This window comes from Ruegeria sp. BG11, assembly GCF_056538565.1.
In genome coordinates this window covers 57672-114963 of record NZ_JBQFTH010000004.1, presented here as the reverse complement: position 1 = coordinate 114963, position 57292 = coordinate 57672, and the positions used below count along the sequence as shown (strand labels likewise).

The following is a 57292-nucleotide window of genomic DNA, read 5'->3' as shown; positions in this document are numbered from 1 at the left end:
ATGTCATACATCGAAAGCTTGCGGGTCTTCGTTAGGGTGATGGAGCTTGGTAGCATCACGTCCGGCGGCCGGGATCTGAGGCTGACGCCGGCAGTGGCCAGCAAACGTCTGAAAGAGCTGGAAAACCATCTGGGCGTGCGCCTGTTCAACAGAACGACTCGCTCGATAACGGCAACAGAGGTCGGCGAGGTTTTCTATGATGAGGCCAAGGCCGTTTTGCTGGCGTTGGACCACGCCGAGGCGCGCGTCGCCAGTTTTTCGGACGCCCCTCGAGGCGCAATCCGCATCACAGCGCCGCTGGGGGTTGGGCGTAGAATCGTTGCGCCGCTGGTGCCGGAATTCTCGGAGCGTTATCCAGAGACCGAGATCCGCATGCGCCTGTCTGACCGCAAAGTGGACATGATGGCCGATGGTTTGGATATTGCGTTCTTTATCGGAGAGCCGGGCGATTCCACGATGAAACTGCGGAAATTCGCGGATTGTGACCGGCTGCTATGTGCCTCGCCTGAATATCTGTCAAATTTCGGCGTACCCAAAACGCCGGATGACCTATTGCACTCTCAGCACAATTGCCTGCTGCTGCGCTATCCCAGATCGCCCGAGTATTTCTGGACCCTGAACACCGACATGGGTCCGCGCAAACTTGAGGTTCGGGGCAAATACGATGCGGATGATGGCGATGTCCTGACGGATTGGGCTTTGGCAGGGAAGGGGATCGTCAACAAACCGCGCTTTGATGTGAAAGAGTATCTCGTGTCAGGCCAGTTGGTCGAGGTTCTGCCCTCGACACCGCCATTGCCGACCATCTTCGGCTGCCTCTATCCGCACAAGAAACTTCAGGATCCTAAAATACGCCTGTTCGTCGAACACATCGCGAAACACAGCAAAAGGTTCTTTGGATAAACCAGCAGGAGGGTCCTGTTTCGCCTGCCACAAGTCGGGGCTTACTGGCCTCTTACTTCACGCACCCATGCGATGATAGTCTGACGGGCTTCGTCATCCATTTGAACCGCAGCTGGCGGCGGCATCGCGTGGCTGATCCCGGCCTGCAGATAGATTTGATCAGCCTGACGGGCGACATCGCCGGGCGTTTCAAGATACACTTTCTTGGGCGCCCATTTCATTGTGCCGTAGACCGGCTCGCGTGCGTGACACATGGAGCAATTGCCCAGAACCGTGTCATAAGCGGCCTCGAACCCCTCGGCCGAGGCGAATTTCTGTTCATAGGGTGTCAGTTCGCGCGCTTCGGCCTCTTCCCATGTTTCGCCGGACCGGACTGAGGACAGCCATGCAATCGCGATCATCAGAAGGACCGTGACGGCCCAGGTCCAATGCGGGCCTGTTCCAGTCGCATGCATTGTGTTGAAGTAGTGGCGAATGGTGACGCCGGTCAGGAAGATCAGGCTTGCAATGATCCATGAATACTCGGTGCCGAACGCCAGCGGATAGTGGTTCGACAGCATCAGGAACACGACCGGCAAGGTCAGATAGTTGTTGTGCGTCGAGCGTACTTTGGCAATCTTGCCGTACTTGGCGTCAGGGGTTCGACCCGCCTTGAGGTCTGCGACCACGATGCGCTGGTTCGGCATGATCTGAAAGAACACATTGGCCGTCATGATCGTTGCGGTAAACGCCCCAAGATGTAGCAGCGCGGCTCGTCCGGTGAATATTTGGTTGTAGCCCCAGGACATGATCACCAGGATCATGAACAATAGCAGCATCAGAATGGTGGGGTGATCGCTCAGCTTGGATTTGCACATCTGGTCATAGAGCAACCAACCAATGGTCAATGACCCGCCCGAGATCAGAATTCCCTGCCACAACGCCAGATCGACCTTGGTTGGGTCCAGCAGGAACAGCTCTCCTCCGACCCAGTAAATGATCATCAGGAGCGCAGCACCGGACAGCCATGTGGTGTAGCTTTGCCATTTGTGCCAGGTCAGATGTTCGGGCATCCGGGCGGGGGCCACAAGGTATTTTACGGTGTGGTAAAACCCGCCGCCATGGACCTCCCATTCCTCGCCATAGGCCCCATCCGGCAGCGCAGGGTTTGGCTTAAGCATCAGGTCCAATGCGATAAAGTAGAAAGATGCCCCAATCCACGCCATCGCAGTGATCACGTGCAGCCAGCGGACCGAAAAGGCAATCCACTCCCACATTACGGCCAGATCATACATGGGTTTGCTCCTAAGATTCTTTGCTTCCGCTCACTCTATGCGAGACTGCTTTGTTCTGGTATTGCTAGCAAAGACCAAGCAGTATCAAAAAATGCAAAAAAATGTCCTATCTAGATAACATCAGAACCTTTGTCCGAGTCTACGAGTTGGGCAGCATGTCCGCCGCCGGCCGTGATCTGAGGGTTTCTCCGGCTGTCACCTCGGCGCGAATTTCGCAACTGGAAGAGCATCTGGGTGTGCGGCTCTTTCAACGCACGACGCGCAGCCTGACGCCGACCGAACAGGGACAATCCTTCTATCGGGGGGCCGCCGAAATCCTTGAGGCCGTTGAAAATGCCGAAGCTCAGATCGTCAACATTACCGAGAATCTGAAAGGTTCTCTCTATGTTGCTGCGCCATTGGGCGTCGGTCGCAGGCTGATAGCGCCACAGGTTCCAAAGTTTTTGGCCGAGTACCCCGAGGTCAATGTCAGGCTGAGGCTGACAGATCGAAAAGTCGACCTGACAACAGAAGGTCTGGATCTTGCGTTTTTCCTAGGGCAGCCCGAGGACAGTAATTTGCGCATTCGCAAGATCGCCGATGTGGAAAGGGTTCTGTGCGCCTCTCCGAAATACATCAAGAAACGTGGGATGCCGGCAAGCGGAGACGACTTGATCGCCGACAATCACGAATGCCTCAACCTACGTTTCCCTGGTGCGACCGAGTTTCAATGGCTGCTCAGGACCGCTACGGGGCCAAAGCGATTCCGTGTCTCTGGTCGCTATGAGTCGGACGATGGCGATGTGTTGACGGATTGGGCGCTTGCAGGTCACGGGATCGCGCTGAAGCCGATCTTTGAGATCGCACAGCACCTTAAGGCCGGAAATCTGGTTCCGGTCGCAACAGAAACGCCACCGGAACCCATTCAGATGGCGTGCCTGTTTACGCACCGCCGCATGCAAGACCCCAAAACGCGGCTTTTTATGGAGTTCATCATAGAGCGTATCAGATCTTCGATATCCGCGAATACCTAAAGCGGAGACCTTAGCTGCCGCGATAGGTCGAGTATCCAAAGGGGGAAAGAAGCAGAGGCACGTGATAGTGAGACTGCTCGGACATCCCGAACCGGATCGGGATCACATCCAAAAAACGGGGATCTTCTGGCGGGGTGTCTGAGGCATCTAGATACGCGCCAGCATAGAAAACCAGTTCATACTCGCCCGTTGAAAACTCGGATTGCGGCAGAATCTGTTCGTCGGTTCTGCCGTCGTCATTTGTCACCAGCGCTTTCAGCAAAGTGCGGTCTGTGCCATTGATGCGGTACAGCTCGATTTTCAGTCCTTCGGCGGGACATCCCCGCGCAGTATCCAGGACATGTGTGGTAAGGTAACCGGTCATTTATGCCACTCCTAAAGTTGCTTATTCCTTAGTCTGTTTTCTCCTCCGAGGGCAAAGCCAGACTATCCGAAGCTGCTTTTCGTATTTTTTGAAAAATTTCTTTGATTATCCGGAGTATTGAGGAACTCAAGAAGAAGGAAACAGATGTGAAGCCTTATCCACGAGATATGACCGGCTATGGCAGTCAAATGCCCAAAGCCAACTGGCCCAATGGGGCCCGGATCGCGATTCAGATCGTATTGAACTATGAAGAAGGTGGCGAAAACAACATTTTGCACGGGGACGCGGCCTCTGAGGCGTTTTTGTCCGAGATCACCGGTGCTGCCCCATGGCCAGGGCAGCGGCACTGGAATATGGAATCGATCTACGAATACGGCAGCCGCGCCGGGTTCTGGCGTGTTCACCACCTTTTGCAGGACATGCCAGTGACCGTTTATGGTGTGGCGACCGCTCTGGCGCGTGCCCCGGCACAGGTTGCGGCAATGAAGCACGCTGGCTGGGAGATCGCGAGCCACGGGCTGAAATGGATCGAACACAAGGATATGGACCCACAAGACGAGCGCTCCCAGATCCGCGAGGCGATCCGTTTGCACGCGGAAGTCACCGGTCAGCCTCCGCGCGGTTGGTACACAGGCCGGTGTTCAATGAACACGATCGATCTTGCCGCCGAAGAGGGTGACTTTGCCTATATCGCGGACAGCTACGCCGATGATCTGCCCTACTGGATAAGGGCCGGGGGCAAGGATCAGCTGATCGTGCCCTATACGATGGATTGCAACGACATGCGGTTTGCGATTCAGGCCGGGTATACGAATGGCGAGCAGTTCGAAAGCTATCTGAAAGACAGTTTTGACATGCTCTATGCCGAGGGCAAGGCGGGTATGCCGAAAATGCTTTCGATCGGGTTGCACTGCCGCTTGATTGGCCGTCCGGGTCGCGCCATGGCGCTGAAACGCGCGCTGGACTATTTCAGACAGCATGATGGTGTCTGGTTCGCGACGCGTGAACAGATTGCCGATCACTGGGCAAAGGAACACCTGCCAATGCAACGCCTCACCCCGTCCGAAATGGACCAGCCTACCTTTGTGTCCGAATTTGGCGGCGTGTTCGAACACAGCCCATGGATTGCCGAAGGCGCGTTTGACCTTGAACTTGGACCGACTCATGACAATGCGGCTGGCGTCCATAACGTGCTTGCGCGTGTATTCCGGACCGCCACGCCCGAACAGCGCCTCGGCGTTCTGACGGCACACCCGGATCTGGCGGGCAAGCTTGCTGCCGCCGGGCGGCTGACCAAGGAAAGTACGGCGGAACAGGCCGGGGCCGGTCTGGACATGCTGACGGATGAGGAACGCGAAACCTTTACCGCGTTGAATGAGGCCTACACGACCAAATTCGGCTTTCCCTTCATCATCGCGGTCAAGGACAACACGAAAGCGAGCATCCTAGAGGCCTTTTACCGACGCATTGACAGCGACGGGGATGCCGAGTTCGACGAAGCCTGCCGGCAGGTCGAACGGATTGCCGAGCTGCGCCTGATCGAGAAGTTCTCGGAATGACTATCGAACTTAAGCTGCAGCCCCTGAGCCCCGAAGCCTTTGCGCCGTTTGGAGATGTGATTCAAGCGGTGGGTGAGGTGGACAAGTACATCAACCAGGGCAAATGCGCCCGCTATCATGACCGCGCGGAATTGGATTTCCAAAACGGCCGCGCCGGGATCAGCGTGTTCCAGTCCGAGGCTTTCAGCCTGCCGATCACGCTGGATATGATGGAGCGTCACCCTGAGGGCAGCCAGGCGTTTCTGCCATTGTCCGAAAAGCCGTTCGTTGTGGTTGTAGCTCCCGATGAAGATGGGAAACCCGGCCACCCGATTGCGTTCCTAACTGCGCCGGGGCAAGGGGTGAACTATCACCGCAACACCTGGCACGGCGTGCTGACCCCGCTTCAAGAACCGGGGCTTTTTGCGGTCGTCGATAGAATTGGAACTGGACCCAACCTGCAGGAGCATTGGTTCGAGGTCCCGTACCTTATCGTCGAATAACTCGCCTGAAAGCGCGCGGGGTATTGCGCCTTCTCTGCGTACGAGGTTGGAGCTGCGGCGAGAACCCAGCGCCTAGCAACACCTTCCGGGTGGGATGACATTGGCCGGAGCGTAGACCCCGACCGTCCGTTGCAAACCGAGGGGCGACTTGCCGCTCGGAACAAGGTATCAGCCTCGCGTTGGCGTCAGAAATCGATCTCGATTGCGATCCCTTTTTCTACGGCAAGGTCGACCACCGCTGCGGCCACCGCAAGATCCTGCAGACCAACGCCCGTGCCGTCAAACAATGTGATCTGATCATCGGCCGATCGGCCCTCATGCGTTCCATTTATAACCGCACCAATCTGCGCGACGTCGCTTTGGCTGATCAGTCCCTCGGCGACGGCGTGCTGTGCCTCGCCAATGGTGATGGATTGAGCGACCTCGTCTGTGAAGACACGCGCCTTGGCCAGCAGGGCGGATTCGACCTCTTGCTTGCCTTTGGTGTCTGTTCCCATACAGGCCACATGCGTGCCGGGGCTGACATGGTACGCCATCAGCGAAGGCGCAAAGGCCGAAGTAATCGAGATGATCACATCCGCCTCCGTCATACCGTCAAGCTCGACCGCCTCAAATGGGACGCCTGCCTCAACAGCGACTTTCTCGATATTGGGCAGCATATCCGGGTGGTAGTTCCAGCCAATGACCTTTTCAAAGTTACGCTGTTCCAGCGCGGCGCGCAGTTGAAAAGCGGCCTGGTGGCCCGCCCCGATCATTCCAATTACTTTGGCATCTGCGCGGGCCAGATGTTTGATCGACACGGACGAGGCCGCCGCTGTGCGCAGCGCCGTCAGCAGGTTGCCGCCAACCATCGCCGAAGGTTTGCCGGTGTCGGGATCGAACAGGAAAACCGTGGATTGGTGGTTGATCAACCCGCGTTTCTCAAGGTTGCTCGGCCAGTAGCCGCCGGCCTTCAGGCCCAAAGTCAGGCCGGCGCGGTCAAAACCACCCTTGAAGCCATACAGAGCGTCTTCGTGGCCGATGGCCTCACGCACGACAGGGAAGTTATAGGCATCGCCCGCGGCCATTGCCGCAAAGACGCTTTCGACGGCATCAAAGGCCGCTTGGCGGGTCATCAATCCGGCGATCTCACGCTCGGGTACGATCAACATGTTAGTCTCCACTTGGAAATTGATCGCCCGTGCGCTTGTGCCGAAGGGAGAGGTGGCACACGGGCGAGGATCAGGCTGCTGTCGAGCCAGATTTCTTAGATTGTTTGGCCTTAGTAGGCGCGACCACGGGCAGATACGGGCCAGACGGCCTCGACCTTGCCGTTGCGCACGCCGACATACCAATCATGCACATTGGCTGTTGGGTCGCAGTGACCGGGCACCAGCTTGAGCTTGTCGTTGACCTTAAGGACACCATCCGTATCCATCACAACGCCATGCTCGTCCGAGCATTTGATGTACTCGACATCGTCGCGTCCAAACACGACGGGCAAGCCACTGTCCACCGATTGCGCCTTGAGGCCTGCATCGACAATTGCCTTGTCTGCCTTGGCGTGGCTCATGACGCTGGTCAGGATGAACAGAGCGTTCTCCCACTCACCCCGGTCGATACGGTTGCCGTCCTTGTCCAGAATGCGGCCGTAATCGGCATCCATGAAGGCGTAGGACCCGCATTGAAGCTCATTGTATACGCCCGAGTTAGACTCGAAGTAATAGGAGCCAGTGCCGCCGCCGGAAACCAGCTCGCAGTCGATGCCTTCCGCCTTAAGGCCGTCAACGGCGTCTTTGACCATCGCAATTGCGGTATCCAGCTTTTCCTTGCGCGCCTCAAAGTTGTCGAGATGCTGCATCGCACCCTGATAGGCCTGAATGCCGGTGAATTTGAGGTTGTCGGCCGCCTCGACGGCTTTGGCAATTTCAATCACCTGAGGCGTTGTGGTCACACCACACCGTCCCGCTCCGCAGTCGATCTCGACGAAGACCTCAAGCTGAGTGCCGTGATCGACGGCCGCACCGGAAAGATCGGCGACGTTGTCTACGTCGTCGACACATACGATGATGCGACTGCCGAGTTTTGGCAGGCTGGCCAGGCGGTCGATTTTGGCGGGGTCACGCACCTGGTTCGACACCAATACGTCCTTGATCCCACCGCGCACGAAAACTTCGGCCTCTGAGACCTTCTGACAGCACACACCCACTGCTCCGCCGAGGCGTTCCTGCAGTTTCGCCACATCGACGGATTTGTGCATTTTGCCGTGCACGCGGTGGCGCATACCGTGGGCCTTGGCATAGTCACCCATCTTCTTGATGTTGCGTTCAAGCGCATCGAGGTCCAGCACGAGGCTGGGGGTCTGGATATCTGCTTCATCCATTCCGGGCTTGGCCGGAATGTCATAGCCTACTTCGAATGCGTCGAGATTGGTCATATCTTTCATGTCCGTATTCCTGTGTCGGGATTGATGTCTGTTGCAACTGGGTCAGGTGTTCAGCCAGGGCAGCTTGTCCAGATCGACATTGCCACCGGTGATGATCAGGCCGACCCGCTTACCTTTGAACGCGTCGGGGTTCTTGAGGATCGTGGCCAGAGGCACAGCCGAGGACGGCTCCATCACGATCCGAAGGTGTTTCCACGTCAGCTTCATCGCGTCGATGATCTCTTGTTCCGAGGCCGTAAAGATCTCGGAAACGTAGTTCGACACAAAGTGCCACGTGAGATCTTTCAGGGGCACCAACAGGCCGTCAGCAATGGTCGTCGGCGCATCATCGGCGATGATGTGGCCCGCCTTGAAACTGCGATAGGCGTCGTCGGCCTGTTCGGGTTCCGCCGCAATGATTGCGGTTTCGGGCGCGAGGGTGGACAGGGTCAGGCACGTGCCGGACACCATGCCGCCGCCGCCGATAGGGGCAACCACCGCGTCCAGACCATCGGTCTGTTCGATGAACTCGCGCGAGCAGGTGCCCTGTCCGGCGATCACCCGTGGATCGTTGTACGGGTGGACGAAATCCCCACCCGTGGCCGCCTGAACTTGGGCGAAGGTCGCCTCGCGAGAGGTGGTCGAGGGCTCACACTCGGTGATTTTTCCTCCGTATCGGCGCACCGTGTCTTTCTTGGCCTGAGGCGCCGTGCGCGGCATCACCACGTTGCACGGAATACCGCGTCTCGATGCGGCATAGGACAAGCATGACGCGTGATTACCGGAGGAATGGGTGGCAACACCTTTCTTCGCCTGTTCCTCGTCAAGGCCGAACACTGCGTTGGTGGCGCCGCGTACCTTAAAGGCGCCCGGTTCCTGAAAGTTCTCGCATTTGAAGAACAGCTGGGCGCCCGTCAATTCGTTCAGGTAGTCCGAGGTCCGAACCGGGGTCCGTCGGATGTAAGGCTCAATCCGGGTATGCGCTTCGAGCATGTCCTCATAGGTCGGGATATTCATGGAGAGGTCCTTCATCATGCAGCGTCCTTCTGAACAGCGGCTGGATGACCGCGATAGTATTCCTGTGCGGCCGCCACGCCCGAACCCAGTTGGATGTTCAAACCCAGATCGACCATGCACATTTCGGCCGTCGCGATCCCCGACAGGGCCATGACGTCCGTCAGGCTACCTAGATGTCCGATCCGGAAGACCTTGCCAGCGACTTCTCCGAGGCCGACGCCGAAGGCGACACCGTATTTCTCGGCGGCATGGGTGACGATATCGGTCGCGTTGAAGCCATCTGGCGTGCGGATCGCGCTGACCGTGTCGGAATAAACCGCAGGGTTCGCGGCACAGAGCTCAAGCCCCCATGAGCTGACGGCGGCACGCACACCTTCGGCAATGCGGGTATGCCGGGCAAATACGTTCTCCAACCCTTCCTTCAGCAACATCTCACAGGCCTGGTTTAGGCCATTCATCAAGCCGACGGCAGGCGTGTAGGGATAGGCGCTGTTTGCGTAGCCCTTGGCCATGTCGTGGACGTCAAAGAAGGTGCGGGGCAGGGTGCCGGTTTTGGTCGCTTCCGTCGCCTTCTGGCTAAAGCCGACGATCGCGAGCCCTGCAGGCAGCATGAACCCTTTTTGCGACCCGGTAACGGCCACATCGACGCCCCACTCATCGAAGCGGAAATCCATCGAGGCGATGGACGAGACGCCATCAACGAACAGCAACGCAGGATGCCCTGCCGCGTTCAGCGCTTTTCGCACGGCAGAGATGTCCGACTTTACGCCTGTCGCCGTTTCGTTGTGCGTGGCAAGCACGGCTTTGATCTCGTGGTTCGCGTCGGCAGTCAGAATCTCTTCGTAGCGATCAGCAGGCAGGCCTTGGCCCCAAGGGGTTTCGACGATCTCGACATTCAGCCCGTGGCGCTGGCACATGTCGATCCAGCGATGGCTGAACATGCCGTTGCGCGCGGCCAGAACCTTGTCCCCGGCGGATAGGGTATTGGTCAACGCTGTTTCCCAGCCGCCTGTCCCGGTCGAGGGGAAGATGAACACCTCGGCGCTGTCGCTTTTCAGAACTTTCCGAACACCTGCGCGGGCAGGATGCAGGATTTGCCCAAACAGCGGCGACCGGTGGTCGATCGTGGGCATGTCACAAGCCTTGCGCAGGCTTTCAGGGATATTGGTCGGGCCCGGAATGAAAACGGGGTTTTGAAAGCTCATGGATGGTCTCCTTCCGTCGTTGGAGACATCCTAAGGCCAAGCTTCTTGATTTTAAATTTTTTTGAAAACGATTTTCAAAAACTAATAGTCGCGATTTAAATTATAGTTGTCAGTATCTTATGTTTTTCATATGATGAATTAAAATTTCGAAAAAATCCGAAGGTTCTTATGGTTTCTCAAAAAAATGGCGCTGGCTCCCTTCGAAAAGCCAGGGGAAGGCCGCGAGGGTGGGATGACAAAACGGCTCAGAACACGATCAAATCCCTCGACCGAGCGATGGAGGTTTTCGAGTATCTGAGCGAGGCGCAAGGCAAGTCATTGACGATGCTGTCCGACGAAATGCAGCAGTCCCCGGCCACGGTCTATCGCATCCTTGTCACGCTTGAGGGCAGAGGCCTCGTAGAGTTCGATCCCGTCGAACAGATCTGGCATATCGGCCCCCGCGCCTTTGTCATAGGATCGCGATTTCTGCGGCGTACCAGCCTTGTGGATCGGGCAAGACCGGTGATGCGCAAGCTGATGGAAACCACGGGCGAGACCGCCAATTTGGGCATCCAGAAAGAAGGTTCGGTTCTCTTTCTAAGCCAAGTTGAAACGCATGCCAGCATTCGGGCCTTTTTCCCACCCGGGACATTGTCGCCAATGCATGCATCCGGGATCGGGAAGGTCCTGCTGGCGCATATGGATGAGGACCGATTGGACAGATTGCTTGCCTCGGTCCAGTTGCAGGCGTTCACAGACCGGTCGATCACAACTGTAGACAGTCTGAAACAGGACCTGACTTCTATCCGCGCGCGAGGTTTTTCGATCGACAATGAAGAGAAGAACGAAGGCATGCGCTGTATCGCTGCGCCGGTGTTCGACGTGAACGGCGAAGCAGTTGCGGGGATTTCCGTCTCTGGACCCACCAGCCGGGTGCGCGCGGACGGGATCGAGCAACTCAGCCGCCCCGTGATCGAGGCGGGCCAAGCGTTGACTCAGGCCATCGGAGGCACCGTGAACTGAAGGGCCACTATCGCAGGTTGGCAGCGGATCCAAGGCGCAGCGGCATGTGTCGGTTCACATCCTTATAGAGGAGGTACCGGAACTTGCCGGGACCACCGGCGTAGCAGGCCTGTGGGCAGAACGCGCGCAGCCACATATAGTCTCCGGCCTCGACCTCGACCCAGTCATTGTTCAACCGGTACACCGCCTTACCCTCAAGCACATAGAGGCCGTGTTCCATGACATGGGTTTCGAGGAAAGGGATGACCGCACCGGGTTCAAACGTCACCACCGTGACATGCATGTCGTGGCGCAGGTCATTCGGGTCGACAAATCGAGTTGTCGCCCATTTACCATCGGTACCGGGCATCGGCGTCGGCGCGATATCGTTTTCGTTCAGCACGAGGACATCCGGGGTCCCGAGCCCCTCAACGGCCTCATAGGCTTTGCGAATCCAATGGAATCGCAAGGTGTTTTTGGAGTGATTGCGCAAGGTCCAGTCGCATCCGGACGGCAGATACGCATAGCCGCCTGGGGTCAGCTCATGGCGCGTTCCTTCAGCGATCAGTGTCGCGGTGCCTTCGACTACGAACAGAACACCTTGGGCTTCAGTGTCGGTTTCGGGCCGATCCGAGCCACCGCCCGGCTGCACCTCCATGATATATTGCGAGAAGGTCTCGGCAAATCCGGTCATGGGGCGCGAGATCACCCATAGGCGCGTATCGTCCCAGAACGGCAGAAAGCTCGTCACGATATCTCGCATGGTGCCCTTGGGGATCACGGCATACGCATCCGTAAACACGGCGCGGTCAGTCAGCAGCTGGTCTTGTCCGGGGTGTCCGCCATGGGGTGCGTAGTATTGCTTGCTCATGTATGCTCCTGAAGAAAAGCCGTGCCTGTTTACATATGCTCCGGTTCCGAGGATCGAACCAGCCGTAAGGAGGCGACAGCTCTCTCTGTGAAAATTTGAAAAACGCGGTAATTGTTTGGGGATTTTGAGGTTTCAACTGGTGTCGGAAGACTTCCCTTTTTGATCCGCAATAGGTAGCTTCGCAACGAATTTACGTTGGGATTCACGAGCCATTCGGCTTGTGCATAGTCTCAAAAAGCTATTGTCTTACACAGCATAATGATGCGTTGCGCATCATTAATGAGCGGGCAGCATAGCGACTTTCTTAATTGGTGCCTTTCATCGACCTTTAGGTGAATCCGAAAGCGGCCAAGACTCTACCCATGCCGCCGTTCGAAACGATGAGCCCGGCGCCGACTTTCGCCTGACTTCAGTCATTCGCTTATGCACCCGGTGGTAAACCGCGTATTCCGTACATTCAGCACTAGGAAGTAATTGGCAATTTAGTGTACGAAGAGGTAATTTTTTGTCCTGCGGCGATTTTTACAGATTTAGCTGTGAACGAAATGCGCGCTCGCAAAGTGACGGCGCCAGTCAGCCACTTCGGCGGCGATATCGTCGCCCTTCAATCCGCGCGCAATTAAAGAAGCCAGTTTGTCGGCGTGATTAGACGTCATGCCCCATCTCACCAACTCGGGCGTACCTATGCGCAGACCATTCATGTCACCTTCGATTTCCGTCACCGGCAGGCCAATACCGCACGCCAGGAACCCAGCTTTGCGCAGGGTCTTGGATGCAGCCTGTCCGCCACCAAAGCTTTCTGCCAGAACAGCGAACTGGTGAGAGGTGGTGAAGCCCTCGCGTCCGGCAAAAACTGGAACACCTTGCGCATCGAGGCTCTGGGCCATCGCGCGGGACATTGCGATCATCTCGGCAGCGTAGTCCTGTCCATAGTCGCGCCAATCAAGCATCGTCACAGCGAGAGCAGCTGACTTCGCAGCATCAAAGTTTGCCGTCATGCCTGGGAATGCAATAGCATCCAAAGCCTTTGCGATCTCCGCATCGTTTGTGACAATCAGCCCCCCAGCAGGACCGCCGAGGCTTTTGTACGTACTCATTGTCATGAAGTGTGCGCCCTCGAGCAAGGGGCTACGCCAAGCTCTTCCGGCGATAATCCCGCATTGGTGCGCGGCGTCGAACATCACCTTGGCATCGACTTCATCTGCAATGGCCCGTACTTCTTTGACCGGGTGCTCAAAAAGGTTGAGACTTCCGCCGATCGTGATCAATTTGGGACGCTCCCTTCGCACAAGCGCGCGCAGCTGGTCGAGATCGACGGTGTAGCCATCGGCATCAGTTGGTGCATCTATTGTTCGCAAACCAAACAAACCGGCGCATCCTGCGATGTGATGTGTTACGTGCCCACCGATCGATGCCGGCGGTGCAATGATCGTATCGCCGGCTTGGCAGGTGGCCATGAAGCCATAAAGGTTCGCAATCGCGCCTGAAGGCACGCGGATTTCTGCGAACTTTGCGTCGAAAACTTCCGCGCAAAGCTCCGCGGAGATGACCTCGATCTCTTCGATGGCTTCAAGTCCCATCTCATATTTTTCGCCCGGATATCCAAGCGACGGGCGCGAGCCAATTCCCGAAGACAGCAATGCTTCAGCTCTCGGGTTCATGACATTGGTTGCAGGATTTAGGTTGAAGCATTCGTGCTCGTGGATTTCCCGATTTCGGGTGGCTAAATGGTCAATCCGATCCAGCAGAGCCTTGGATGAGGTGCGAGACGTTTCGGTTGCGATCTTCTGGACCAGCGCTTCGCTGTCGGCCGGCACCCAGTTTCTCATTTCTATGGTCATCGCAATTCCCTCCTTGGCTGCACACAGATTGGACAGATCGGAATGACAACGCAAACCAGTTTTGCTATTTCTGGGCATAGAAAAACTAAGGCTGAGATCTATGGCTGTCGCTCCACGTCGCCCCAAAGGGCCACCCCTCAATGCTCTGCGTGCCTTCGAGGCTGCGGCGAGGCTAGAAAGTTTCGTTTCCGCGGCCGAGGAGTTGGGCGTCACGGCCGGCGCGGTATCACAACATGTAAAAGCCTTAGAAGGCTGGGCCGGAACTACCTTGTTTGAAAGAGGGGCTCACGGTGTTTCGCTATCCTCTTCTGGTCGCAAGCTAGCGGAAGAGTTCACAAATGCCTTTGATCTTCTCGCCGCGGCGACGCAAAGTTTGCGAACCCTAGCACCCAACCCTGAGATCCACATCGCCGCTTTGCCCTCAATTGCGCAGCTATGGTTACCAGCGCGATTGGGCAAGCTGCGCGAGAAGCGCCCCGACCTGAATGTCTCGGTGACAGCGATGGAGAGGCCTCCCAGCCTATCGAGAGAACTATTTGATCTGTCAGTTTTCTTTTCCGTCCCGGCTGAAACACCGGATCAGATCGTGCTTGCGGAGGGCGAAATCTTCCCCGTTTGTTCACCAAGGATAGCAGATGGTCTTGATCTGGAGACCGCGCAGTTGCTGCACGACCAGACGTGGCAAGAAGACTGGTCCATGTGGTCAGAGGCGATAGGTGTTTCAGTTGGTGATCCCCAAAGGGGGCCGAGGTATTCGCTCTACGCCCTTGCCGTTGAAGAAGCGAAGTCCGGTGCGGGTGTGCTTATGGGACATAGCTGCCTGGTTGAGCAGGCGCTTCAGTCTGGACAACTCGAAAAAGTTTCATCGGAAAGTATCGGAACGGGTCGGGTGTTGGCCCTCGAGCTTCCACATAGATCGAGACGCCATCCTGCGATTGATGAGGTCGTTAGTCTACTTCGAGAGGAAGGATCGTACTTCAACGGTTAAGAACTGCTGAGATGGCGATTCTTTCTGCTTTGGGCGCGGCGCAGTCAATCGCTCTACTTGGCGTGAACGGCTGCAACGCAGACAGTAAAGTTTTTGCATGCGGCAGGGGGAAAAGCCTTTCCCGCGGGTATCAGATTTCTAGGTTTTACGTTTCTGCGACTTCGCTAGCTTCGCATGGATTGGCGTCAGTCTCTGTTTACCGACTTTACCGATCACCTACTGAGGTAACCCTGCCTTTAACCACCCTTCACGCCAGTTGTTTGCGGAGGCTGGAACAGTGAAGATTGGTATCTGGGTTTCCTTTGAAGCGGCAGTCAAGCCCGGGCGCAAAATCTGCAGGTCTTTAACCGCTTTGCGAGCAGCTTCTTCATCAGTCAGGTGCCCCAGAGAAGCGATCAGCATAAGATGACTCATGACGAAGCTGGATCGGACCGACAAAGCATCCTGACAAGCACCGGCCGCTTCCTCATATCGCTCAAGCTGAAAAAGTGCGCTTGCCTGAGCAAGGTAGGCGGCGTGGCGCAACGGATCATGTGGGCTAAGGACGACAGATTGAACCGCGTGGTTCAGAGCCTCCTCCGGCCTATCAAGCAGGCAAAGGTTAATGGATGCCAGCATGTGAACTGTTGCAGCGTTTGGATTTTGCTTGAGCGCTTGTTTGAAAACGTCCCGTGCACGCGGCAGGTCTCGCGCGAGCATTGAGATAGAATGTGCCGCATACGCCATAGCGATCCCGTCTGCACGATCGCTCATAAGGACCCGTTCAGCGGCCGTGACAGCTTCCTTTGGTCCCTCACCAATAGGTTCAAGCCCTTGAACCATTCGTTGAATATGCAACCAAGCCAAAAGTCCGGATGCGGACGTATAGCCTGGATCACGATCCAGTGCGAGTGTTGTTAGTTGTATGGCTTTGCGGTTGTCTTCGTCCGTCAAAAGATGGAAGTGCGATTGCGCCCGAAGATACAGTTCGTAAGCTTCCAAATTGTCCGTTGGTTTCGCTCGTGCTCGGTTTGTTTCAGCGTGCCTCAGCGATGGCTCAATCGCTGTCACGACCTCAACGGTGACTTTGTCTTGAAGGTCAAAAATATCATCAAGCACGCCGTCAAATCGATCTGCCCAAAGATGGCTGCCGTTTTCTGCATCAATCAGCTGCCCTGTAATGCGGACGCGCTGACCTGCACGTCTGACCGAGCCCTCCAGAACATACCGTACCCCAAGAGTGCGCCCGACTTCCCGTATATCTGTGCTTCTACCTTTGAACGTGAATGACGAGTTTCGGGCCAACACCATCAGCCAGCGGAAACGAGACAGCTCTGTGATAATGTCCTCGGTAATGCCGTCTGCAAAAAACTCCTGTTCGGGGTCACCGGACATATTGTCGAACGGAAGCACGGCAATCCCGGGTCTGACATCTGTTGTTGTGGAAAGATTGGCCGAAGTGCCTTTGGGCCAGTGCCAAACACCAATTCGGCGTGTGATGTTCTTCAATTCTGTTTGCTCGCCGCCTTCGAAGTGAGATGCATCACCACGGTCCAAACTGTTGTGCGAGGTGTCCGACATCAAAACCTGATCCGGCTCGGCCAGTGCTTCGAGACGGGAGGCGACATTTATTCCGTCACCAAAAATGTCATCACCGTCCGTGACGACCTCGCCGGTATGAATGCCAATTCGAAGTTTGATACCGTCCGGTTTCTGAGCTGACTGTATTGCGATCGCGCAATCTGCGGCATCTGATGTGGATTTGAACTCGGCAATCCAACCATCGCCCATGCTTTTGATCAGCGTTCCATCATGGTCTTCCAGCAGACACTGAAGCGTTTCTTCACGAAATGTTCTGAGTGCTGCAATCGTACCTTCCCGGTCGCGATCCATCAGTGCTGAGTAGCCAACAATATCAGCTGCAAGCACCGTGGTAAGCCTTCTGTCCATTCGTTAACCCCCGTTTCTAGGAACTTAACGCGACACTCAGGTTCTGTCAGCCCGACAAGGTCACCTTCGGGCTCACCGCCGACTTTCTACGCGACTGTTCGAAAGGAGCCCCTGGCTGCCGTTGATCACACTTCAGTCTTTTGATTTTGCAGCAGGTCGCGAAACCGACGAATTTGCCGTAGGCTCAATGTTTGCTAAAGACCGGTCGCAGCCTAATGCGGACGTGCCCAACGTGAAAGCCCCAATGAACAGCACGCGGTACTTTGTGCCCCCAATCAGGCGCATCCGCAGGCAGTCGGTTTAATCGGCAACCGGCTCGACTTCTTTGCGCTCTGAGAATTGAAGCAACGCCAGAAGCGGCGTAGGCAAGATGCCTAGACCGACAATGGCCAGCGCAAACATCGCCAAAAAGACCATAAAGGACAGGCCAAGGCTCGCTACGACACAGGCCACAAGAAAGAGGCCCGCACCAGCAGCAGCAGAGGTCACTTTGTTCAGATACGTTTTCATGTCTTATTCACCAGTTCCATTTGTTGTGTTGATGAAACTGATATGTGGTTCGGGCTTTGCGTCTGCCTGGGTCAAAACTTACAAATTTGCAAACTTCAGCGTCACAGTCAGCCCGTGAGGATCGGTTTGCGACAAGATAAGTTCTGCACCATGGCGATCTGCAACCGCACGGACGAGGGCGAGGCCTAATCCCGTACCCTCGCTTTGCCGTGTCGCGTCAAGACGGACCATGGGCTTGATGATCTCGGCATATTTCTCTTGCGCCACACCGGGGCCATTGTCACTGACACTGATGGTGCGACCGCGTGCTGCCAGATTGATCTTGTCCCCACCATAGCGCATCGCGTTTTGTATGAGGTTTGCAACTGCCTGAACAAGCATCTGACGATCTGCGAAAACCGTTGCAGCGTCACTTGCATCAAATTGCAGCACTTTACCTGCGTCCTCACTCACTGGGCCAAATGTCATCGACATGTCGGCCATCAAGTCCGTCAGATCAACTTTTTCGAATCCGTCTGTGCCTTGGGCGGCCTCAATCCGAGCGACCCGCATGATCGTATCGAAAATGCCGGACAAACGCTCTGCTTCTTCCAGGGCTGCACCGCGTTCTTCTCCTTCAGGCAAGCTTTCAAGTCGAGACCGCAGGCGGGCCAGTGGGGTGCGCAGGTCATGCGCCAAATTCGCGCTGAGATGGCGGGTCTGGGCGACCAGCCGTTCCAACTCGGCGGCAGTTAAATCCACCTGACGTGCCATGTCGTCGAGGTCATCCTTGTTCCGCGTGATCTCCGTGCGCGCGCTGAGGTCGCCAGAGGCCAACGCCGAAAGCGTGCTGTTGATCCGCTTGAGACGTCGCTGGGCGACGATACCGGTGGCAAACCCAACCACCAATGTCAGAACAATCATTGTCAACATCGTGGTCCAGAGAACACCGCCTAAGAGTTCAAACGCATCCTCCGCGTCATCAAGCGGAACAGCCGCCATGACCGGTGCGCCTTGACTGTCAGTATCTACAAGAACGCGCCAAGCTTCGGTTTCCCGAAAATCATCGGACAGCTCCACCGTCCCCCCGCCGCGCGCAACCACACGCTGAAAAGCAATTGGCAGGTCTTCGAGATCATCTGGGTGACGTAAGATGACGCCAAACCGGTCCCCGCGCGCACCCTCAAGGGCCGAGGCCTTTGCCAGCGCATCCAGCGTGGTATCGATACGACGTTCAAACACATCTGAGCCTACCGTAATCGTGATGTAGGCAGCGGTAGCCATGCAAAGCGCGAAGATGGCTGACAATATCAGCGCCAACCGCAAGGTCGAGGAGCGGCGAAGCCAGGTCAGATTACCGGCCAAAGACATAGCCTTCCCCACGCCGGGTTCGGATCAGCGGTGTATCAAACGGCTTGTCGATTTTGGTGCGCAAACGGCTGATATGGGTCTCTACGACACTTGTGGTCGGGTCAAAACTCATATCCCAGACCTGTTCCAGCAGCATCGTACGTGTCACCAATCGACCCGGTCTTCGCATCAAGTATTCCAGAAGTTTGAACTCTTTGGCCAATAGCTCAATCTGTTGATCCTGGCGTTTGCAGGTTCGCGCCAGAAGATCGAGGCTCAAATCCCCATGGCGCAAGACCGTGGTTTTTGCCTGTCTCTCCTCCACGCCTTCACGTCGGCGGCCCAAAGCGCCCACACGGGCAGAGAGTTCGGCAAAGGCGAAAGGTTTCGTAAGATAGTCATCGCCGCCAGCATCAAAGCCTTCGACGCGGGCGTCGACCTCACCCAAAGCCGTCAGAAAAAGCGCGGGGGTGGTATTCTTCGAGGCGCGCAAGGACTTCAGAACCGCCAACCCATCGAGACCCGGGACCATGCGGTCCAGAATTAGAAGATCGTACTCCTGAGCCATAGCCGCCATCAAAGCGTCTTTGCCATCCTCGAAATGGTCGATGACGTGACCTTCTTCGCGCAGGCCGTTGGTGACCCAAGACCCAAGTTGGTTGTCATCTTCCAGAAACAAAATTCGCATGTGAACCCTTACCGTCACGCATTCAGAGGCCACTCTAGTGAGCGACCTCCGAATTGGCCAATCATTCGCAGCTTGGCCGCGACCTATGCCTCATCTTCGTCGTTGTCGTCATCGTCGTCTTCATCTTCAGCCTCAACCTCAATCACTGCACCTGTGTCGGCGGCTATCTCGACTTCGAACTCTTGACCGTTAGCATCCAGGATTTCGACCTCATAGATCTTCATCCCATCTTCGTTTTCCAGTTCCGCTTCCTGGACCTCACCGGACACTTCCTGAAGCGCGATTTCAATGGCCTGCTGCAAAGTGAGTCCCGTCGCTTCTGCGGTGCTTTGTGCCGAAACCGAACCGACGACAGCTCCCGTAATAACCAGGCCTGCCAGAGCGCCGAGCGCTGCGTTGTTCTTGTCCATGTTTCTCTCCATAGTTTAGTTGTTAGAAGGCTTTATTGCCTTCCGATGCGAACAACATGGGAGCCGCGCTTTGCTGGAAGGTGCGGCGAAGTTTACAAATTTGTAAGCTGATGATCCCTCGCATGCCTATCTAGCACGTGGTCGCTATCTGGCTGGCGAGCCACATACTTGTTTTCCAATCCAATGTTCGCGCGAATTTTTCGGGTTGCAGCTAACGCCTAGGAAACAGGCTACAACTGCAGAAGTGAATCTAGGCGCTTCAGGTCGGCTTTAAGCCGTCCGCTAAAATTTACAAAATCCGGTTCCTGCACACTGCTGCAATAGAGGCAGTGCGTCGCATCAATCCAAGTGGGCTCCATCGTGAATTTTCTATGCATTCTGTTCGAATGGTGGGTTCAGGTTTAAAATGCCCTACGCTCTGTTGGGACCCGGCAGCTGCACGGACCTTACACACCTTGCTGAACACCAAGAACTCCTTAAGAGTAGCTGGATTGTCTAGCAGCAGTGCGTACGTCTTCTTGGGAACACTTGTGGAGAATTTGGATGCAGAATGAGCCTAAACCACCGACGCTTCTATTGACGGGTACAAATGCGGCAGCTTGAACGATGGCGAATGTCCGTGCTTCGTTTGAGGCATTAGGATACACCTGCGAGAGCCTATCCTATCGCTATCATGATCTTCCAAGCGGACCCGAACGCGATAGCAAGCTGATTGGATTGTAGATTGCAGATTACGTAGAAGACGCCCGGCAAGCGAAAAAAAATTGGGGAGGCTCAAGTTGTTGTCGGCCACTTCCTTGGTGGAGTGGTCGCGCATCTATTGGCCGCCGAGGACGCCGTAAGGGCCGGCATTCTATTCAACAGCAGCGTGATGAGCGGGGTTTTGGCCATAACAGTCTAAGAGCGTGAACTTGCAAAGCCATTTATCTCGTCAGGGGCGTTCGGAGAACACGCTCTTGGATAGGACCTAGACCTTTTCGAAAAATACGGACTAAACACATTGCCCGGCGATCTTCAGCGCGATATTCATTCGCGCCTCGGCACTGAATCTGGTCGCGTGTTGTTCGAGTTTGTCTTCTGGATGTTCGATGCGTGCCAAACCATACTCGTCGATCCCACAAAGGTAACTTGTCCTTTGTTATTTGTGTCGGGAACTGGAGAAAGGGCTGTTGCAACAAGCACTGCCAAGAACATGGCTTGCCGGCACGAAACCGCAGATACTCTGACCGTTGAGGGGGCTTGTCATTACCTTCAATTTGACGCGTCATGGCCCGTTACGGGGCAGAAAGCGCTAGACTGGCGTGGTCGCAATGTCGGACGTTCGTCGCTATGGACGACCCCAGCCGCGACTACAGCGTAGTGCAAAGATGCGACGCTAGAACGAACTCCCGCTCAGGGCTCTTTCCTGCCGTTCTATATGTTATTGATGAGCGTCTGTCGGTATACCGCGCGGAGGCGAAATGTACCTTTGCCCGCAAAGCGGAATTTGACCTGAGCCATCTCAACATCAGATTTCGGTGTAGTGGGTAGCTCTCGAAAATATCACGAAATGCGATGCTCGCCGAAGCCATACAGTTCCAGGATAGTCTGATGTTCTTTCAACATTTGCTGCATGGGCTTGCATTCTTGTGCTTCATACGTTGCGCAATTTTGGTTTTTCATCAAACTTGAAGTTCATTAAGTTATTGCGTTAAATAATTATTTTAGATCTTCCTGTGCAGGAAAACACTGATTCGTGCACGCTTATGCTCAATTTGCACAAAAGCAAGCATTCACCTTCTGTCCAAATACACTGATACGTTTCGAACCGCCGCATTTTTTTGCCCCATTCGACCAGCGCAAGTGTATAAGCGCGCTCATCTGCGCTCGGCAAACGATGATTCCTCGCGATAGGTTCGATTCAAGAAACCCGCAATCTGTGAATAGTTGAATTCGAAAGAGCTATGCTCCGATCGCAAAAGCCTCAATTTTCTTCTGCAAGCCGCGGATAGAATGATAGCCAGCTGACTGATTGCTACCATTCATGTGCTCTACGACGCTCTGTGTCACCAGTATCTTTTCGTCCAGTTTCTTGCACAGTTCCTGAACGCGACTGGCCACGTTCACAGCCTGACCAACGACCGTAAAATCCAAGCGATCGGGGCTGCCGATGTTGCCAAAGGTGACGCGACCGAAATCAATGCCGACGACGAACTCAATTGGCTCGTTTCCGTTTTCGGCGGCTGTATCGTTGTGGTCGCGTGGGTTGGTCAGGGCGTGTTCTGCCGCCCGCACCGCAGATCTACACGAGGCTTCAGCGTCGTCATCAGTGTTGAAAACGGCAAGTATGCCGTCCCCCATGAATTTGAGAACGTCACCGCCTTGTTCTTGGATGGGCGACACAACCATCTCGAAATACTTACCCATCATGGCAAGCAAATCGCCCTCGGACCAGGTTGAGGCCTTTTGGGTATAGCCCCGCAGGTCCGCAAACAGGATTGCGGTAGAAACTGTTCTGTGTTCTCCGCGCTTTATGTGCCCCTGATCAATTTCTTCGGCGGGGCCGTGCCCCAGATAGGTCCGAAGAAGGCTCTTTTGCGACTGGCGCATCGCAATGGGTTCCAAAGCCGCGGCAAGTGCGTATCGCGTGTCTTCGATGTAGCGGATATGTGCGTCCGAAAACCCAGTATCTGCGTTTGAAGTAAAGCTGGTGCCCTGAACCGAGCCGTTGCCATGCTCCAGCGGGATCGCCAGAAAATCGGTGGCGCCTGCTTTGGCCAGCTCGGCATAGACCGGATGCTCTGCCAGAACGTTGAGGTCGGTCAGGCGTTTGCGCAATGGGCGCCGCTGGGTGACAACATATTCGAACGGGCTGCTGTGCCACGCACTGGTGGATAAAACCGTGGTCGGTACAGTATAGCGGCGGGTTTCCTCGGGTGTCCAGATGATCCCCCAAGCGCTGAGCAAAGGGTTCGAATAATTCTGCGCGATCCTTGCGCGGGCGATAGGGACGCCAAGCGCGGTTAATCCTTCGCAATAGCCTTTGACGATAAGCCTCTCGTCGCCCAACAGGCGACCATAAGAAATCAACCAGTGGTTCAGGTGATCAGTCTCGGCCATCGTTGTCACACACTCTTGTTCCGCGCTGATAGTCTACCTTTCATTGGGCATCGGAGAACCCGCGCCGGCTGAAAAACCTGTGTTTTCTGTCCAGCGCAGGATCGGTCGACCTCAGCTTACCGCCGCTGCCAGTGAGGGGTCGTCTTCCAATTGTTTGAGCAAACGGGCCTGTCTCACCTTGGGGTCCAATTCGGGATCGCTCAAATAAGCCAGCATATGGGGCACGTTCTCTTCAATCTGCTCCTGAGAGGCCACCGCCATGCCATGGGCCACGAACGGCCTTAGATACGTCATACCGGCCAGGTTCGCCGTCTGTTGGAACGGTTTCAGAAACTCGGCCATTGTAAAGTTGTTGTATCCGCCTGCGTGGTAGCTGTGCTCAGGACCTCCGGTAGAAACAAGGATGAGGAACTCACGTCCTTTCAGTTGGTCACCGCCCGGCCCATAAGCGAAGCCATAGTTCAACACCTGATCCATCCAGGCTTTCATCACCGGTGGTGCGGAATACCAGTAGAATGGAAACTGAAACACGATCCGGTCATGGGCCAGCAAGAGGGTCTGTTCGGCTTCGATATCAAAGCGCATCTCGCCACCGCCAATGGCGGTCAGATCGCGGGTTGTTACGTCGGCGGCTTCTGAAAGTGCATCAAACCATGCGCGGTTGATGCGCGATTTGCTCAGGTCCGGATGGGCGGTGAGTGCGAGGGTTTTCATGTATCTACCTCTTGCAGGAGTGTTGCGGAATAATGGGTGATCAGCGGGCGCCCATCAGGTTGGGTTTCAAAGCGTCAGTCTTCCTTAACGCGGGCTTCAATGTGGTCCCCCGCAACGGTCGTGGCGCGAAACAGAACTTCGAACTGGGCGGCACCGGGCTTGATTGCGATCCTGCTGACGTGATGTTCCGTTGGACGTTGCAAGGTTTCAAGCACGCCACGATACCAGGCCCGAACGCGATCATGCCCGCTGAGAGTGGCATCGACCTCAGGCATGTCCCAATCCACATCTGGGTGGAGGTCAGGCAGGAACGCGTCGATCGGATCCAGCCTGTCGAACCGGGCAAACCAGTCGGCGATGAAACCGCGGATTTCGGCGTAATCGGTCACTTGAATCACCTGTTGATGGTCTACTTGGCCAGTCGCTCGGGGACCGGAGCCAGCGAATATTGGGACCAGAAGAACGTGTTTGCCGCATCCTGATCGGCGGACAAGTTGGTTGCCTCGACGATCTTGCCATTCTCGATCCGGTAGACGAGCGCCCAGGTCGTATCGACATTCGGTTTGCCATCGGTGTTCGACCAGCCACGATGGATATCAACCACATGAGTCTCGTCGGACCCGAAATAGATGGGTTCTGCTTGAAAACCAGCGGTGCCCAGTTGTTCGAAAAAGGCCAGTACCTCGTCCCGACCCGTTTTAGTTCCGGACAAGGGATGGCGGCCCGGGATGTGCCATTTGACGTTCTCGTCCATCACGGCTGCGATGCCGTCCAGATCACTGGCGCCATAGGCGGCGAAGAAGTCTTGTACGACCTTAATGTTGTCTTCGGGGGATGCGGCCATGGCGGTCTTTCCTGTGATCAGAGCAGCGGTGAGGGCAGCAACTTTGGTCAAAGTGTTCATCTTGTGTCCTCCTGAATACGATGACACGAAGATAATAATCCCGGTAGTGCGTGATAATTCACCATGTTGACACTACTTTCATGTACCATATCGAATAATTGGGTTGTTTGGGAACACAATGCGCCTACCACTCGCCACGCTTGAAATCTTTACCGCCATCGCGCGCCACGGATCGCTGCGTGCTGCGGCCGAGGCGCTGGGTATCAAGCCATCGACCGTTAGCCATCAATTGAAAGCGTTGGAAGACCAGCTGGGCACTGCGCTCTTCATTCGGACAACGCGTTCAATCAGCCTGACCGAGGCCGGACGCGCCCTGATCCGCGGCGCGGGGCCTGCCTTTGATCAACTTTCCGAGGCCGTCGAAAGCGCGCGCAGCACCGGCCATGCCGCGCGGGGCACGTTGAAACTGGCGATGCCCGAGTTTGCCTATCACCTCTATGTTGGTCCGATCCTCAAGAGTTTCTGCGCCGCGTATCCCGAGATCGAGTTGGAACTGTCGCTGACGGATGCCCTGTCAGACATACTCGGCGAGGAGCTGCATGCCGGATTCCGTCTGGGGGATCGTGTGGCACAGGACATGGTGGCGGTGCGGTTGACGCCGCCGCTTCCGGTGACTGTCGTCGCCAGCCCGGATTACCTGGCGGCTCGGGGCATCCCGGAAACGCCGCGTGATCTGCTGGGGCACACTTGTATCCGCTACAGGTTTCAATCCTCAGGCCAGATTGCCCCGTGGAGTTTTCAATCGGGTGAGGAGGAATATGCCGTCGATGTGCAAGGCAATCTGATCGCGAACGCCCTTCCTGCTACTGTCGATCTGGCGAAAAGAGGCTTGGGGTTAGCCTATACCTTCGGGGCTTATGTCGCGCCACTGATTGATACCGGAGTTTTGACACCCGTTCTTGAGGATCACTTGGGCCCCACCCCCGGTATTTTCATGTATTTCCCACGCGAGTATAAATCCATGATGCCCCTGAGGCTTTTCATCGACCACATAAAGCGCCAACAAAGCGTTTGACCCTGCGCGCGCAGACCCCACATATCGAGCATTGCAAGCCGGAGCCGCTCCTTGCCCCTAAGATACGCTGATATCTACCCGTCAGAACCGTTGCTGAACAGTGATGAGATGCAGCGCCCTTCGGCGGCTGGATTAATGTCAGTGCGGTATTTTCGGGCCGAACCTGATCGGATGCCAGAGGAGGTGTTTTCGGAACACCACGTCCTTCTGAACCTGCAGGAGAAGGGGCATCGCGTGCAAAACTGGAGGGACGGCACGCTGCGGGATTTCACCTTTTGCAAGGACGAATTCATTGTGACCCCAGCAGGCATGCGGTCGGGCTGGCGATGGTACGGGCAGTCCGACGTGATCGTGATCACCTTGCATCCGGACAAGGTTAAGCGCTTTGCACAGTCTGAACTTGGGATGTTGTTGGCACCAGAGCAGTTTCACGACCAGCCGCAGTTTTCCGATCCTGACCTTTGTGCTGCAGGTGTCATTTTGCGCGATGCGCTGGCAACGGATGACATGTCCTCAGCCGTGATGTTCGAGGCCATGAGCCGGGTTTTTCTTGTCAAGCTATTGCAGAAATACGGCAAACGTCGTGCCGAAGAGATCGAGTTGTCCGCGCGCTTTACCTCTCAGCATTATCAACGGGTGCTGGCCTATGTGCAGGACCGTTTGGATCAGACGATCACCGTCGATCAACTGGCCTCTGAGGCGGGCATGAGCCCTTCGCATTTTGCGCGGGTTTTCAAGGAAACGCTGGGCTCGACCCCTATGCAATATGTCATGGCCTACCGCGTCGAACAGGCGATGAAGATGATCGAAGACCCTGCGCGCCCTCTGGGCGATATTGCCTTGGCCTGCGGTTTCTCAGATCAGGCGCATTTCACGCGTAGTTTCAAACAGGTGGTAGGGCAGACCCCGCGCGCGTTTCGCGCGGCGAATGCCGTCTAAAGCAGAATCTTTCAAAAACGCGGCAGTCCGGTGCAAGTATCACTGCCGTCGACAGCGTATCTCAGGTGTCATCGGGCTTGTGCCCATCCAGACAGATTTTGGGAGATATCGTTATGAACACCCTCGCTCTGAACACCGCCGCAGCGCTTATGGCATCAACGGCTGCCGTCGCGCAGGTTGAAACCCGCACCGTTACCTTCGAGAACGAAGGCGCTATGCTGTCCGGCACGCTGTACCTGCCGGAAGAGCGCGGATCTGAACCGCTGCCCACCGTCGTCGTGACCGGGGCCTGGACCTCTGTTCAGGAACAGATGCCCGCAAACTATGCCCGAGAAATGGCCGAGCGCGGCTTTGCCGCCTTCACCTTTGATTTCCGCGGTTGGGGCAAATCGGGCGATCTGCCGAACAACGTGCGCTTCGTTGAAAGCCCCGATGCCAAGACATCGGACATCAAAGCGGCCATCGCATTCGTTGCGACCCTACCCGAAGTAGATGCCGACCACATCAACGGTCTGGGGATCTGCGCCTCGGCCGGGTACATGGTCGATGCGGTCTCTGGCAATCCGCTGGTTCAGCGGCTGGGTCTGGTTGCACCGTGGTTGCAGAACGAAGAGATCGTCGAAGCGGTCTATGGCGGCGCAGAAGGTGTCGCCGGGCTGATCGAGGTGTCCCACGCTGCCGAGGCCGCAGGTGGTCAGATCATCCCCGCCGCAGGCCCCGAGGGTGCCGAGGGCGTGCTGATGCCGATCGGCGGATACTACTATGAGGCCGACCGTGGCGGGATCCCGGAATATGACGACAAATGGAACAATGCGGGTTGGGAAGGATGGTTGACCTATCACCCCGCCGACAATCCGCAGCGTTTGGATAAGCCACTGGCAATTGTTCACTCGGAAAGCGCGGCGATCCCACAGGGTGTTCAGACCTTCCTTGCCGGTTTCGCAGGCGATGCAACTGCGCAGTGGCTTGAGGACGTCACGCAGTTCGACTTCTACGACAACCCTGAGGATGTCACCCGCGCGGCCGATACCGTCGCTGACCATTTTCGCGCCGGTTCAAGCAACTAATCCCTGTCTGGACGCCGAGCAATTGTTCGGCGTCCACCCACATCTATTCGGAGTATCCACATGCGTAGAAAACTCACATCGACCCTTGCGGCCGTCTCTATGATCGGATCCGCAGCTTTTGCTGAACAACAGGCCGATATCTTGACCGCAATCACCGATATCGCGGCAGGTGCTGACCGCCACGACTGGACCCGCGTGCGCGGCGCGTTTTCCGATACTGTCACGACGGATTATACCAGCCTCTGGGGCGGAGACCCGGTCACACAACCCGCCGACGAGCTTGTGGCGAGCTGGTCCGCCTTTCTTCCTGGTTTCGACGCTACGCACCATATGGTGACCAATCACACCATCACCTCCCTGTCCGATACATTCGCCACGGCACAGGCTGATTTCACAGCAACCCATCGTTTTGATGATGGTCTGTGGGTGCTTGGTGGCCGCTATGACTATGAGCTTGAGAATTCAGACGACCGCTGGGTTGTGACATCCATGACCATGACGGCAATCTGGGAATCCGGTGATCGTGGGCTTGTGGCTCTTGCCGGCCAGCGCGCTGCCGAGGCGAATTGAAGGAGGGATCATGAACAGTCAGCGTATCGCACTCGTGACCGGAGCCAACCGAGGTATTGGCAAAGAAGTGTCCCGCCAATTGGCCCGAGACCATGGGATGAAGGTTTTGATGGGTGCGCGCGATCTGGCAAAAGGGCAGGCTGCTGCGGATGAGATCGGATATGGGGCTGAAGCGTTGCAACTGGATGTTTCTAGTCCGGATTCTGTCGCGGCGGCCTTCTTCTTGATGGTTGAATCGGCCTATGGCCGCCTTGATGTTTTGGTGAATAACGCGGGTGTGGATTATGACACCGACCAACAGGTCCACCTCGCCGATCTGGACCGGGTCCGTCGCGCGTTTGATACGAACCTTTTCGGCCCGTGGGAGACCACGATTGCGGCGGTGCCACTGCTAAAACAAGGCACGGAAGCCCGGATCGTCAACGTGTCCCCTGGTGCGGGGTCGCTGACCAGCATGTCCGCCGGAACGCCTGGCTATGGCGTATCCAAAGCTGCTCTGAACGCGCTGACGCTCAAGACCGCTGCCGCGTTGAAACCTCAGGGCATTCTCGTCAACGCCGTGTGTCCCGGTTGGGTTGCCACGGATATGGGGGGCGGGGGACGTCCGATTTCCGAGGGTGCCAGGGGCGTTGTCTGGGCAGCAACCTTACCGAAAGGCGGCCCGACCGGAGGGTTCTTTCGCGACGGCGTCGCCATTGAGTGGTAGGTTCAGCCGGGTGTCATGAAATCAATCAGCTTCCTGACCCGTGCTGGTAACAAACGACGGCTGGGATAGACGGCGAACATGTCCCGCGTCATTGGCAGGGCGTCTGTGACCTCAAGCCGTTGCAGTTCGCCGTTTACCATATCCGAAGGCAGCATCGCGACACCCAGGTTGCGACGGGCGGCGTGCGCAATGACATCAAGGTCGGTCAAACTGTGGGCGATGTGCTTCGGCTGCAGCGTTTCCCCGCTCTCCAGCGCCCAGGGTTGACCTGCATTCAAGGCAGGCAAAGCAAGAAAGTCTGGTCTGGATATCGACCCGTCCAACCCATGCTCTCGAATGAAGCCCTGTCCTGCGCAAAAACAGTAGGGAACGGACCAAAGCCGTTTCGCGACAAGGCTGGAATCCGTCAAGGGGCCGAGGCGGAAGGCAAGATCGATATTGTCGCGAAAGAAGTCCAGCAAGACGTTGGTTGTGGTCATTTCAAACGCAACATCCGGATTCAGTTTTGCGAAATCCAACAACCGAGGGCCAATGGTCGTGCGCGCGGCCAGCGGTGGCGCTGTTATGCGGATGCTCTGGCGTCTAGTATCGTCCGTAAAACCTGCGACACCTTGCAGAGCCTCGATCGGGTCCTGGCATTGATCAAGAAGGCGGCGGCCTTCTTCTGTCAGGCGCACCTGGCGGGTTGTCCGCTCGAACAGTTTGGTCCCCAGATGGTCTTCCAACTCTGCAATCCTTCGACTGACCCGGCTGAGAGGTATGCCCAGCCGCTCCGCAGCTTTGGAAAAGCTGAGATGGTTTGCGACGACAGTAAACAGGGCAAGGTCGTTGTAGATCATTATTCTATTTTTGGGATTATTTCTCCTGATATCAACTATTATCATCCAACGACATGGCCTCTACCTTCTGCGCAACAGAAGGAGAAAGCTCATGCCTTTCGCTATTGAAATCACCCAGACCGGCAAACCAGATGTCTTGCGCGAAACCAACCGTGCGACCCCAACCCCCAATGCCGGGGAAATTCGTATCCGCAACAAAGCCGGGGCGGTCAACTTCATCGACACGATCATCCGTCGCGGTGAAATGCCCGAGGGGATGATGCCCGAGCTACCTCATGTACCCGGGGTTGAGGGGGCCGGAGTGGTTGAGGCGCTGGGCGAGGGGGTCGAAGGATTCTCTGTCGGGGACCGCGTGGCGTGGATGGGACCTATTGGTGCCGGTGGATACGCCACCCATTCCGTGATCGGTGCGCCCTATGTCTCCCGGTTGGCCGATACTGCCGAGTTCGAAACCGCAGCTGCAATCCCAGTCAATGGGATGACCGCCTACCACATGCTGGTCAATCTAGGCGCCGCGGCAGCTGGCAAATCCGTTTTGGTTCACGCCGCGGCCGGGGGTGTTGGCACCATGGCGCTACACATTGCCAAGCATCTTGGCATGAAAGTGATCGCTTCGACCAGTACCGACAAGGTTGGATATGCGAAAGATCAAGGTGCCGATCACGTCATCGACTATCGCACCGAGGATGTCACCGAGCGGGTGATGGACCTCACCGTAGGACGCGGCGTGGATCTGACGCTGAACCCGATCTCGGGTGAAACCCTCAAATCAGACCTCGACGCTCTGGCACCCTTGGGCACTGCAGTTCTGTTCGGGTTCCTTGCCGGTCCGCCCGCAGGTAATTTTGCCGAGGATTTGGCGAAGCACTTCCAGAAGTCGATTTCGGTCCGGGTTAGCGACATATACACTTATTTCGTCAACCGCCCCGATCAGTTCAGCGCAGATATGGCCACGGTGTTTGAATTGTTGCAAGCGGGTGTTCTGCGTCCGCAGCTGACTATCCTACCCATTGCCCAAGCCGCCGAGGCGCACCGTCGTTTGGAAGCCGGTGAAACCACCGGCAAACTGGTTCTAAGCATAGAGTGATAAAGCCCGGCAAGAACGAGGCACGGCAAGGCGGTCGGATCTAGTTGAAAAAGACCTTTAGCCCCACATAGGGCCCTTGCTGCGTGACATCATAGGCGAAGGGGCCGGTTGACGTTGAATCACTGTAGTCGACACTGAAATATCTGTAGCCAAAGGTGATCGCGGTTCGATCCCACGGTTGGTAGTCAAAGCCGATATTTGCGCCGACTTGCAGATCGTTGCCTCCGGCTCCGAACCCGCCAAGTTCCAGCGATGCGATGGTGGTCCACCGGTCGTTGAGACGCCACATGCCCCGGGCACCCACAACGGGCTCAATCCAGCCTTCGTCACCGCCTTGGGTGGGCGGGTTCGTTGGCCCCGGAGTCGTGAACCTGATTTCCTGCCGGATCGAGTTGTAGCGAATGCCGCCCTGCAGATCGACGGTATAGCGCTGGTTGTTGGCACCATAGGTCCCATCCGCCACGCGATAGGCCCCCATGACCGCAAACCATTTTTGGCGCACATCTACATCCACCGCAGTGGCAGCAGGACCGGGGAGGGTGGTGTCCTCTCCGATGCCGACGTAATTGGCGTCAACGATGATCCCAAAGTCTCCGTTCCAGGCCTCATAACGCCCGGCCGCTGCGAAATCGAGAACATCCAGCACGTCGCCAAGATCGAGGTCAATATCGGCTGAAACGCCCGAGACGGTTGACGTTCCATGCGTACGCAGCGGGGTGAACAGGTAAAAGCCAAGAGTGTGTCGCCAGCCCTCTTCGGCTTGACCCGGCGCAGGCAGGGACTGAGCGTATGCTGCGCTCGACAGTAAACAGGACAGGGCCGTGGCTCCTGCCATCACGGCAGCGGATCTGATAGCCATTGGTGAATCTCCTTACTTTCAAATTGCGCGACGACCTTGCTGCAAGGCGTCAGTGTCCGGATGTACGATCATCTGCCAACCGAAGACTGTTTGAGCAGAAAGGCCTCGACAGCGGCTTCAGTTTCGGGGCGAAGATTTTCGATGCCTTCATAAGGCACGCCACGGGCAGGTTCGATGTCTGGGTATTTTTCCTTGCGTTTCAGATGGCGCCCCAGAATACGGACAAATTCTTGCCCGCCCCAAGCCCCAACCTCGGTTGAAACCGGGTATTTCTCATGCGTGTCGCGGTAGACATCGAAGAAATCGGCTAGAATCGCGCTCTCCCCGGCTCCGGGAATGCGCAGCTTTAGTTGATCTTTGATGACCGCGCGGGGGGTGTGGACGGAATAGACGATCAGGTGGTCGCGCCGTCCTTTTGTTTCACCTAAGAGCAGCAGCGAGGATTGGTCGACACCGTCCACCAGCCGATCCCGAGGAATGCCGCTTTCGGCTCCGGCGAACCGGGCGAGTGTGGTATAGAGATCCGAGACGTGGACGATATCTCCGACGATGCCATCGGCCTCAATCATGCCGGGCCAGCGGATGAAACTGTCGACGCGAATGCCGCCTTCGGACACATCACCTTTGCCACCGGCGAAAACCATCGGGGTAAACCCTGACTGCGGCGAATACTTGGTGAAATGGCCGTTGTCGCCCATTACTATTACAATGGTGTTGTCGGCCAGGCCAAGCGCCTCCATCTCGTTGAAGATATCGCCCAGCCAGCTGTCGAGCTGCTGCATCTTGTCGACATAGAGCCCGCCGTTCGGCGATTGCGGCCCCGAACGACCTGCGCGCGTGTTATCCAGCGGAATGAGTGGCCAATATTGCAGGAAGAAAGGCGCGTCCCCGCCAGCCAGCTCGCGCATTTTTTCAAGCGTCTGGTCCTGATAGCGCCGGTTCATTTCGTCATATTTTTCGGCGGTCCAGCGCTCGCCCGCGGTCATGTCAACTTCGCGCGCAAGACCACCGCGTTCAGCTTCAAGACCGGTGACCATAGCGGCGGGGTCGGGGCGAAAGAAGTCGTCGAGTACGAAACGGTCATCGAAATCCGCTATCCCGACCGAGACCTGTTCCTTGATCGCATCATCGTTATAGATTGTCAGTTGGCCCTGCTGGTGAACCGGGAACCCCGCCCAATCGAAGCCTTGGTTATGGGGCCAGGCCTCGGGGATGTCGCCCATGTGCCACTTACCCACATGCACCGTCGCATAGCCCGCATCCGACAGAATTTCGGCCAAGGTGACTTCGTCTGCGGGCAGGCCGAACCCGGCGATATCCACGGTGGTGTCGCCCATGCCCATCCGAACTGGAAGCCGCCCGGTCATCATCGCAACCCGTGTGGGTGTGCAGGAGGGTTCGGTATACATGCGCACCATTCGCATCGCTTCGTCCGAGAAGGCGTTGATATGGGGCGTGGAATAGCCGCGCACTGCGTTGAGTTCCGGAATACCCAGATCGCCAAAGCCGATATCGTCAATCAGGATATTGATGATGTTGGGTGGCTTGCCGTCGTTCGAGCTTCGGAAGTCTTCTAGCAACTGGTCAACCTCGGCATTGTCAGCAGCCCATTGTTCGGCATTCTGCGCTTCGAGGATGTAGTACTCGGCATCATGGATGATCGGCGCGTCCTGAGCGGTTGAGATCGTGGCCGATAGGCAGAACAGCACCGACATGCTGGTTAGGGTTTTCATTTCAACAATCCTCATTCGCTTTGGGCGGGGGTCTGGCGGGGGTCAGATGTGGTGTGGGGCGGGCCGGAGCGGTTGATATCCGTGCCGGGGAAGAACTCGACCCAGACATGCCAGAACATGCCTGATCGAAGGGTCTCAACGCGGGTCAGTTGGCCGCAATCCGCGTTTCCGAAGAAATCGACATGGGTGATGGGCGCGCCGCTGTCATTGTACCAGACGCCAACGCTTTCATAGATTGGGTCGTAGGACACCACGACGTCACGCCCGCCAACCGTGGCGTTGATCAGCCCTTTATTTTCGGCCAGGAAATCATCGGTCCAGCAAACTGCGTCGTCACCGATCGTGATGCCCCAGACATAGGTTTTGTTGGGCAGACGGTTGTCGCTGTGGCTCATGTTGTCCATGACGGGCGCTTCTTCTTGGTGCTGCTTGGCGATGCCCGAGGAGAAAACGGTTTCAGTAAAGGTGTCGAACAACCTGAGAAGCGGGTTCGAGGAGGGCTTGTTCAGAAAGACCTCACCATTTGGATAGGCCTTTTGAAATCCCCGAAAGCTCATCCGAAAGGTGGGCCATGGCTGCATTGCCGCTGTTTTCGAGGCGTCGCTGTCGAAGCGGCCATAGATCTGCTGGATCGGCTCTCCGGTGGTGTTGTCGCGCAGTATCAGGTTGTTGCCGTGCTGGGCCATCACCTCAAGATCCAGACGTTTGCCGTGGATCTCGGGTTTGTAGGCCTGCCCCAGATTGGCCATGGCACAATAGGTCATGACGATGTCATCGCCGCCCAACCCCTTATCGTTGCCGGCCAGATGAGGGCGCATCAGCTGGGCGTCCGAATGCGCCCGCGCGTGGCCGTTGTTTTCGATCACGAGAACACTGGCTGATGGGTTAATGAATTGCTGCGCTTCGGAGATCGGGTAATAGTGGGCGGTGTTTTGCTGGTTGCGCAGACCGATATGGACCCAAACCCATGGGAACACGAACAGGAATATGATCACCAGTGTCACCGCGGGAACGCCGAGGAAAAACAGCCACCCCGGACCGCCGCCCAGAAAATGCCCGACAAGCATCAGCGCAAGCCCGGCGAATCCGGCGGCAAGATAGGTGTTCTCATTCCGGATAAAGCGGATCATGTTATTGCGCTTGACCTTCAGCACCATTTGGCTGACGTCACCGAGATCGCGGAAATACATGAACCCTATGGTCAACGACACGATGAGCCCGACGTAGAATAGAAGATTGGCCAACATTTGAATCGCCTTTTTGCGTCTTGATTAGCCCTCGGGCGGGGTCGAATGGGACGAAAGGTAAGTTTTTATTTCGTCCTGAAGCCCTCGGAGGCTGTCGATGAGATCAGAATTTCTTGGGTCACTTGCATCGCAGGGAAGAAGAGCAGCCAGGCTTTCAAAGTCAGCGCAGATCTGCGCAAAGACCGTGTCTGAACTGCGCAGGCGCCGGATGTCATTCGCCTGATCAGGAAAGTGTATCGACAAGCAAGCCATCATAAGCCTCACGGTGTGTGAACCCAGTTGTGCCCCCGCGATGAGGTCCGTTCCCCTCCTTTGCTAGTCATTCTGCCTGAAATTCATTTACACATTCAGGTATCTTAACGTATGTTACGGGGTAACATGTTATTTTTCAAAGACTTGAAACCAGCCAGCGGTTAACGAAAGCGATGTCAGACGCCAGCGTAAAGTCAGAACCGGCCCAAAAAACGCTCTCGGATGAAGACATTCAGCGGGCACTGAAGGCGGTCCTAGACAGCCCGGAATTCGATGGGGCTGAGCGACTGCAGTCTTTCCTCAACTACGTAGTCGACAAGCTGTTGGCGGGCCAGTCCGAGGATATACGCGCCAAGTCGATCGCCGAGGATGTTTATGGAAGGGCGCTGGATTCTGGGGGTGACCCCATGGCCGTCGTGCGGGTCGATGCGGGGCGTATGCGTCGGCGATTGGCGAGCTTCTATTCGAACTCCGGCAAGGATCAGAGGCTGCGCATCCATGTAGATCCGGGTGGTTATGTCCCCCGGTTTGAGGTTTTGGACATCGATATACCCTCGGACCGAGCGCGTCCCTCCAAGATGGTCTGGGTCTCAGTGGCGGTTTTGGCCGCGTTGGCTATCGCAGGCGGCGTGATGCTCTTCTCCCGATCGCCCCAGTCACCGCCCAGCCCGGTCGCCGTCTCAGCAAATGCCAATCAGGAACAAGCCATCAGAGAGGCGCTGTTCTCGACAAACCCGACCAAGCTACAAGCCGTTAATTTGGCGACTGAGGCGCGCCTGCTGATGTTCCCGGTTCTGGACCGCGACAGGCTGCAAGCCGTGCGCGGCATGTTCGAACGCGCCATGGCGCTTGATGAGACATATTTCGGCGGCTACGCCGGTTCGGCGCAGGCGATCAGCATCCTTGCCTTAACAACCCCGCCAGGAGCTGAAAAACAGGCGCTTTTGGCCCTTGCTAAAACCCGCGCGCAGCGGGCACTAGAACTGGCGCCAGACGAAGGTTGGAGCCATTCCGCCCTTGCCCTGGCTTCATTTTGCTCGCGCGAGCATGAGGCAGCACTTGCGCAGTCCACGCGCGCAACACGGCTTGCCCCTGATGATATCCACGTCACCAACTTTGATGCTCTGTTCGCGTTGTTTGGTGGGGATTTCCAGCGCGCTATAGCGTCCGCCAATCGGGCGCGGGGTGCCAATACGACAAACGGTAGATTTCCCTATCGCAGCGTGTTGGCCTCCTCCAGCTATCACTTGGGGGATTACCAGGCGTCGGTAGACCAGTTCAACGAGGCGGTCAGGCTGGGTGATCCGGTCAGCGCGATCTCGATTGGTTATCTGGCAGCAAGCTATCAACGGCTCGGAGACAATGAGCGCGCGCGGGCCACAATCCTGTTGTTGGATGAAGCCTGGCCCGGGTACCCTCTGGCGGCGCTGTTTCGGACTTTGTTTGCCGATCCGGACTACGCCGAAGACATCATCAGCGCGCTTGACGAAATAGCGGCTTTGCAATCCGACTAGGGTACGGGACTAGAGAAAGAGGCTATTCCCGGATTTCCGACGGATCGACGCCCCAAAGGTTGGCTTTCAGCGTCCACCCCTTGTAGCCCCCCGCCGAAATGCGACACCAGTCCAGCGAACACGCGCCAAGGCGGGCGACCACTCCGGTTTCGAAATGCGCGTTAACGGTCGAGTTCGGGTCGGGTCGGGCATAAACGGGCAGCATCTCGGATTCGATCAGCACCGTGCGCACTCCGGACAGCAGGGCGTAGTGAACCCAGCCTCCGGCCCCGTCGCGATCCTGTACCTTGCGCCAATTGCCGTATTCTGCGGTGATCTGCAGCGGCATCCCGCGCCGCTTGAAGACCCAATCGATTCGGTGGGTCAGGGACGGACCACGGCGCACATTGCCTTCGGCGGCCTTCATCGAGACATAGCGCGGAAGAGGCAGGTTGGTGACAGGGCCGCGCACGTCTTGAGCTGCGATCGGCGCAGAGCCGAACGCAATAAGATACGCGGATAGGATCGCCAAACAAAGGCGTTTCACCGGTAGAAAACCACTCACTGACTGCCTGCTCTTGTGCCTGTTGATCTGCTTTCGAAAAAAGGTCGACTCAATGCCTTTGGGGTTCTTGTGCCCCGCCTTATCCTGCGCCACGATGCCATGACGCAAGCGCGTTTGCAAAGCAGTGGGAGGGCGGAAGTGCCAAGAGAACGTCTGAGTGTTGTTGTTACGCGACGGTTGCCAGAAGTAGTGGAAACGCGACTGAGCGAGCTGTTTGATGTTCGCCTGCGCGACGATGACACCCCCATGACTCGTGAGGAACTGGTCGCTGCGGTGCAAGAGGCCGACGTGCTGGTGCCGACGGTGACCGACACAATCGACGGTGGTTTGCTGGGGCAAGCTGGTGAAAAGCTGCGCTTGATCGCCAATTACGGTGCAGGGGTCGACAATATCGACGTCTCAACCGCGCGTCAGCGAGGTATTCTGGTCTCGAACACTCCGGGTGTTCTGACCGACGATACGGCGGACATGACCATGGCGCTGATCCTGGCGGTGACGCGTCGTTTCCCTGAGGGCGTCGCGCTGATGCAGCAGGGCGATTGGTCCGGCTGGGCGCCGACCGCTTTGCTTGGCGGCCGGATCGGAGGGCGCCGTCTGGGTATTCTGGGCATGGGCCGGATCGGTCAGGCCGTTGCGCGCCGTGCCATTGCATTCGGGATGCAGGTCCACTACAACAACCGCCGCCGGTTGCGCCCCGAGATTGAACAGGATCTGGAGGCCACCTATTGGGAAAGCCTTGATCAGATGGTGGCACGGATGGATGTGATCTCGGTTCATTGCCCATCAACCCCTTCAACGTTCCACTTGCTGAACGCGCGGCGATTGAAGCTGCTGAAACCCTCGGCTGTGGTCGTCAACACGTCGCGTGGTGAGGTGATCGACGAAAACGCGCTGACGCGGCTGATCCGGTCCGGGGAAATCGCGGGTGCCGGGCTGGATGTGTATGAACACGGCACACAGGTGAACCCACGCCTTCGCAAGCTGCCCAACGTGGTGCTGCTTCCGCATATGGGATCGGCCACGCTGGAGGGGCGGATCGAAATGGGTGAGAAAGTTATTATCAATATCAAGACCTTCGAGGATGGGCACAGACCACCGGATCAGGTGGTCCCATCCATGCTGTAACCTTTTCCAGGAGCACATTATGCGTATTAATCGGATTTCAGGATTACTTCTGTCTGCCATAGCCTTTGCCGCTCCGGGCTTTGCCCAGGAAACAGCGGACTCCGTGGCGCCCGAAGGCGCGAGCGAAGGTCAGGTGCAGGCTCTGACCGACGAGTTGATCGCGGCGCTCGAGGCCAAAACAAGCGGCGTTCCTGTGCAGTCCGAGAATTGGATGGTTGCTGCGGCCAACCCTCTGGCGGTTGAGGCCGGGGCCAAAATCCTGCGCGCCGGTGGATCGGCAGCGGATGCCATGGTCGCGGTGCAGGTTGTTCTGGGATTGGTCGAGCCGCAATCCTCGGGCCTAGGGGGCGGGGCGTTTCTGGTCTGGTACGATGCCGCCACCGGACAACTTACGACACTAGACGGGCGTGAAACTGCCCCATTGGACGCGACGCCGACCCTGTTTCAGGATGAAAACGGCGAGCCCTTGCAGTTCTTTGATGCCGTCGTCGGAGGGTTGTCCGTTGGCACGCCCGGTACGCCTGCCTTGCTGGAGGAAGCGCACCGCCGTTGGGGCCGCTCGCCGTGGCCCGGGCTGTTCACCGATGGTATCCGGCTGGCGGATGACGGGTTCCTTGTCTCGCCTCGCCTAGCCAGCTTGGTCGCCAACGACGCCGAGCGTCTGTCGCGGTTCCCTGCGACGACCGCGTATTTCCTGCCCGAAGGTGAGCCACTGCAACAGGGTCAACGCCTGATGAACCCGGCCTATGCGGATACACTGCGCGCTCTGGCCGAGGACGGTGCCGCCGGGTTCTACGGCGGGCAAATCGCATCAGATATCGTTCGGACCGTCCGCACCGCGCCGGGCAATCCGGGCGTATTGTCTGGCACCGATCTGGCCCTTTATCAGGTCATTGAACGTGGTCCGGTCTGCGCGGCCTACCGTGCCTATGAGGTCTGCGGGATGGGGCCGCCCTCGTCCGGCGCGCTGACTGTTGGGCAGATTCTGGGTATGCTGAACAGCTATGATCTGGCTGCGATGGGGCCTGAGAGCATGGAGGCATGGCGGTTGATCGGCGAAGCGTCACGCCTCGCCTTTGCGGATCGGGGGCGGTACATGGCCGATAGTGATTTCGTGCCGATGCCGACCACCGGGCTGGTCGACCCGGACTATCTGGCGCAGCGCGCGGAGCTTTTGAACGCCGAGGGCGCACTGACCGAGGTCTCCCCGGGCAATCCCGAGTTTGATCATACGATGAACTGGGCTGATGACGAGTCATTGGAGCTGCCTTCGACCTCGCATATCTCGATCGTGGACAGTTACGGCAACGTCTTGTCGATGACGACGACGATTGAAAACGGCTTTGGCTCGCGCTTGATGACGAACGGGTTTTTGCTGAACAACGAACTGACTGATTTTTCGTTCCGCACTCATCGTGACGGAGTGTCCATCGCGAACCGTCTGGAACCCGGCAAGCGCCCGCGTTCGTCCATGAGCCCGACCATCGTCATGCAGGACGGCGCGCCGGTTCTGGCCATCGGGTCACCCGGAGGCAGCCGTATCATCGGCTATGTTGCCAAATCGATCATAGCCTGGGCGGATTGGGGAATGGATGTGCAGCAGGCGATCTCGCTGCCCCATCTGGTCAACCGGTTCGGAACCTATGATGTTGAGGTGGATACTGCCGCCGAAGGCTACGCAGATGCGCTGATCGAAATCGGGTTCGAGGTAAACCCCCGCGATCTGACCTCGGGCCTGCATGCGATTGAGATCGGCGAAGGTCTCAGCGGTGGGGCAGACCATAGGCGTGAAGGGATCGCGCTCGGCGAATAAGACCTGGGTCTTGCCCGGTTCGGGCGGGCTTTTTCGACACATTGGGAAGGGCCCGTGCAACTGGCGGGCAGGAAAGGGTTAGCATGGTTCAGGCGACGGATTTGCCGAGAAATGAGGCTGGGATTGGAACAGCGCTCGGCATCTTGAAGCAACAGTTTGGGGATCGTCTCCAAACCGGTGTAGCCATCCGCGAACAGCATGGCCACACCACGACTTGGATCACCAATCAAAGCCCCGACGCGGTGGTGTTTCCCCACGCCACTCAGGAGGTCGCAGAGATCGTCAAGACCTGTGCTGCGCATAAGGTGCCGGTGATCGCGTTTGGCACGGGTACTTCGCTTGAAGGGCATGTGAACGCGCCTGCCGGTGGAGTGTCGGTCGATCTGACCCAAATGAACAAAGTGCTGGCGGTGCATGCCGAGGATCTTGATTGCGTCGTGCAACCCGGTGTCACGCGCGAAGACCTGAACACCCATCTGCGCGATCAGGGCCTGTTCTTTCCGATTGATCCCGGTGCCAATGCCTCACTCGGCGGGATGGCTGCGACCCGCGCGTCCGGAACAAATGCGGTGCGCTATGGCACCATGCGGGACAACGTACTGAGCCTTGAGGCGGTGATGCCGGATGGGCAGATCATCCGGACCGGCAATCGCGCCAAGAAATCCTCGGCGGGGTACGATTTAGCGCGGCTGCTTATCGGGGCCGAAGGCACTCTAGGCATCATTACCGAATTGACCCTACGCCTGCACGGCATCCCCGAGGCGATCAGTTCGGCCCGCTGCTCTTTCCCAACCGTCGATGCTGCCTGCCGGGCGGTCATGATGACGATCCAATACGGCGTACCTGTCGCTCGGATTGAATTGTTGGATGAACTATCCGTCAAAGCCGCCAATGCTTATTCCGGCCTGACCCTGCCCGAAACGCCTCTGCTGCTGTTAGAGTTCCACGGCTCGGATGCCAGCGCCGCCGAACAGGCCGAGATTTTCGGCCAGATTGCAGAAGAGTTTGGCGGCACGGACTTCGCGGCAACCTCGACCACCGAGGAACGCAACAAGCTCTGGCAGGCGCGTCACGACATGTACTGGGCCAGCCTTCAGCTGCGACCGGGCGCCAAGGGGATCTCGACCGATGTTTGCGTGCCGATTTCTCGTCTGGCCGAGGCCGTAGGGGCCGCTCAGGATAAAGCGGCCGAGCTTGACTTACTTGCGCCTATTGTTGGGCATGTCGGCGACGGGAACTTTCACACTCTGCCCCTGATCGACATGGACGACGCCGAAGAAGTCCGCCGGGCCGATGAGTTCGTCGGTTGGCTCAACGATCTGGCCATCTCGATGGAGGGCACCTGCACGGGCGAGCATGGCATCGGGCAGGGCAAGCGCCCCTATCTTGAGAAAGAACTGGGGCAGGCAACACACTACATGGCCGCGATCAAGGCGGCGCTGGACCCCGACAACATCATGAATCCGGGAAAGATACTGGCCGATCACACCTAGCAGTTTCCGCGATCTTGTCCGCTTTGTGCCCACAAAACGTCTAGGTGATGTGGTGTCTTATGGCGAAAGACGAACAGGTGATCGATATGAGTGCAAAATATCTGGCTGGCTTTGTCGCGGTGGCCGGGCTGGCAGTCGCGGGGCTGGATTACTACCAGAAAGCGAAAGCCTCGGGTGACGGGTTAAGTGCAGGCGACTATATCGCAGCCTTCACCGGCGGGTCCGAGGATGCGCCCGCAAGCGTTGACAGCACGTCGGAAGTTCAGGAATCCGAAACCGCCGAGCCTCCTGGCAAACTGGTGTGCAAGACCGTCGGAAACACCAAACGGTGTCGCTCGGAAGGCTGATGGCTGGATCGTAAGTCGCCATTTAACGACCTGCATCTCCCGTGCGGGTCGTTTTTCTTATATCACTGGTCGGATGGCTTCCGCGATTGATTTCGGAATCAAGCCATATGGTGGCAACAGATTCCAAGGGGAGACACCCGGTTATGAAAACCCAAGTCAAAGCACTGGTCGTTGGCGGCGGCGCCGTCGGAACCTCGATTGCCTATCACCTGGCCAAAGCGGGCTGGGATGATGTGATGTTGATCGAACGGGACGAGCTGACCTCGGGCTCGACCTGGCACGCGGCTGGCCTGCTGCCGCTGTTCAACATGTCTTACGCGACAACCCACATCCACAAGTATTCGGTCGATTTCTACAAGCAGCTTGAAGAAGAGACTGGCCTGAACGCGGGCTTCGCCGTAGTCGGCAACCTGCGCATGGCACAAACGCAAGAGCGTATGGACGAATACATGCTCTATGCGTCTACAGCTGAGACCTGCGATGTGGCTTACGAATGGCTGACACCCGAGCAAATCAAGGAACGCTGGCCGCTGATCGAAACCGGCGACCTGAAAGGTGCGATCTATCACACCGAAGATGGCTATATTAACCCTGCTGACGTGACCCAAGCGATGGCCAAAGGTGCCCGTCAGCGCGGCGTCGACATCGTTCGCAAGATGCAGGCGGACGCCTTCCACTGGAACGGCACTCATTGGGAAGTCACCTGCACCAAGATGATCGAGCAGGGCGGCAACCTTGTTCCCTCCGACGAGCAGGTGGTGATCACCGCCGAGCATGTCGTGACCGCATCGGGCAACCACGCGCAGCGCACCGCCAAGATGCTGGGCATCAAGATGCCCGCGATCCCGGTCGAGCACACGTTCATCGTCATGGACAAAGACCCTGAGCTTGTCAAATGGCGTGAAGCCGGTAACCCCGAGCACCCCGTTGTGCGTGATGCCGACAACGAGTCTTATGCACGTGAAGAACGCGGTGGCTGGATTTTGGGTATCTATGAACACGGTGCACCTGCGCGTTTTGAACATGGCGTACCGGACAGCTTCCGCGCTGACCTGTTTCCGCTAGATATCGACCGGATTGCGGATCAGTACATGGCGATGGCCGAACGCGTGCCGTCCTGCGCCGAATCCGGCCTGAAAGACGATTTCAACGGCCCGATCTGCTACACTCCAGACGGCAACCCTCTGGTTGGTCCGGCTCCGGGCCTGCGCAACATGTGGCTGGCCGAGGGCTTCAGCTTCGGCATCACCGCCGCGGGTGGCACCGGCTATTATCTGGCGCAGATGATGGTCGATGGCGAAGCCGAGATCGACATGGCCTCGCTGGACCCCAAGCGCTACAGCAGCAACTGGATGACCACCGAGTTTGCAGCGCGCAAGAACGAAGAGTGCTATGAGCACGTTTATATCCTGCACCACCCGGATGAAGAGCGTGAAGCCTGCCGTCCTCTGCGGACTGTTCCGGCCTATGATCGCCAGAAGGCGCGCGGTGCTCAGTTCGGGTGGGTCAACGGTTGGGAACGTCCGAACTATTTCGGCCCTGTCGATGCGCCGGACAATTTCGACAAAGAAAGCCGTTCGTTCCGCCGTGGTGGCTGGTGGCAATATGCCGTTGAAGAAGCCAAAGCGGTCCGTGAAGGCGTTGGCCTGATCGACGCATCGGCCTTCACCAAACATGTCGTCAAAGGCCCCGGTGCGACCCAATTCCTGGATTGGTTCACCTGCAATAAACTACCCAAGGTCGGTCGTATCAACCTGACCTACGCGCTGACCTCGCATGGCACCACTCGTACCGAATACACCATCGTCCGCAACGGCGAGAACAACTACTACATCGTCTCCGCAGGTGCCTGGACCGAGTATGACGCCGACTATCTGCGTAAGGCGGCCGAGGACAAGATGGAAGACTTCGGCTACATCGAGATCCAAGACGTGACTACTCAGTGGGGCGTTTTCGCCATCGCCGGACCGAAATCGCGTGACGTTCTGAAAGAGGTCATCAAAGACGCCGATCCGGAAACCGCACTGTCCAACAAGCGCTTCCCGTGGCTGTCGGCCCGTCAGATCGAACTGGGCATGTGCCCGGTCAACGCGATCCGTGTGGCCTATACCGGTGAGCTGGGTTGGGAACTGCACCACCCGATCGAGATGCAGAACTACCTGTTCGACCTGCTGGAAAAAGCGGGTGAGAAGCACGGTATGAAGCTGGTCGGTGCGCGCGCGCAGAACTGGCTGCGTCAGGAAAAATCCTATCGCGCCTTCGGCACCGAATTGGGCCGCGACGCGACTCCGCTGGAAGCCGACCTGCAGCGTTTTGTCGACCTGTCGAAAGACTTCTACGGCAAGGCCAAGCTGGAAGAGACTGGTGTGCGCTTCAAGTGCTGCACCCTGCTGATCGACGGACCGGAAGATGCCGACCCGTGGGGCCGCGAGGCGCTCTACACGCCGGAAGGCACACGCGTGGGTCGTCTGACCTCGGGCGGTTTCTCGGTGGCATTCGAGAAATCCATCGGCATGGGCTATGTGACGCCTGATCTCGCGGTTGAAGGCACCAAACTGAAGGTCAAGATTCGGGACAAGCTATGGGATGCAGTTGTCACATGCGACAGCCCCTACGACCCGAAGAACGAAACCATCCGCAAGGACGGCTGACATCTTGGGGAACTGCGGCGGCGCGAGTAAATGCGCCGCCTGCGGCGACACATGCCTCCGGCGGAGGTATTTTCAAACAGAAGAAGCGGGGGCTGGTGCAAGATCCAGCCCCCTTGCTTTTGGCAAAGGGGGGCCTTCTCCTGTAGCGGCCATCGGCGCCTCCGCTTGTACCGCAATTCTACAGTCTCAAAACAGAGTTAACGGTCCGTTACTTCTTCTGTTCAAAAATACCTCCGCCGGAGGCAAGCCTGCGCCAGCATGCTTTGATCGGCCCAACAACTGATCAGGTTTTCGGCCTTTGAGCAACAAATGCCAGATTATTGGCAGGCATTTCCACCAGTTGGACCAGCTGCAAGCCGCAATACTGCAAACGCGCTTTGATCTCAGTGTCGTTCTTGTACCCGATCTCTGGATCCTGTGATACCAGGGCTTCGTGAAACTTTTCATCCCCAGGGCTGGTTAAGGCACCGTCTCGCATGAAGGGGCCGTAGATAATGAGCCTGCCTGCCGGACTCAGCGCCTTTGAGGCCTCGCCGAGAAACGTATCAGCTTCGGACCATGAGATCAGGTGCAGCAGGTTGATCAAAACGATCAGGTCCTGCTCTTGGTATGCCTCATGCCAGCCTGCGGAGGTTGCATCCAGATCGGTGGCGGGACGGATATTGAATATGTCCTTTGCGTAGGCGTCGATGCTGGCGCGGCGTTCAGGGTCGATTTCTGTGGGTTGCCAGACCAAGTTGGGCAGTGTCTGCGCAAAGGCGGCAACATGCTGGCCGGTGCCGCTGGCGATTTCCAGCGCGCGGCACGAGGCAGGCGCCATCTTGGCCAGCAAGGCGCATAGCGCGTCCGAGTTGCGGCTTGCGGCTGGAGCGATCAGTCGAGCCCCATCGCCTTGTGTCGCGACGCTTGCATTCGAAGGCAGAGCGCGTTTCGTCATGATCGCAACCTTTCCACATGCAACTGATTGACGATGTCTTCAGGTAGTTCAGACGGCGCCCCCGTCACAAGGCTGGCGAGATGGGACGATGCAGCTGGCGATGTCTGGAACCCGTACCCACCTTGACCCGCGCACCAGATGAACGAGCGGTCCTGTGGATCTGGCCCCAGCACCAACGTGCCATCCAACACGAAGCTACGCAGCCCGGCCCAGTTCGCCTCGAGCCGCGTGACGGGAGTTGTCACCATAGCCTCATACCGCGCCAGACCTTCTGCAAGAACCATATCGTCGGCATAGGCGTCATGAGGTATTGTCGGTTCGGCCTCGGAGGGTGAGACCAGATACTTCCCCGCATCAGGCTTGGCGTACCAACCTTCTCCCGGCCCCATCAGCATGGGCCAGTTGGATACGTCATGCCCTCCGGGTGCGGGAATGCGCGCCATGGAGCGGCGTTTCGGCACGATGCCAATAGGCGGCAGGCCAGCCATCGCAGCGACCTCATCCACCCACGCGCCAGCTGCATTGACCAAGTTTCGAGCCTCGAACACATCGCCCGCCTGTACCACCCAATGGCCGCTTTTGCGGATATCGGTGACGGCCTGACGGGTCATGACCGCGCCGCCATTGCCCCGGATCACGCGCGCGAAGTCCTGCATCAGGCGGTCGGTATCGATGTCGAAGGCGTCCACGCTGATGGCGGCGTGGGCCAGAACGTCCGGGTTTAGGATCGGGACTTTGTCGATGGCTTGCTGCGGCGAAATGGAGCGTACGTTCAGTTCTTCGACGTCTTTGGCAAACAGGTCAGCCTGATCGTGGCCTGCAACCAGCATAAGGCCTCGGGGGGTAAGGTAGCCTTCGTTCGCTGATCGCAGGTAATCGACCCCGGCCTGATTGAGCGCAACCACCGAGGGCGGGCCGTAGTTTTCCTCGAACATCGCAGCCGAGCGACCCGATGAGTGATAGCCCAGAGCGTCCTCGCCCTCGAGAACAGTGACTGAGCCATGAGCAGACAAACGCGCGCCCGCGCTGAGGCCGGCGATGCCGCCGCCGATGATTAAAAAGTCGATCATCGCAGGGTGACCGGGAAGGATTGTGATGAAGCAGATGTCATAAGGGTCTTGGTGCTTGTTACAAGAATATGCTTGGATTTCGGGAAACTATAAGCAGGCTTGAATTTGGCGATCAACCCGGCCAAAGACGCTTCATAGAAAAGAAGGAGATTAAGGTGACTGCAGCGGACCTCCATCCTATGGCCACGGGACATATCCCAAAATATGTCGTCGCAGCCGATGGGAGCGACTACCTCTTTTCGGCAATGGTCGTGTTTTTTGTCGTTCTGGTTGTGTTGATTGGTGTCGGATATCTGACGCTGCATTCGGTGCCCGAGAAAATGGCGCATGAGAATAATCACCCTCAGTTCCAGTTGGTGGGCATTTTGGCGCTGTTGGCGCTGTTTACACATAACGGCATTTTCTGGGTTGCAGCTGTTCTAGTTGCCGGTTTCCAATTCCCAGATTTTGCGACCCCGATGCGAAACATAGCGGATGCCATTCGCTCACTCGGACAGTCTCTTGCACCTCAGGCACCTGCCGAACCGGCCTCTCCGGCACCACAAAACACCACCACGCCGGAGCAGTAAGCCATGATCGAAACGATGCTCTGCGCCCTGATTACGGTGCTGCCGGATTTCCTGTTCCGACGCTTTGTCCAAGGCAAGCGGATCGGGCATGAGATTACCCTTTTCACCATGTGGTACGAGCTGCGATGGGGCCTGACGACCTGTGCCATTCTGGCGCTGTCCGTGATCACCACGCTGTTCTACTTTCATCCGGCCTCCAGCACGGCGGCCTCGTATTTCCGGACAGTCACGATCCTGCCGCAACTGGGCGGGCGGGTGTCTGAGGTCTATGTCAACAACAACGATACGGTGACAGCGGGCCAGCCGATTTTCCGGATCGAAGATTTCACTCAGCAGGCGCAGGTTCAGGCCGCCCATGCACAGATCGCGCAGGTTCAAGCCTCATTGAAAGTGGCAGAGACGGATCTGGCGCAGGCGGATGCCGGGATCGCCGGTGCGCGCGCCGCCTTGGCACAATCTGTCGAAGACCTAGAGCGTAACACCACACTGCGCGACGAAGGCTCCAGCGCGGTGCGTCTGGCCGAGATTGAGCGGTTGGAGAATCTGGTGGCTGAACGCGAAGCGCAGGTCACCGCCGCCCAGTCGCAGCGCGCCGCCGTGGTACAGCAGATCGAGGAACTGATCCCAGCCCAATTGTCCAGCGCCAACGCGCAACTGGATGCAGCCCTGACTGAGCTGGACAAGACCGTGATCAGCGCGGGTGTTACCGGTCGGATCGAACAGTTCGGTCTGCAGGTTGGTGACTATGTCAGCCCGCTGTTGCGCCCGGCGGGCATTCTGGTGCCTTCGCTCTCGGGCCATGACCGTTTTCAGGCAGCGTTCAACCAGATGTCTGCTCAGGTCATCAAACCGGGCATGATTGGAGAGCTGGGCTGCATGACCAAACCCTTCACCGTGATCCCGATGGTTGTGGTCGAGGTGCAGGACGTCATCCCCTCAGGTCAGATCCGACCCACGGACGAACTGCGGGACGTCCAGCACAACAAAGTGCCCGGCTCAATTCTGGTGTATATGGAGCCGCTGTATAAAGGCATGGCGGATGACATTCCTCCGGGCAGCAACTGTCTGGCGAATGTCTATACCGACAACCACCACAAGCTAGAGGATGAAAGCCTTGGATTCTGGAACAAGGCGTTCCTGCATGTGGTCGACACGATTGGAGTGGTTCATGCGGCCGGCCTGCGGTTGCGTCTGATCCTGATGCCGGTGAATACGCTGGTGCTGACCGGGCACTGAAGGCTCAAGCCTTGATCTGGGCAATGTAGCCCCAACAAAAAAGGCCCGCAAAATGCGGGCCTTTGGTTTTTTTGATACGTCCTGCAGCTTACTGAGGAATCTCGCCTTCCAGACCTTCGATGTAGAAGTTCATACCGGCCAGCGTTCCGTCATCTGCGACCTCACCTTCGGCCAGCCAGTCGCTGCCATCCTGCTTTTTGATCGGGCCGGTGAAGGGGTGGTATTCACCTGCGGCCATCGCCGCTTTCAGCGCCAGAGCCTCTTCTTTGACATCTGCGGGAACCGCGTCCGAGATCTCGCCGATTGCGACCATGCCTTCGCGGATGCCGTCCCATGTGTTGGCGCTTTCCCAGGTGCCGTCCATGACGGCCTTGGTCCGTGCGATGTAGTAGGGTGCCCAGTCATCGATGATCGAAGATACGCGCGGGAACGGGGCGTATTCACTCATGTCCGAGGCCTGACCGAAGGTCACGACATTGCCAGCCTCTTGCGCAGCCGCCTGAGGCGCGGTCGAGTCGGTGTGCTGCAGGATCACGTCCGCGCCCTGTTCGATCAGAACGGTAGCGGCGTCAGCCTCTTTCGCAGGGTCGAACCAAGTGTAGGCCCAGACGATCTTGAACTCGACATCCGGGTTCACCTTCTTGGCGTGCAGATAGGCCGAGTTGATGCCACGGATCACCTCAGGGATCGGGTAGGACCCGATATAGCCGATGATGTTCGACTTGGTCATGTTACCCGCGATGTGGCCCTGAACGGCACGGCCTTCATAGAAACGGGCCGAGTAAACTGAGACGTTGTCGGCAGTTTTGTAGCCGGTCGCGTGTTCGAATTTCACATTCGGGAATTTCTTCGCCACGTTGATGGTCGGGTCCATGTAGCCAAACGAGGTGGTGAAGATCAGGTCAGCGCCTTCCAGCGCCATTTGGGTCATGACGCGCTCGGCATCCGGGCCTTCGGGAACGGATTCGACAAAGACGGTTTCAACCTTGTCGCCGAACTCTTCCTCAACGGCCAGGCGGCCTTTGTTGTGCTCATAGGTCCAGCCGCCGTCGCCCACCGGGCCGACATATACGAAGCCGACCTTGGTCTTGTCGTCGGCGGCCATGGCCCCCGAGGCCAGACCCAGCGCCATGGCGGCGCTTGCCAGAAGTGTCGTGAATTTCATGTGTTACTCCCCAAGTTGGTTCAGTTGGCCCCTAGTGCGAGGCGTGGAAAATCCGGCCCAGTGAGGCAGGTGCGCTGCTCTTGTCGGCCGAAAGGATCACAAGCACAAGGATCGTGATGATGTAGGGCGACATTGCCAGATACTCGACAGGAATGGCAACGCCCGCTGCCTGCAAATTAAGCTGCAAGACAGTGATGCCGCCAAACAAATAGGCACCCAACAAGGCACGCCACGGCTTCCAGCTGGCGAACACCACCAGCGCCAGAGCAATCCAGCCGACACCGGCGGTCATGCCCTCGGTCCACTGAGGGACCCGGATCAGGCTGATATAGGCGCCGCCCAGACCCGCGCAGGCCCCACCGAACAGGATCGCCATGATGCGGATCTTGATGACTTTGTAGCCCAACGCGTGCGCTGCATCGTGGTTTTCACCCACCGCGCGCAGGATCAGACCAACACGCGTATATTTCAGCGTCGCCCAAACACCCGCAGTCAAAGCGATGCCGACATAGAGGATCGGGTCATGCTGGAAAAAGATCGGCCCGATGACGGGGATATCGCTGATCAGGGGGATATGAATATCCTCCATGCTGGGGGGTTTGATCCCCACATAGCTTTGGCCCAGAAGGGCACTGAACCCGAGGCCGAACAATGTCAGCGCAAGGCCGCTGGCCACCTGATTGGCTAGAGCGACCTGTGTCAGCAACACGAACAGTAGTGACAGCACAGCCCCGCCGATCGCTGATGCGATAAAGCCCAACCAGGGCGAACCGGTCTCGACCGAGATCGCAAAGCCGCTGATTGCGCCGACGATCATCATGCCCTCGACGCCGAGGTTCAGAACGCCTGCTTTTTCGACGACCAGCTCTCCGATCGCGGCCAGCAGCAGGGGGGTCGCCGCAACCATGAGCGAGGCGACCAGAAGGACGGGATTGATTTCACCAAGGTCCATTACGCTACCTCGCTACGGGCCGCACGGATGCGGTAGTTTGTCAGAAGATCGAATGCCAGCAGGAAGAACAAAAGCATCCCCTGGAACACCTGAATGGCAGCGGCAGGCAGCCCGAGCTGAGACTGCGCGATTTCACCGCCGATATAAGTCAGCGCCATCAGGCCACCAGCCAGCAGGATGCCCATTGGGTGCAGTCGGCCTAGAAAGGCTACAATGATCGCGGTGAAGCCATAGCCTACGTTAAAGTCGATACTGACCACACCCGAAGGGCCTGAGACTTCGAACATCCCCGCCAGACCGGCCAGAGCGCCGGACAGGCCCAGACAGAACAGGGTCAGGCGGGCTGGGTTTACACCGGCGAATTTCGCCGCGCGCGGCGCTTCACCGGTCAAACGGATGTGAAAGCCCAGCATGTGCCGGTTCAGAAGAATATACGAAAAGATCACCGCGATGAGGGCCGTCACGACGCCCCAGTGCATCCCCGATCCTGCGATCAGTTCGGCATTATGCGCACTGTCATAGGATTGCAGGTTACGCGAACCGGGAAAGCCAAACCCTTCAGGATTTTTCAGCAAGCCAAGCGACACCGAGGCCAGCATCTGCTCGGCCACGTAGACCAGCATCAGCGAAACAAGGATTTCGTTGGTGCCAAAGCGCACCTTTAGAAAGGCCGGGATCATCGCCCAAAGCCAGCCTCCGAACGCGCCCGCTATCACCATGATCGGAAAGATGTAGAACGCATCCAGAGGGTAAAAGGCCAGCCCGGCCCCAGCCCCGAAGATGGCCCCCACGATGTACTGCCCTTCTGCCCCGATATTCCAGATGCCGGCGCGGAAACCCAACGCCAGGCCGATCGCAATCAGCACCAATGGCGCGCCTTTCACCAGCAGTTGCGGGCGATAGTAGAATGCGAACTCGCCGAACAGGGGCTCCCAAAAGATGGTGCCGATGGCCTCAACCGGGTTCTTACCCAGAATGGCGAACAGGATGCCGCCAAAGACCATCGTGGCGATCACTGCCACTACGGGGGTCGCATAGGACCAGGCTTTCGACGGTTGCGGCCGTTTCTCCAACACAATCATATGCTTATTCCCCGCCCGTCTTCGTCTTTTTCCAATACTCTCGCCGTAGGCGACGCGACAGATCACACATGCGCCACCTCCATGCCATGGGCACCGCCCATCATCAGGCCGATCTCATCAACGGTCAGGCCTGTTGTCTCCCGAGGCGCGCTCAACCGCCCTTCGTTCAGGGCCGCAAAACTGTCTGAGATCTCCATCAACTCGTCCAAATCCTGACTGATGCAGACCACCGCCGTTCCCTTGGCCGCCAGATCCAGAATGGCCTGCCGAATCGACGCAGCCGCCGCAGCATCCACACCCCAGGTCGGTTGGTTCACCACCAAGACCTCAGGGTTCTGCAAAACTTCCCGACCAATCACGAATTTCTGCAGGTTCCCGCCTGACAGCGACCTTGCTGCGTTTTCAGGGCCGGGCGTTCTGACGTCAAACGCGCTTATGATCTTTTCAGCGAAGCTTTTGGTCTCGGACCATTTGAGGAAACCTTTGTTTTCCAAACCTTCGCGCACCGAACCGGTCAGGAGGGCGTTTTCAGTCAGGCTCATATCCGGCGCAGCGGCATGGCCCAAACGTTCCTCAGGCGCGGTCAGCACGCCCAGTTTCCGGCGGGCCGTCGGGCCGAGTTTGCCGATCTGCTGACCATTGAACTTGATCGCGTCGGCAGGGGTTTGAATCTCACCGGACAGCACGCCCAGCAACTCATCCTGACCATTACCAGCGACACCGCCGATGCCAAGAACCTCGCCCTTGCGGACCGTCATGTGGACGTTCTTCAGCGCTGTTCCAAACTCCGAAGGCGACGGCACTGACAGACCGCTGACATCCAGCGCAACCTCGCCGAACTCGCGCCCCGAGCGTTCGGGCGTTTGCAGCGTTGATCCCACCATCATCTCGGCCATGTCGCGTGCTGATGTTTCGGCCGGAATGCACTCTCCCACGTTCTTGCCAAGACGCAGGATTGTGGCGTGGTCACACAGCGTGCGGATTTCCTCAAGCTTGTGCGAGATATAGAGGATCGAGGTGCCCTCAGACCGCAATTTGTTTAGCGTCTCAAACAGGATTTCGACCTCTTGCGGGGTCAGCACGCTGGTTGGTTCGTCCATGATCAGCAGCTTGGGGTCCTGCAGCAGGCAGCGGATGATCTCGACCCGCTGACGTTCCCCCGCGGACAGATCACCGACCGTGCGGTACGGGTCCAAAGGCAAGCCATAGGTCTCTGACACTTCGCGGATCCGCGAGGCCAGATCGCCCATGGGCGGTGGGTTCTCCATCCCCAAAGCAATATTCTCAGCCACGTTCAGCGCATCGAACAGCGAGAAGTGCTGGAACACCATCGCAATCCCATCCGCCCGCGCCGCGCGGGGTTCTGCTGGGGCGAAGGGTTGGCCGCGCAGCATCATGGTGCCGCTGTCCGGCTTCACCAGCCCATAGATCATCTTGACCAGCGTGGATTTCCCCGCGCCGTTTTCGCCCAAAAGCGCATGTACTTCGCCTTCGCCGATGTCGAACGACACCTGATCATTGGCCACGACGCCGGGATAGGCTTTGGTCAGCCCTTGCAGGCTTAAGAGTGGAGTGGTCACGCGCTCAGGTCCTTCTTCAACTCAGTCTGTCGGGCCGGACGCAGAAGCTGCGCGGCGACGCCAACGGCGATCATTTGCGGGTGTTTGCCCAGAGCGGGATCGCCGATTGAACAGGTGATCCGGCTGATCTGTTCAGGTCCATGCCCAAGAGCTGCCAGCCGCGACCGGAATCGCGCCCATTTCGTAGCCGAGCCGATCAGCCCCGCAAAGCGGAAATCATGCGAAAGCAGCCGGTTGCACAGCTCTAAATCCAGATTGTGTGAATAAGTCAGCACAAGGTGCTCGGCATTGGGTGGTGCATGACGCACCAGTTCAGCTGGTTTGGCCGCTGGAACTGTGGTGACACCTGCTGGGACCGAGGCTGGGAAGCGCTCGGGCCCAGTGTCGACCCAGGTAATCGCGATGTCGGGCAGGGGGGACAGAACATCCACCAGCGCACGGCCCACATGACCAGCACCCCAGATCCACAGGTTTCGGGTTGGCTTGTGAACCGGCTCAACCATCCAGCCGTCGATCAGTTGAGGTTCGGGGGCAATTCCCTGACCGCGCGCAGTTGCCAGCAACCGTTTCACGGACAGAGGCATTTCGTCTTCAGAAGCGGATCGCGCCATGACCGTGTCGTCGAGTTCTTCAAGCGCCTTTAGATCAAAGACCTCGCTGAATAATGAAACTGCACCGCCGCAGCACTGGCCCAATTCGGGGCCAAGCGCGTGGTGGGTCAGACGGGCGGGGACGGATTGGGACCGCGCGGCTTCGGCGGCCTGAAACTCCAACATGCCACCGCCGATCGTTCCGTTCTGGCCATCCCGCCAGACCAGCATGGCGGCACCTACCTCACGTGGGGACGAGCCCTTGATCGCGGCGACGACCACGCGGGTCACACTGCCGTGGGTTTTGACCGCCTCCCTCAAAGCCTCTAGGTCGAAACCCATCAGACGTCTCCTTTCATCCGCTGGACACCGCGCCAGATTTCCTCGGCCGTGGCGGGTGCATCCAGCGCCGGATAGCTGTCGCCGCAGGCTGCGACCGCGTTCGACAGGGCCAACCATGCTGATATTCCCAGCATAAAAGGCGGTTCACCCACCGCTTTCGAGCGGTAGATCGTATCCTCGCGGTTCTCGCCATCCCAAAGCGCGACATTGAAGATGTCGGGCCGGTCCGAGCAGGCTGGGATCTTGTAGGTCGAGGGCGCGTGGGTGCGCAAGTTGCCCTTGCTATCCCAGACCAATTCCTCGGTCGTCAGCCAGCCTGCGCCTTGCACATAGCCGCCTTCGACCTGTCCGATATCGAGCGCCGGGTTCAGCGATGCGCCCGCGTCATGCAGAATATCGGTGCGCAGAATGCGGTTTTCGCCGGTCAGTGTGTCGATGGCGACTTCGGTGACCGACGCCCCATAAGCGAAGTAAAAGAACGGACGGCCTCGGCCCGCAATCCGATCCCATTCGATCTTGGGCGTTTTGTAGAAACCGGTTGCCGACAGGCTGATGCGCCCCTGATAGGCCAAAGCGGCGGCCTCAGAGAATGTATAGCGTTCCGCACCGACCGAGACGTGACCGTCCGAGAAATTAACAGTCGACGGGTCGGCCTGATAACGCTCGGCCAGATAGTCGGCCATGCGGTCGCGGATCGTGTCACAGGCGGCTTTCACGGCCATCCCGTTCAGATCACTGCCCGAAGACGCCGCCGTGGCTGAGGTGTTCGGTACTTTGGCCGTGTCGGTTGCGGTGATCTTGACCATCTCCAGCGGAATGCCAAAGCGCGACGCCGCGACCTGAGCGACTTTCTGGAACAGGCCTTGCCCCATCTCGGTGCCGCCATGGTTCAGGTGGACCGAGCCGTCCTGATACACATGCACCAACGCACCTGCCTGATTGAGGTGGGTCAGCGTGAAGGAAATCCCGAACTTGACCGGAGAGAACGCAATGCCCTTCTTGATCGCACTGTTCTCGGTGTTCCATTTTTCGATGGCTTCCTTGCGTGTGGCATAGTCGCTGGATTTCAGCAGAGCTTTGGTGATGCCATGCAGTTCGAAGTCGCTGATATCCATCCCGTAAGGCGTGGTGTTGCCACCTGCGGGTAGGGGGCGCACGGGCGCATCGCCAATCGCCACTGCGCCCCGACTGGTCAGGTCTTCATGCGGGTCAGGGTGCCCCATTGGTTTCTCTGCAGGTGCAGCTTCAGCGACCTTGTGGGCGGGTTCATAGTAGTTCCGACGGCGCAGTTCGACCGGGTCCAGACCCAGTGCATGCGCGGCGTGGTCCATCACGCGTTCGATCCCGACCATGCCCTGAGGCCCCCCGAACCCGCGATAGGCAGTGGCGGATTGGGTATTAGTCTTCAGCCGGTGGCTTTCGATCCGCGCATTGGGCAGCAGATAGGCGTTGTCCGAATGCAGCATCGCGCGGTCGGCAACCGGCAGGGACAGGTCCTGCGCCCAGCCGCAGATCGCATGGTGGAGGAACGAGACGCCTTGAATGTGCCCGTTCTCATCAAATCCGGCTTTGTAGGAAATGCGGAAGGCATGGCGTTTGCCGGTGATGATCATGTCATCATCGCGGTCATAGCGCATCTTGCAGGCCTTGCCGGTTGCGCTCGCCGCCACGGCGCAGGCCACGGCCAAAGCGTTGCCCTGGCTTTCCTTGCCGCCGAACCCGCCGCCCATCCGGCGTGTCTCAACCCGGACCGCGTGCATGGGAACGCCCAGCGCATCGGCCACCTTGTGCTGGATTTCGGTCGGGTGCTGGGTGGAACTGTGGACCAGCATATCCGCGCCTTCATTCGGCACGGCAAGCGCCGCCTGACCTTCGAGGTAGAAATGCTCTTGCCCGCCAAGCTCGAAGCTTCCTTCGATGATATGGGGCGCACTAGAGATGGCGGCGTCAGCGTCGCCCTTGGCGTAGATGCGGGGGCCATCTTCGAACCGGCTGTCGGCGGCCAGCGCGTCTTCGATGGTCAGGATCGGGGTGTCTTCGGCATAGTCGATCTTGCCCAAACGCGCGGCTTTTCGGGCAGCGAGATGGCTGGTGGCGACGACCAGAAACACGGGCTGACCGATATAGTGAACCGTGCCATCCGACAGCAGCGGTTCATCATGGATCGAGGGAGAGACGTCGTTGGCAAAAGGCAGATCCTCGGCCGTCATCACCTGCACCACGCCATCCGCAGATTTCACCGCCGACAGATCCATTGCGCTGATTTTGCCTTTGGCAATCGGGCTCAGACCAAAGGCCAGATGCAGGGTGCCCTTCGGCGTCGGGATATCATCCACATAACGCGCGGCACCGGCCACATGCAGCGGGGCCGCGTCATGGGGGAGGGGTTTGGTCACGCTCATGCCGTCACCTTCAGCACGTCAGTCACTTCGCCCTGATCTTCCAGGAAATACCGTTCCAGCATCGCTTTGGCGGTCTCCAACCGATAGGTTGCCGAGGCGCGCATGTCCGTGAGTGGTGAATAATCTTCGGCAAAGCTGGGCAGCGCGGCGTCAATCACCTCGCGCGTCCAGGGTTTGCCGATCAGTGCGGCCTCGACATGGGTTGCCCGTTTCGGAGTACCAGCCATGCCGCCAAACGCAATGCGCGCCTGCGTGACGGTGCCGTCCGTAACGGTGATATTGAAACAGCCGCAAACGGCCGAGATATCCTGATCGAACCGTTTGCTGAGTTTGTAAGCCTTCAGTCGATCCGCTTGACGGGGGAAACTGACGGCTTCGACAAATTCGCCGGGCGCGCGGTCTTGTTTGCCGTAGGCGATGAAGAACTCCTCCAAAGGAAGGGACCGGCGGGTGTCGCCTTTGCGAAGGTGCAGAGTTGCGCCCAAAGCGATCAGCGCAGGCGGGTTGTCCCCGATGGGTGAGCCATTGGCAATATTGCCGCCCACGGTCGCCGCGTGGCGCACCTGAACGCTGGCATAGCGACGGATCATTTCCGCGTAGGAGGGATGGAGGTCGGCGAGAGCCTCGCCCATCCGGTTCATGTCGACCATTGCCCCGAAGCGGATTTCGTCGTCGGTGATTGTGATCTGTTTGAGGTCTTCGCAGCCGTTGAGGAAGATAACCGGGTCAAGCTCACGCAATTGCTTGGTGACCCAGAGGCCGACATCGGTTGCACCGGCGATGAGTGTCGCGTCGGGGTGCTGGGCATAGACTTCCGCCAATTCATCGGATGACCTGGGGAGGAAGGGGGGCTCTGCCCCCCGGCCTGCGGCCTCCCCCCGAGGTATTTTTGAACAAGAGAAGGACTGGTCGTCAGTGATCCATTGCGGGATGGGCTGCGGTTCGGCGGCTTTCGCGGCGCGGATGATCGGGGCGTAGCCGGTGCAGCGGCACAGGTTGCCGGCCAGTTGGGTGTCGTGGTCGGTTGCGCCATTCACGTGACTTGCAACCATCGACATCACAAAGCCGGGGGTGCAGA

Annotated in this window: 51 protein-coding genes (1 of these 51 running past the window's edge); 20 read left to right on the top strand and 31 right to left on the bottom strand. The window is 57.7% G+C overall.

Features of this window, described 5'->3' with window-relative positions; all coding sequences use genetic code 11:
* Nucleotides 1–903 (top strand): LysR family transcriptional regulator, encoded by a 903-nt coding sequence (locus ACR0JF_RS08235; RefSeq protein ID WP_170378289.1) that lies wholly within the window; start codon nucleotides 1–3, stop codon nucleotides 901–903.
* A gap of 41 nt (nucleotides 904–944) precedes the next feature.
* Here ACR0JF_RS08235 and ACR0JF_RS08230 read toward each other — a convergent pair whose 3' ends face one another.
* Nucleotides 945–2177: a urate hydroxylase PuuD gene (locus tag ACR0JF_RS08230; RefSeq protein WP_170659108.1), complete on the bottom strand. Its 1233-nt coding sequence runs from the start codon at nucleotides 2175–2177 to the stop codon at nucleotides 945–947.
* Nucleotides 2178–2278: 101 nt separating this feature from the next.
* On the opposite strand from ACR0JF_RS08230, the gene ACR0JF_RS08225 reads away from it, so the two are divergent.
* Nucleotides 2279–3190, top strand: coding sequence for a LysR family transcriptional regulator (locus tag ACR0JF_RS08225; protein ID WP_170659109.1), 912 nt, complete (start codon nucleotides 2279–2281; stop codon nucleotides 3188–3190).
* Nucleotides 3191–3200: 10 nt separating this feature from the next.
* Here the strand turns inward: ACR0JF_RS08225 and uraH are convergent, their stop codons facing one another.
* Nucleotides 3201–3554: a hydroxyisourate hydrolase gene (gene uraH, locus ACR0JF_RS08220; RefSeq protein WP_170659110.1), complete on the bottom strand. Its 354-nt coding sequence runs from the start codon at nucleotides 3552–3554 to the stop codon at nucleotides 3201–3203.
* Between the two features lie 146 nt (nucleotides 3555–3700).
* Here uraH and puuE point away from each other — a divergent pair, with 146 nt between their 5' ends.
* Nucleotides 3701–5113 carry an allantoinase PuuE gene (gene puuE / locus ACR0JF_RS08215; protein ID WP_170659111.1) on the top strand — a complete coding sequence of 471 codons (1413 nt, stop codon included), beginning with the start codon at nucleotides 3701–3703 and terminating at the stop codon, nucleotides 5111–5113.
* Entirely contained in the window at nucleotides 5110–5595 is a 486-nt protein-coding gene (locus ACR0JF_RS08210; protein ID WP_170659112.1) for an ureidoglycolate lyase, read from the top strand. Before puuE ends, ACR0JF_RS08210 begins: the two co-directional genes overlap by 4 nt.
* Before the next feature lie 185 nt (nucleotides 5596–5780).
* On the opposite strand, the gene bhcD is transcribed toward ACR0JF_RS08210, so the two are convergent.
* The 4 genes from bhcD to bhcA all read right to left on the bottom strand — a co-directional run bounded on the left by bhcD (nucleotide 5781) and on the right by bhcA (nucleotide 10221).
* Complete coding sequence (bhcD, locus tag ACR0JF_RS08205; protein ID WP_170659113.1) at nucleotides 5781–6746, bottom strand: iminosuccinate reductase BhcD; 966 nt, start codon at nucleotides 6744–6746, stop codon at nucleotides 5781–5783.
* 110 nt (nucleotides 6747–6856) lie between these two features.
* A complete protein-coding gene (gene bhcC / locus ACR0JF_RS08200; protein WP_170659114.1) occupies nucleotides 6857–8020 on the bottom strand; it encodes a 3-hydroxy-D-aspartate aldolase BhcC in 1164 nt (387 codons plus the stop codon).
* 42 nt (nucleotides 8021–8062) lie between these two features.
* On the bottom strand, nucleotides 8063–9031 hold the full coding sequence (gene bhcB / locus ACR0JF_RS08195) for a beta-hydroxyaspartate dehydratase BhcB (protein WP_170659115.1): 969 nt from the start codon (nucleotides 9029–9031) through the stop codon (nucleotides 8063–8065).
* Complete coding sequence (gene bhcA / locus ACR0JF_RS08190) at nucleotides 9031–10221, bottom strand: L-aspartate--glyoxylate aminotransferase BhcA (protein ID WP_170659116.1); 1191 nt, start codon at nucleotides 10219–10221, stop codon at nucleotides 9031–9033. Before bhcA ends, bhcB begins: the two co-directional genes overlap by 1 nt.
* Nucleotides 10222–10389: 168 nt before the next feature.
* Between bhcA and bhcR the strand changes: the two genes are divergently transcribed.
* Nucleotides 10390–11226: an HTH-type transcriptional regulator BhcR gene (gene bhcR / locus ACR0JF_RS08185; RefSeq protein WP_170659117.1), complete on the top strand. Its 837-nt coding sequence runs from the start codon at nucleotides 10390–10392 to the stop codon at nucleotides 11224–11226.
* 7 nt (nucleotides 11227–11233) lie between these two features.
* Here the strand turns inward: bhcR and ACR0JF_RS08180 are convergent, their stop codons facing one another.
* Nucleotides 11234–12076, bottom strand: a complete 843-nt coding sequence (locus ACR0JF_RS08180; RefSeq protein ID WP_170659118.1) for a bifunctional allantoicase/(S)-ureidoglycine aminohydrolase — start codon at nucleotides 12074–12076, stop codon at nucleotides 11234–11236.
* Nucleotides 12077–12606: 530 nt separating this feature from the next.
* Nucleotides 12607–13917, bottom strand: a complete 1311-nt coding sequence (locus ACR0JF_RS08175; RefSeq protein ID WP_170659119.1) for an aminotransferase class I/II-fold pyridoxal phosphate-dependent enzyme — start codon at nucleotides 13915–13917, stop codon at nucleotides 12607–12609.
* Between the two features lie 100 nt (nucleotides 13918–14017).
* On the opposite strand from ACR0JF_RS08175, the gene ACR0JF_RS08170 reads away from it, so the two are divergent.
* The gene (locus tag ACR0JF_RS08170) at nucleotides 14018–14905 is read left to right on the top strand and encodes a LysR family transcriptional regulator (protein WP_170659120.1); all 888 of its coding nucleotides are present in this window, start codon (nucleotides 14018–14020) and stop codon (nucleotides 14903–14905) included.
* Nucleotides 14906–15121: 216 nt separating this feature from the next.
* Here ACR0JF_RS08170 and ACR0JF_RS08165 read toward each other — a convergent pair whose 3' ends face one another.
* The 9 genes from ACR0JF_RS08165 to ACR0JF_RS08125 all read right to left on the bottom strand — a co-directional run bounded on the left by ACR0JF_RS08165 (nucleotide 15122) and on the right by ACR0JF_RS08125 (nucleotide 24488).
* On the bottom strand, nucleotides 15122–16834 hold the full coding sequence (locus tag ACR0JF_RS08165; RefSeq protein WP_170659121.1) for an adenylate/guanylate cyclase domain-containing protein: 1713 nt from the start codon (nucleotides 16832–16834) through the stop codon (nucleotides 15122–15124).
* A 300-nt stretch (nucleotides 16835–17134) separates the two neighbouring features.
* Nucleotides 17135–17344 carry a hypothetical protein gene (locus ACR0JF_RS08160; RefSeq protein WP_170659122.1) on the bottom strand — a complete coding sequence of 70 codons (210 nt, stop codon included), beginning with the start codon at nucleotides 17342–17344 and terminating at the stop codon, nucleotides 17135–17137.
* Nucleotides 17345–17422: 78 nt separating this feature from the next.
* Entirely contained in the window at nucleotides 17423–18694 is a 1272-nt protein-coding gene (locus tag ACR0JF_RS08155; protein WP_170659123.1) for a sensor histidine kinase, read from the bottom strand.
* Nucleotides 18678–19361, bottom strand: coding sequence for a response regulator transcription factor (locus ACR0JF_RS08150; RefSeq protein ID WP_170659124.1), 684 nt, complete (start codon nucleotides 19359–19361; stop codon nucleotides 18678–18680). Before ACR0JF_RS08150 ends, ACR0JF_RS08155 begins: the two co-directional genes overlap by 17 nt.
* A gap of 83 nt (nucleotides 19362–19444) precedes the next feature.
* On the bottom strand, nucleotides 19445–19771 hold the full coding sequence (locus ACR0JF_RS08145; RefSeq protein WP_170659125.1) for a PepSY domain-containing protein: 327 nt from the start codon (nucleotides 19769–19771) through the stop codon (nucleotides 19445–19447).
* A gap of 1941 nt (nucleotides 19772–21712) precedes the next feature.
* Nucleotides 21713–22870: an adenylate/guanylate cyclase domain-containing protein gene (locus ACR0JF_RS08140; RefSeq protein ID WP_170659126.1), complete on the bottom strand. Its 1158-nt coding sequence runs from the start codon at nucleotides 22868–22870 to the stop codon at nucleotides 21713–21715.
* Nucleotides 22871–22981: 111 nt separating this feature from the next.
* On the bottom strand, nucleotides 22982–23584 hold the full coding sequence (locus ACR0JF_RS08135) for an NAD(P)H-dependent oxidoreductase (RefSeq protein ID WP_170659127.1): 603 nt from the start codon (nucleotides 23582–23584) through the stop codon (nucleotides 22982–22984).
* 74 nt (nucleotides 23585–23658) lie between these two features.
* Complete coding sequence (locus ACR0JF_RS08130; RefSeq protein ID WP_170659128.1) at nucleotides 23659–23973, bottom strand: nuclear transport factor 2 family protein; 315 nt, start codon at nucleotides 23971–23973, stop codon at nucleotides 23659–23661.
* A 20-nt stretch (nucleotides 23974–23993) separates the two neighbouring features.
* Nucleotides 23994–24488, bottom strand: a complete 495-nt coding sequence (locus ACR0JF_RS08125; RefSeq protein ID WP_170659129.1) for a nuclear transport factor 2 family protein — start codon at nucleotides 24486–24488, stop codon at nucleotides 23994–23996.
* A 118-nt stretch (nucleotides 24489–24606) separates the two neighbouring features.
* Between ACR0JF_RS08125 and ACR0JF_RS08120 the strand changes: the two genes are divergently transcribed.
* From ACR0JF_RS08120 to ACR0JF_RS08100, 5 genes are all read left to right on the top strand, one after another.
* On the top strand, nucleotides 24607–25503 hold the full coding sequence (locus tag ACR0JF_RS08120) for a LysR family transcriptional regulator (RefSeq protein ID WP_170659130.1): 897 nt from the start codon (nucleotides 24607–24609) through the stop codon (nucleotides 25501–25503).
* Nucleotides 25504–25554: 51 nt separating this feature from the next.
* Entirely contained in the window at nucleotides 25555–26442 is an 888-nt protein-coding gene (locus ACR0JF_RS08115) for a helix-turn-helix domain-containing protein (RefSeq protein ID WP_170659131.1), read from the top strand.
* Nucleotides 26443–26555: 113 nt separating this feature from the next.
* The gene (locus tag ACR0JF_RS08110; RefSeq protein ID WP_170659132.1) at nucleotides 26556–27509 is read left to right on the top strand and encodes an alpha/beta hydrolase; all 954 of its coding nucleotides are present in this window, start codon (nucleotides 26556–26558) and stop codon (nucleotides 27507–27509) included.
* Between the two features lie 60 nt (nucleotides 27510–27569).
* Nucleotides 27570–28079, top strand: coding sequence for a nuclear transport factor 2 family protein (locus tag ACR0JF_RS08105; RefSeq protein ID WP_170659133.1), 510 nt, complete (start codon nucleotides 27570–27572; stop codon nucleotides 28077–28079).
* A gap of 10 nt (nucleotides 28080–28089) precedes the next feature.
* A complete protein-coding gene (locus tag ACR0JF_RS08100) occupies nucleotides 28090–28785 on the top strand; it encodes an SDR family oxidoreductase (RefSeq protein WP_170659134.1) in 696 nt (231 codons plus the stop codon).
* A 2-nt stretch (nucleotides 28786–28787) separates the two neighbouring features.
* Here the strand turns inward: ACR0JF_RS08100 and ACR0JF_RS08095 are convergent, their stop codons facing one another.
* A complete protein-coding gene (locus ACR0JF_RS08095) occupies nucleotides 28788–29624 on the bottom strand; it encodes a LysR family transcriptional regulator (protein WP_170659135.1) in 837 nt (278 codons plus the stop codon).
* A 91-nt stretch (nucleotides 29625–29715) separates the two neighbouring features.
* Between ACR0JF_RS08095 and ACR0JF_RS08090 the strand changes: the two genes are divergently transcribed.
* The gene (locus ACR0JF_RS08090) at nucleotides 29716–30711 is read left to right on the top strand and encodes a zinc-binding dehydrogenase (protein WP_170659136.1); all 996 of its coding nucleotides are present in this window, start codon (nucleotides 29716–29718) and stop codon (nucleotides 30709–30711) included.
* Nucleotides 30712–30751: 40 nt separating this feature from the next.
* On the opposite strand, the gene ACR0JF_RS08085 is transcribed toward ACR0JF_RS08090, so the two are convergent.
* From ACR0JF_RS08085 to ACR0JF_RS08075, 3 genes are all read right to left on the bottom strand, one after another.
* Nucleotides 30752–31570, bottom strand: a complete 819-nt coding sequence (locus ACR0JF_RS08085; RefSeq protein ID WP_170659137.1) for a hypothetical protein — start codon at nucleotides 31568–31570, stop codon at nucleotides 30752–30754.
* 68 nt (nucleotides 31571–31638) lie between these two features.
* Nucleotides 31639–33303 carry a sulfatase-like hydrolase/transferase gene (locus ACR0JF_RS08080; RefSeq protein ID WP_170659138.1) on the bottom strand — a complete coding sequence of 555 codons (1665 nt, stop codon included), beginning with the start codon at nucleotides 33301–33303 and terminating at the stop codon, nucleotides 31639–31641.
* Nucleotides 33304–33314: 11 nt separating this feature from the next.
* Nucleotides 33315–34550 carry a DUF3179 domain-containing (seleno)protein gene (locus ACR0JF_RS08075; protein ID WP_170659139.1) on the bottom strand — a complete coding sequence of 412 codons (1236 nt, stop codon included), beginning with the start codon at nucleotides 34548–34550 and terminating at the stop codon, nucleotides 33315–33317.
* A gap of 425 nt (nucleotides 34551–34975) precedes the next feature.
* On the opposite strand from ACR0JF_RS08075, the gene ACR0JF_RS08070 reads away from it, so the two are divergent.
* Complete coding sequence (locus tag ACR0JF_RS08070; RefSeq protein ID WP_170659140.1) at nucleotides 34976–36316, top strand: tetratricopeptide repeat protein; 1341 nt, start codon at nucleotides 34976–34978, stop codon at nucleotides 36314–36316.
* 22 nt (nucleotides 36317–36338) lie between these two features.
* On the opposite strand, the gene ACR0JF_RS08065 is transcribed toward ACR0JF_RS08070, so the two are convergent.
* Nucleotides 36339–36827, bottom strand: coding sequence for an SH3 domain-containing protein (locus tag ACR0JF_RS08065; RefSeq protein ID WP_480669172.1), 489 nt, complete (start codon nucleotides 36825–36827; stop codon nucleotides 36339–36341).
* 171 nt (nucleotides 36828–36998) lie between these two features.
* Between ACR0JF_RS08065 and ACR0JF_RS08060 the strand changes: the two genes are divergently transcribed.
* The 5 genes from ACR0JF_RS08060 (at nucleotide 36999) to ACR0JF_RS08040 (ending at nucleotide 44289) form a co-directional block, all read left to right on the top strand.
* Nucleotides 36999–37985 carry a 2-hydroxyacid dehydrogenase gene (locus ACR0JF_RS08060; protein ID WP_170659427.1) on the top strand — a complete coding sequence of 329 codons (987 nt, stop codon included), beginning with the start codon at nucleotides 36999–37001 and terminating at the stop codon, nucleotides 37983–37985.
* Between the two features lie 19 nt (nucleotides 37986–38004).
* A complete protein-coding gene (gene ggt / locus ACR0JF_RS08055) occupies nucleotides 38005–39798 on the top strand; it encodes a gamma-glutamyltransferase (protein ID WP_170659141.1) in 1794 nt (597 codons plus the stop codon).
* A gap of 83 nt (nucleotides 39799–39881) precedes the next feature.
* Nucleotides 39882–41291, top strand: coding sequence for an FAD-linked oxidase C-terminal domain-containing protein (locus ACR0JF_RS08050; RefSeq protein WP_170659142.1), 1410 nt, complete (start codon nucleotides 39882–39884; stop codon nucleotides 41289–41291).
* A 59-nt stretch (nucleotides 41292–41350) separates the two neighbouring features.
* On the top strand, nucleotides 41351–41638 hold the full coding sequence (locus tag ACR0JF_RS08045) for a hypothetical protein (protein WP_170659143.1): 288 nt from the start codon (nucleotides 41351–41353) through the stop codon (nucleotides 41636–41638).
* Between the two features lie 143 nt (nucleotides 41639–41781).
* Nucleotides 41782–44289, top strand: a complete 2508-nt coding sequence (locus ACR0JF_RS08040; RefSeq protein WP_170659144.1) for a GcvT family protein — start codon at nucleotides 41782–41784, stop codon at nucleotides 44287–44289.
* A 283-nt stretch (nucleotides 44290–44572) separates the two neighbouring features.
* On the opposite strand, the gene ACR0JF_RS08035 is transcribed toward ACR0JF_RS08040, so the two are convergent.
* Together ACR0JF_RS08035 and ACR0JF_RS08030 are read right to left on the bottom strand one after the other, a co-directional pair.
* Complete coding sequence (locus ACR0JF_RS08035) at nucleotides 44573–45226, bottom strand: DUF938 domain-containing protein (RefSeq protein WP_170659145.1); 654 nt, start codon at nucleotides 45224–45226, stop codon at nucleotides 44573–44575.
* Nucleotides 45223–46296, bottom strand: a complete 1074-nt coding sequence (locus tag ACR0JF_RS08030; RefSeq protein WP_170659146.1) for an FAD-dependent oxidoreductase — start codon at nucleotides 46294–46296, stop codon at nucleotides 45223–45225. Before ACR0JF_RS08030 ends, ACR0JF_RS08035 begins: the two co-directional genes overlap by 4 nt.
* 155 nt (nucleotides 46297–46451) lie before the next feature.
* On the opposite strand from ACR0JF_RS08030, the gene ACR0JF_RS08025 reads away from it, so the two are divergent.
* Together ACR0JF_RS08025 and ACR0JF_RS08020 are read left to right on the top strand one after the other, a co-directional pair.
* Nucleotides 46452–46865, top strand: a complete 414-nt coding sequence (locus ACR0JF_RS08025) for a hypothetical protein (RefSeq protein WP_480669123.1) — start codon at nucleotides 46452–46454, stop codon at nucleotides 46863–46865.
* Between the two features lie 3 nt (nucleotides 46866–46868).
* Nucleotides 46869–48101, top strand: coding sequence for an HlyD family secretion protein (locus ACR0JF_RS08020; protein ID WP_170659147.1), 1233 nt, complete (start codon nucleotides 46869–46871; stop codon nucleotides 48099–48101).
* Between the two features lie 88 nt (nucleotides 48102–48189).
* On the opposite strand, the gene ACR0JF_RS08015 is transcribed toward ACR0JF_RS08020, so the two are convergent.
* The 7 genes from ACR0JF_RS08015 to xdhA form a co-directional block, all read right to left on the bottom strand.
* Nucleotides 48190–49266 carry a BMP family ABC transporter substrate-binding protein gene (locus ACR0JF_RS08015; RefSeq protein ID WP_170659148.1) on the bottom strand — a complete coding sequence of 359 codons (1077 nt, stop codon included), beginning with the start codon at nucleotides 49264–49266 and terminating at the stop codon, nucleotides 48190–48192.
* A 31-nt stretch (nucleotides 49267–49297) separates the two neighbouring features.
* Nucleotides 49298–50218, bottom strand: coding sequence for an ABC transporter permease (locus tag ACR0JF_RS08010; RefSeq protein WP_170468428.1), 921 nt, complete (start codon nucleotides 50216–50218; stop codon nucleotides 49298–49300).
* Nucleotides 50218–51300, bottom strand: a complete 1083-nt coding sequence (locus ACR0JF_RS08005; RefSeq protein WP_170659149.1) for an ABC transporter permease — start codon at nucleotides 51298–51300, stop codon at nucleotides 50218–50220. Before ACR0JF_RS08005 ends, ACR0JF_RS08010 begins: the two co-directional genes overlap by 1 nt.
* Before the next feature lie 62 nt (nucleotides 51301–51362).
* Complete coding sequence (locus ACR0JF_RS08000) at nucleotides 51363–52880, bottom strand: ABC transporter ATP-binding protein (protein ID WP_170659150.1); 1518 nt, start codon at nucleotides 52878–52880, stop codon at nucleotides 51363–51365.
* Complete coding sequence (gene xdhC, locus ACR0JF_RS07995; RefSeq protein ID WP_170659151.1) at nucleotides 52877–53812, bottom strand: xanthine dehydrogenase accessory protein XdhC; 936 nt, start codon at nucleotides 53810–53812, stop codon at nucleotides 52877–52879. Before xdhC ends, ACR0JF_RS08000 begins: the two co-directional genes overlap by 4 nt.
* Nucleotides 53812–56214: a xanthine dehydrogenase molybdopterin binding subunit gene (gene xdhB / locus ACR0JF_RS07990; RefSeq protein ID WP_170659152.1), complete on the bottom strand. Its 2403-nt coding sequence runs from the start codon at nucleotides 56212–56214 to the stop codon at nucleotides 53812–53814. The genes xdhC and xdhB overlap by 1 nt, the downstream gene beginning before the upstream one ends.
* Nucleotides 56211–57292: the 3' portion of a xanthine dehydrogenase small subunit gene (gene xdhA / locus ACR0JF_RS07985; RefSeq protein WP_170659153.1), read on the bottom strand. 316 nt of this gene lie beyond the right edge of the window; the window shows 1082 of its 1398 coding nt (coding positions 317–1398); its start codon lies off the right edge, out of view; its stop codon occupies nucleotides 56211–56213. Before xdhA ends, xdhB begins: the two co-directional genes overlap by 4 nt.

Excerpts from the sequence above, each read along its gene's own strand:
- ACR0JF_RS08145 (WP_170659125.1), bottom strand. The coding sequence starts at position 19,771 with ATGGACAAGAACAACGCAGCGCTCGGCGCTCTGGCAGGCCTGGTTATT.
- xdhC (WP_170659151.1), bottom strand. The coding sequence starts at position 53,812 with ATGGGTTTCGACCTAGAGGCTTTGAGGGAGGCGGTCAAAACCCACGGC.
- ACR0JF_RS08095 (WP_170659135.1), bottom strand. The coding sequence starts at position 29,624 with ATGATCTACAACGACCTTGCCCTGTTTACTGTCGTCGCAAACCATCTC.
- ACR0JF_RS08030 (WP_170659146.1), bottom strand. The coding sequence starts at position 46,296 with ATGATCGACTTTTTAATCATCGGCGGCGGCATCGCCGGCCTCAGCGCG.
- ggt (WP_170659141.1), top strand. The coding sequence starts at position 38,005 with ATGCGTATTAATCGGATTTCAGGATTACTTCTGTCTGCCATAGCCTTT.
- ACR0JF_RS08230 (WP_170659108.1), bottom strand. The coding sequence starts at position 2,177 with ATGTATGATCTGGCCGTAATGTGGGAGTGGATTGCCTTTTCGGTCCGC.
- ACR0JF_RS08085 (WP_170659137.1), bottom strand. The coding sequence starts at position 31,570 with ATGGCTATCAGATCCGCTGCCGTGATGGCAGGAGCCACGGCCCTGTCC.
- ACR0JF_RS08120 (WP_170659130.1), top strand. The coding sequence starts at position 24,607 with ATGCGCCTACCACTCGCCACGCTTGAAATCTTTACCGCCATCGCGCGC.
- ACR0JF_RS08105 (WP_170659133.1), top strand. The coding sequence starts at position 27,570 with ATGCGTAGAAAACTCACATCGACCCTTGCGGCCGTCTCTATGATCGGA.
- ACR0JF_RS08015 (WP_170659148.1), bottom strand. The coding sequence starts at position 49,266 with ATGAAATTCACGACACTTCTGGCAAGCGCCGCCATGGCGCTGGGTCTG.
- ACR0JF_RS08135 (WP_170659127.1), bottom strand. The coding sequence starts at position 23,584 with ATGAAAACCCTCGCACTCACCGCCCATCCGGACCTGAGCAAATCGCGC.
- bhcR (WP_170659117.1), top strand. The coding sequence starts at position 10,390 with ATGGTTTCTCAAAAAAATGGCGCTGGCTCCCTTCGAAAAGCCAGGGGA.
- ACR0JF_RS08160 (WP_170659122.1), bottom strand. The coding sequence starts at position 17,344 with ATGAAAACGTATCTGAACAAAGTGACCTCTGCTGCTGCTGGTGCGGGC.
- ACR0JF_RS08170 (WP_170659120.1), top strand. The coding sequence starts at position 14,018 with ATGGCTGTCGCTCCACGTCGCCCCAAAGGGCCACCCCTCAATGCTCTG.
- ACR0JF_RS08110 (WP_170659132.1), top strand. The coding sequence starts at position 26,556 with ATGAACACCCTCGCTCTGAACACCGCCGCAGCGCTTATGGCATCAACG.
- bhcA (WP_170659116.1), bottom strand. The coding sequence starts at position 10,221 with ATGAGCTTTCAAAACCCCGTTTTCATTCCGGGCCCGACCAATATCCCT.
- ACR0JF_RS08075 (WP_170659139.1), bottom strand. The coding sequence starts at position 34,550 with ATGTTGGCCAATCTTCTATTCTACGTCGGGCTCATCGTGTCGTTGACC.
- ACR0JF_RS08175 (WP_170659119.1), bottom strand. The coding sequence starts at position 13,917 with ATGACCATAGAAATGAGAAACTGGGTGCCGGCCGACAGCGAAGCGCTG.
- ACR0JF_RS08100 (WP_170659134.1), top strand. The coding sequence starts at position 28,090 with ATGAACAGTCAGCGTATCGCACTCGTGACCGGAGCCAACCGAGGTATT.
- ACR0JF_RS08180 (WP_170659118.1), bottom strand. The coding sequence starts at position 12,076 with ATGAGCAAGCAATACTACGCACCCCATGGCGGACACCCCGGACAAGAC.
- uraH (WP_170659110.1), bottom strand. The coding sequence starts at position 3,554 with ATGACCGGTTACCTTACCACACATGTCCTGGATACTGCGCGGGGATGT.
- ACR0JF_RS08020 (WP_170659147.1), top strand. The coding sequence starts at position 46,869 with ATGATCGAAACGATGCTCTGCGCCCTGATTACGGTGCTGCCGGATTTC.
- bhcB (WP_170659115.1), bottom strand. The coding sequence starts at position 9,031 with ATGAAGGACCTCTCCATGAATATCCCGACCTATGAGGACATGCTCGAA.
- ACR0JF_RS08080 (WP_170659138.1), bottom strand. The coding sequence starts at position 33,303 with ATGAAAACCCTAACCAGCATGTCGGTGCTGTTCTGCCTATCGGCCACG.
- xdhB (WP_170659152.1), bottom strand. The coding sequence starts at position 56,214 with ATGAGCGTGACCAAACCCCTCCCCCATGACGCGGCCCCGCTGCATGTG.
- ACR0JF_RS08045 (WP_170659143.1), top strand. The coding sequence starts at position 41,351 with ATGGCGAAAGACGAACAGGTGATCGATATGAGTGCAAAATATCTGGCT.
- ACR0JF_RS08125 (WP_170659129.1), bottom strand. The coding sequence starts at position 24,488 with ATGAACACTTTGACCAAAGTTGCTGCCCTCACCGCTGCTCTGATCACA.
- ACR0JF_RS08070 (WP_170659140.1), top strand. The coding sequence starts at position 34,976 with ATGTCAGACGCCAGCGTAAAGTCAGAACCGGCCCAAAAAACGCTCTCG.
- ACR0JF_RS08090 (WP_170659136.1), top strand. The coding sequence starts at position 29,716 with ATGCCTTTCGCTATTGAAATCACCCAGACCGGCAAACCAGATGTCTTG.
- ACR0JF_RS08035 (WP_170659145.1), bottom strand. The coding sequence starts at position 45,226 with ATGACGAAACGCGCTCTGCCTTCGAATGCAAGCGTCGCGACACAAGGC.
- ACR0JF_RS08210 (WP_170659112.1), top strand. The coding sequence starts at position 5,110 with ATGACTATCGAACTTAAGCTGCAGCCCCTGAGCCCCGAAGCCTTTGCG.
- bhcD (WP_170659113.1), bottom strand. The coding sequence starts at position 6,746 with ATGTTGATCGTACCCGAGCGTGAGATCGCCGGATTGATGACCCGCCAA.
- ACR0JF_RS08235 (WP_170378289.1), top strand. The coding sequence starts at position 1 with ATGTCATACATCGAAAGCTTGCGGGTCTTCGTTAGGGTGATGGAGCTT.
- ACR0JF_RS08165 (WP_170659121.1), bottom strand. The coding sequence starts at position 16,834 with ATGGACAGAAGGCTTACCACGGTGCTTGCAGCTGATATTGTTGGCTAC.
- bhcC (WP_170659114.1), bottom strand. The coding sequence starts at position 8,020 with ATGAAAGATATGACCAATCTCGACGCATTCGAAGTAGGCTATGACATT.
- ACR0JF_RS08150 (WP_170659124.1), bottom strand. The coding sequence starts at position 19,361 with ATGCGAATTTTGTTTCTGGAAGATGACAACCAACTTGGGTCTTGGGTC.
- ACR0JF_RS08010 (WP_170468428.1), bottom strand. The coding sequence starts at position 50,218 with ATGGACCTTGGTGAAATCAATCCCGTCCTTCTGGTCGCCTCGCTCATG.
- ACR0JF_RS08140 (WP_170659126.1), bottom strand. The coding sequence starts at position 22,870 with ATGGCCGAGACTGATCACCTGAACCACTGGTTGATTTCTTATGGTCGC.
- ACR0JF_RS08155 (WP_170659123.1), bottom strand. The coding sequence starts at position 18,694 with ATGTCTTTGGCCGGTAATCTGACCTGGCTTCGCCGCTCCTCGACCTTG.
- ACR0JF_RS08040 (WP_170659144.1), top strand. The coding sequence starts at position 41,782 with ATGAAAACCCAAGTCAAAGCACTGGTCGTTGGCGGCGGCGCCGTCGGA.
- ACR0JF_RS08225 (WP_170659109.1), top strand. The coding sequence starts at position 2,279 with ATGTCCTATCTAGATAACATCAGAACCTTTGTCCGAGTCTACGAGTTG.
- ACR0JF_RS08005 (WP_170659149.1), bottom strand. The coding sequence starts at position 51,300 with ATGATTGTGTTGGAGAAACGGCCGCAACCGTCGAAAGCCTGGTCCTAT.
- ACR0JF_RS08050 (WP_170659142.1), top strand. The coding sequence starts at position 39,882 with ATGGTTCAGGCGACGGATTTGCCGAGAAATGAGGCTGGGATTGGAACA.